A 57671-nucleotide genomic window follows, 5' to 3' on the forward strand; every position below is an offset into this window, starting at 1 on the left:
AGGATTTACTTCAGGCACAGGATTTACTTCAGGCACAGGATTTATTTTAGGCTCTGGTTTTATTTCCTGTAGTGGTTCTTTCATAATAAGCCTCTCATCTGAACCAATAATGGACTGAATTGAATCTGAGTAAGGTGTTGTTGGAGCATTGCTCTTCACTGTAGGCGATCCTTTCTTTCCTTGCGCACGCCATTTAAAATAATAATATGCAATAACACCACTCGCCCCACCAGCAACGAGCAGTAACAGGAATAAAATCCAAAACTCATATGATTGATCAGAATCATTTTTGGAGTTAGCTTGCCCTGCAATTGCTATCCGTTCTTTCATCATCGTTTGAATTTGATTACGGATTAATTGAAGTTCCTGATCGCGTATATCCAATTGCTTTTGCAATTTTTTATTTTGTGTTTGTAATAAACTTAGCTGTTCTGTTAATAGTGCATTAGACTCTCGCAATGAATCTACTGCAGCAGTTGTAATTGATATTTCAGCCTTAAGTGTCCTATTTTGCTCTGGACTTATTTGTTTTTGAGTCTCCAGCGACGGAATTGGACTTGGCAGAGTAAATCGCGACAACGTTTGATTCGGTACTAAAGTCGAAACATCAGAAAATTTTGGCACAGGAGGTATTTGTGAGTACTCAACAGAGTCAGCACTGGATGCTTGACCTGTTATATAGGGCGGTGCTATTACATGATTAATTGATGTTTTTTCGTTCCATGCTTTATCATGAGCCATTACTTCAACTGTAGCCAAGTCAGCAGGAACCGCCTGAAAATCTTTATAAGAAGGAATATTAAGGCGAATACCAGTTTTCAATCCATTTAAATTTCCATTAATAAATGCTTCAGGATTCGCTCCCACAATTGCAAGAACAATTTGTGGTAAAATTGCTTCAGAAGTTTTATATCTTTGTGCAATTTGCCATACATTTTCATTAAATACCGTCGGACCATAAACTGCATTTTTCTTTTGCTCAGCATGATTCACTTTATGATATATTTTATTCGAGCCTGTGGTATTTTGATGATAATTGGTAAATTTTCTCTGATATGTTAAACCGCTTTGTGCCGTTGTATTGGCTAATTTATAGCCTGGAGGATCTAACAATACGGTATAAACTTTATAGATTTGCCCTTTAGGCCAGATCAAATCAACAATAAGTTGCACATAAGGGTCCGTCATTCGTTCTGTGGAGTGAACTTCCACAACAAATTTTCCCTGTTTATTTTTTCTAATATCAAAAAAAAGAGAACTAACTTCTTCAGAGTGCTCAATACCTAAACTTTGATAACTCTGTAGATCAGCAAGCCCGACTTTAATACCAGACAAAGAAATATCGTGTACATCGAGTAATTCAATTTCAGCAAGAAAAGGCTGATCTAAAGCTGATTCTACTTTCATTTCACCTAAACCTAGAGTGAAGGCACTCATTGGCAAAGTAAGTGAAAATAGCGATGAGAATAAAACAGTTTTTTTCAATCAGAGCTCCATGCCCTTTAGGTTTGCAGGCAGGAAATTAGTCTTTAAAAAAATTAACATTCTTTACTAATCCATTCAAGTAATCAGCGTTCTCATGAGCACCTCAAATAGAACCATTTAATTACAAAATATTCCATTTGACTTATGAAGCTTAATTCTATTAAAAATTCATTATTTAACTAGATAACTGTACTTGCAATGAAGCCAAGAGTCCATCGTTATCTCTATAAAATTTCTAACAAAAATGAGCTTCCCATCTCAATAGGAATAATTGATAATAACATGAATTAATATTGAAAATAGGATAAAAATCATGGAATTCAGCAAAATAAATCCGCTTGCTTTAGGAATATCTATTAGTGTTTTATCAGCACTCGCTTCTTTTTTTATGGGCTTGGCGGCATTTGTTTTTTATACTGGAAAACCTTTTGTCGCCATGGTTGGAAGTATATATCTTTCATATACCCCCTCCTTGGCTAATGCCGGCCTTGGTGCGGCCATCGTACTTATGAACACTTTTGTTAGTAGTTATATTGCTGCCTGGGTATACAACTTTCTGCTTGATTATATTAGATAAGAGTTGGCTCCTGAGTATAATCTTGCATCCCATGATAATGGGATGCAGTGTAACAGTCCTCAATAGAAATAAAATCAAACCAACAGGTTTGAAGTAACATCAAAGTTTTGTATCCCACTTCAACATTAGTTTCAATCAATTGATCTATAAGTAACTCTAATTGTTCATGCTGATGCAATGCTTGTTTTGATTTCGGCTTTTCCTTGCACATTTTTGCAAACATAGCCTGGAACCTTTCTTCAACCATTTTAGGTACTGTCGAATTCCCATCAAAAATACGATGATCCGCACTGATTGATACAGGCAACATATCCTTAGGCACAAATGACTGAGTTTCATGTTGCCAAACGGGTTTTCGGTCAACTTCCATTATTGTAAATCGCATGGACTCGGTTTTGCGAAGAGGCGCCATAGATTGGGTATAGCCAAAAACACCAATATTACTTAACGAAATGTATGGTGTTCCTGCTAGGGGATATGGATAAGTGTTGTACGCATATTCATAAACCATATCTTTCATAAGTTGCTGTATACGTGGATTTGTTTTTTCCAATTGTTCACGTTTTTTAAAGCAATAAACCATCATGCCTACTATAGTTCGAATTTTTGCGGACAACTCATAAAAACTAAGATTATGACAATTTTCGAAAACAATAGTGCCAAGATGATCGCCACAACCTGGCAGCAAGACAACGAGTCCGACATAAGCTTCTTTGGTTTGAAAAATTTTCCTAAAACTCAAATAATTCCTAAAGGAATCCGATAATGTCATCCAGGAACTAACTGCCTGCAACATCAAAGTAGTCAAGGTCTCTGAGGCAAATTTTTTATTAAAAAAATCAAGACATGAAATATCGATACTAAACTGTCCAGTCATGGTTGGATCGCTAGGATTATCCCACTGGGTCATGAGTGCTTTTCGAATTGGAGTCATTTCTACTTCTCGATTTGACTCAGTGTAATTGCGAACTCTAGGTAGTAGTTCATCCGCAAATCCCATGAAATTCTTCCAATTTTCACTCGGCTCAAGATTGACTTTACTGAGCTGCTGGGTATGCTTGTTATTGAGTGATTCCTTAAAATGCATCACTCCATCAACCCCCAATAAGGCACAAACAGAAGACATATATTTATATTGCATAAAAATATTGCTTATTAACTGTTCTTCCAGATAAGCAATTTTCGGTTTTATTTGCTCAACATCGGGCATGCCAATATCACGATATAAATCTGCTTCGCATACATGGCGATGCTCATCTTCGAGAATTGTTGTGAATACTTTTGGCGCAACACCATAGCGATGTAAACTTTCAAAAATTTCCTCAATCCATCCCTCACCAATAAGATTAAGCAACATAATTGCTACTTTAGGACAACTTTCTTCTCGAATAAAATTACAAATGATTTCAATATGAGGACTATAAGGCGGTGGAGAAGCATAAGGAGCACAAAGCATATAAACAATTTTGGTAAATACTAAGCCATGAAATATTTCGTCAAGCAACTGTTGGCGCATACGTTTTCTGTATTCAACAGTAGACATTTTTGATTCAAATTTAAGCGGAATTTGCACTGCCAATACTTCGAGCTGTGCTAAAAGTGAAAATGTATAAATATAAAAAAGCTTGTCAGATTGAAGCTCAAAAGGTAAACCATCGCAAAATAACTCATTTATTCTATTTTTAATGAGTTGTTTCTCTTCTACGGTAATCTTGTTCCATCCCTCTAAAATCCATTTTTCTGCACCCCAAGATGGTCTAAGTAATTCAGTAAGTTCTTCCACGATATTTACCATAAAATCAAAGATTTTTCAGTATAGACATAGCAAGCGTATGAGTCAATCATGCTCTGTAGCATACATTCAGCTATTTATCACCCTTTTCTAAAGAATAAAATATGTGTGGTTTTTAAATTTATCTTGCATGAAAACTAGATACTTCCCATAACCATTATAATAATTAATAATGGAGTAAATTATTATGAAAGTAATAGGTAACTATCATGAAATTCGGCAAAATAGATCCGATTGCTTTGGGAGTATCTCTTGGCGCTCTATCAGGAATATCCACATTCTTCATGGGGTTGATGGTTTTAATTTTTAATAAAGGGAAACCCTTTGCTGGAGTGATGGGAACAATCTACATGACCTATGATCTTTCTTTACTCCAATGTGTACTTGCTGGAGTCGGAGTATTTGTTAGTACCTTCATTACCAGCTTTCTCATCGCCTGGCTCTACAATATTTTAAGTAAACAGGTTTAAGCCTCTAGTACAGTCTATGATTATAGGCATTGATGCGAACTGGCTTGAATTAAAATTCAATGACCCGTTTGGGGATAACCTAAAATTCTGGATAATTACTTTAGATCCCATTAATTCTATTGCATTAGCCCAACCTCTAATTCATAATTTATTACCTTGCTTTTCATACGGGTAACTATGTCAGCATCATTGATTGATGGAAAGGTTGTCGCTTCTCTTCGTCGAGAAGAATTAAAACACCATGTGCATGATTATGTACAAATAAATCATCGCGCACCAGGTCTTGCTGTCGTTCTTATTGGCAATGATCCTGCTTCTACTGTCTACGTAGCCAATAAACGTAAAGCGTGTGCCGAGGTGGGTATTACCTCACATTCCTTTGATCTACCTGAAATAACAACACAGACAGAGTTAATCAAGCTGATTGATGATTTAAATAGTTCCGATCAAATTGATGGGATTCTTATCCAATTGCCATTACCCAAGCATATTAATGAACGTGTCATTATTGAGCATATCAAACCGGAAAAAGATGTTGATGGCTTCCATCCTTATAATTTGGGACGACTTGCCCAGCGTAACCCATTATTACGTCCGTGTACTCCTCTTGGCATAATGAATTTATTAAAACATTATCATCTTGAAGTCAAAAGGAAACATGCTCTCGTTATTGGTGCATCAAATATTGTCGGTCGACCTATGAGTTTAGAATTGCTCCTTGCTGGTGCAACAGTAACTATCGCTCATAAATTCACTCAACAATTAGAAAAATTTGTACGCACCGCTGATATTGTCATTATAGCTACAGGAAAAATGGATGTTGTTGATTGTGAATGGCTTAGTAAGGAACAGATCGTTATTGATGTAGGCATCCATCGATTAGCAGATGGCAGCATTCGAGGTGATATTGATTTTAAAAATGCAGTAGACAAAGTCTCATGGCTTACCCCTGTACCTGGTGGTGTAGGACCAATGACTATAGTCACTTTGCTCGAGAATACACTAAAAGCGGCCATATTAGCGAATTAACAGGCCAATTACTAAAGCGATAAGTGGCTATTGCCTTTTTCCTAAGCGACTATTGAGTGTTATCTTTTAAAGATACTCAGTTACTTATCTAAAATATCCCAATCAAAATCACCGCTCAACTCATCAAAATCATCTTTAAATTCCTCTTTTAGACGTTTACGCTCAAGCTTTTCCTCAAGCATACGTCTAACGTTCTTCCGATGAGCTGTAGATTCGATATCATCATCGTAATTATAATCAGAGAATGATTGGTCATCATAATCTTCTTGAAGATCCATTGCTTTCCCCTTTTATACTCTCTTAAAAAGAGTATAGTAGACAATTATAAAAATGTTTTAGGAACAACATGCTCAGTTATCAACACGGATATCATGCAGGTAATTTTGCGGATGTCATCAAACATATTGCTTTAACCCATCTTCTGAATTACTTAACGCGTAAAGACAAAGCCCTCTTTTATCTTGAGACCCATTCAGGAAAAGGTTTATATGACTTAAAAAATAAACAAGCTGAAAAAACCCAGGAATACAAACAAGGCATTCAACTGATTTGGCCAGACAGAAACACCCTACCCCCTGTTTTTCAAAACTACTTTCAGTTGATTAACCAACTCAATTCTACTAATTCATTAAGATATTATCCCGGCTCTCCGTTTCTCGCGATCAACACGCTACGAATGCAGGACAGAATGTATTTTTGTGAGCTTCATCCTAGAGAATTTGAAGCACTAAGCCAGCTTCAACGTATGAATAAAAAAGTACATTTCAGCAATAGTGACGGTATTGCAGCGATGAAAGCCCTAGTTCCACCACCAGAAAAAAGAGGATTGATATTTATTGATCCTTCATTTGAAATAAAAGAAGAATATAGAGAAATTCCTCTTGCAATCAAACATGCTTATTCTCGTTTTGCTACGGGTGTATTTTGTCTTTGGTATCCGCTGGTCGATAAAAAATTAACTGATAAACTTAATAGAGGTATGAAAGAAATCAGTGCTAAAGCGTTACGTATCGAATTTAATCTAACATCTACAGCAATGGAAGGAATGTCAGGTTGTGGCCTATGGATAATTAATCCCCCATTTACTTTAGCAGAGGAAATGAAAACTGTATTAAATACCCTTAAAACTCATTTTAATCCAGGTAGTTCCTCTTACATTATTGAGGCTTATTCATGACTATTTACCCTATTCCTGCTTTTTCAGATAACTACATTTGGGCAATTATTGATAAAGTCGCTGGAGCATTTGATTGTGTCGATCCTGGTGATGCAGAACCAGTAGTGCAATTTGCTCGTACAAACCAACTGAGCTTGCGTTCTATCTTATTAACACATCATCATCAAGATCATATTGGAGGAGTGAATCAATTACTTAAAACCTATCACTCATGTACTGTTTATGGTCCAAGTGATCCTCGCATCCCTCATGTAAACAATACGATGCAAGAACATCAATCGATTCACGTTGGAAAATGCATTTTCAAAATTTTATTCAATCCAGGCCATACCTCAAGTCATATTAGTTATTATGAACCTCAAAACGAACTATTATTTTGTGGCGATACTCTTTTTTCTGCGGGTTGTGGGCGTGTTCTTGACGGGACAATAGAACAATTGCATCAATCGTTGCATCTTTTCAAAACATTACCTCCCACCACAAAAATATTTTGTGCCCATGAGTACACAGAACAAAACTTGCGCTTCGCGCAAACAGTGGAACCCAATAATCCAGTTATTGAACAATACCTAAACAAAATTCATAGCTCACCCCGAACTTGCACACTTCCATCGACTCTGGAACTCGAATTATTAATTAATCCTTTTTTACGCACCGATAAACCCGAAGTACAAAGATATGCATTAACACATGGAGCAACATCAAATAATTCATTAGAAGTATTTAGGGTGTTAAGAGAAGAAAAGAACTCATTTAAATAATTGCTCATTTAGAACCAATTTTGGTCCATATGAGACAATCAAATACAATGAGGGTTTAATCCTATAACTAATTTTAGTAAACTCAGAAGCCAGTAATGTTCATAGGTAATTACCATTGAAATTTAAGTTTTTCAAAATAAAAGTTTTTTTATTCTGTATACTCATTTTTTTTGGCATTACTAATGATACGTTAACATATGCAGCTACTGACTCATGGGAGGTATTACGCACTCAGTTCGCCTTAAATCATGAAACATCACGCCCCGAAGTACAGGAACAAATCCGCTGGTTTATAGCTCATCCAGGCTTTCTTAATAAAGTATCCCGTCAATCTGAACCCTATCTTTATCACATCATTTATGAAGTAAAAAAAAGAAATCTCCCTGGGGAGTTAGCCCTGTTACCTATGATTGAAAGTGCTTATGACCCCTTTGCTTATTCTGTAGCTGGTGCCGCAGGATTATGGCAATTAATGCCACAAACAGGTGCGGGTTTAGGATTAAAACAAGATTGGTGGTTTGATGCACGACGCAGCATTAGCTCCTCAACAGATGCCGCACTCAACTATCTTCTTTATCTCAATAAATTCTTTAATGGCAATTGGATTCTCGCCATAGCAGCTTATGATGCGGGGGAAGGAACTATAGATCGAGCAATCAAAGCAACAGGTGGGCGTGCTCAAAGTTTTTGGGATTTGGCTGTTCCAAGAGAAACTCAGGTTTATGTGCCTCGCCTCCTCGCCTTAGCTGAAATCATTAAAAGTCCATCACAATATAAATTAACATTACCTGAAATACCTTATCTTCCTTACTTTGTGGAAGTTAATATTGGAAGTCCAATTGATTTAAACCATGCTGCAAAAATGGCAGGAATCAGTTATAAAGAGTTAATCAAATTAAATCCTGGCTTTAATCGCTGGACTACAGCTCCCGATAAACCTATTAAATTACTTATTCCTGCTGAAAAAGTACATCAATTTAACTTGAATCTCGCTAACTTACCCGCAGAAAAGCGTGTTAGCTGGGAAAAGCACATCGTACAACCCGGCGACAACTTGGATAGTATTGCTGTTAGATATCACACGACGGTGAATTTAATAAAACAGCTAAATCAACTCAGAACAAATCATGTTGAACCCAATCAATTCCTTTTGATTCCAAGCACCAGAAACACTCCTGTTGTTGTTAAAAAGGAACCGGCTCCATCTGCCCTAACCTTTGGACATCAAATAGTTGTACCACAAAATAAACGTGTTATTCATATTGTACAAGAGAATGAGACATATCAGACGCTGGTAAGAACTTATAACGTCAGTGCTAAAGACATCCAGATATGGAATAAATTAGCAAGCAATCAACAGTTACACAAAGGTCAGCAACTCGTAATCTGGAAAAAGGTAATTCAACCCATTCAGTATGTAGTAAAACAAGGTGACAGCCTCAGTGCTATAGCCCAACAACATAAAACCAAGATAGAACGCATCATTGAATTAAACCCTGGCCTTAAGCGGAATGAACCTTTATATCGTGGGCAAAAATTATTGGTTGGATAATTAATTTCCTTTTCCAATTTCAAATGAGTTGGCAATGCTTTTAATCAATCACTTTGCCCAATACCCGCACCAATCGATTTTATAAAATCATAGTGTCCTAATATTAACAATTATTTTTCATTTCTAGTATAAAGCAAGGAGGTGAGCACAAAAACTTGTGTTATAATCAAAGTAACTTATTTTATTGCATTAAAGTATATGAAATTACTATTTGATTTTTTTCCTATAGTTTTATTTTTTATAGTATACAAATTTTTTGGTATCTATACTGCGACGGCTATTGCGATGGTAGCCTCATTAAGTCAAGTTGCTTTTTACAGATTAAAATTCCAGCATTATGAAAAAATGCATCTAATTAGCCTTGCAATAATCATGATTCTGGGAGGCGCTACTCTCTTTTTTCATAACCCCTGGTTTATTAAATGGAAGCCAACCGGTATTTATTGGCTCTCCGCCTTAGCCTTTTTTAGTTCTGGTTACATTGGTAGCAAACCATTGATCCAAAAAATGATGGAAGCTAATGTAACGCTACCGGGAAAGATCTGGTATAGGCTCAATACAGCATGGGTATTGTTTTTTATTTTAATGGGCGCAGTAAATATTTACGTTGCTTATAACTTTAATACTGATGCCTGGGTTAACTTTAAGTTATTTGGTGGGGTTGGTTTTACTCTGCTTTTTGTATTAATTCAAGCTTTTTATCTAACAAAACACATGGATGAGACTGGCCTTGAAAAACAATAGGAGCAAGAATGAGACTATTGCTAGTTGAAGACGACGAATTACTTGGTGATGCGGTCAAAACGGGCTTAACCCAATTTGGTTATATTGTCGATTGGCTTAAAGATGGTGAAGCGGCTCGCGCTGCTTTAAAATCGGAATCATTTGAGCTAATTATTCTCGATTTGGGCTTACCTAAGCTATCTGGCCTCGGATTGTTACAAAGTATACGTCATGATGGCAATCCTACTCCAGTCATTATTTTAACAGCCCGGGAATCAGTTGAAGATCGTGTAAAAGGTTTGGATAGTGGCGCAGATGATTACTTGATAAAGCCATTCGATCTCAATGAGCTTAGCGCAAGAATCAGAGCCTTGGTCAGACGCTCACAAGGCCGTGCTGACTCAGTTCTGCAATATAGAAATATAACTCTGGATCCAGCGGCCCACTCTGTATTTGTAGATGATATTTTAGTTAATGTACCACGCAGAGAATTTGCCTTACTGCAGAAACTTCTAGAAAACAGCGGTCAGGTTTTATCACGCGAACAACTTATGCAAAGCATTTATGGTTGGGAAGAAGATGTAGATAGTAATGCACTAGAAGTACATATACATAATTTACGTAAAAAACTTAATGCCAATTTTATTCGAACAATTAGAGGTGTGGGATATATGGCAGAAAAAAATGATGGTATTGCTGTATCGTGAAATCTTCTATAAGAAAGTTTCTTTTAATCAATTTATTACTGGCCATTACTATAACGACCACATTAACTGCTATAGGTAACTATTATCTTGATCAAAAGGATATTCAAGATCACTTGGATAGTTTAATGGCAGTTTCCGCACTTTCTTACCAGGCATTATTAGGAGACGATCTTCATCAACGCCCTCTGGCGAAAATTCAAGAGGCTCTCGAAACAATTCCCCAAAAGATTGATACATACTATCAAAAAAGATTTCTTAATGAAGAACCCCCGGAAAACTATCTTGATAAGTTTAATTTTCAGGTTTGGACCAATGGCGGAAAACTATTATTGCATTCATCTTCAGCTCCCAAAATTCCGTTAACTTCAGAAGTTGATGGATTTAGTGATAAAAAAATATCTACTCAAGATTGGCGTGTTTTTACTACTTATAACGATAAAGCAGGTATCCGTACCGTTTTAGCTGAACGTTACGATACACGAAACGAACTAGGTCATAGAATCGCTCAAGATGACCTCTATATTATGCTTTTAACATTCCCATTATCTGGCTTATTAATATGGATTATTATCGGCCGTGGCTTGGATAGCCTGGATAAGGTTGCAGAGGAAGTAGCTAACCGCGCTCCCAGTCATCTTGAACCAGTTGATTTACACGAAGTTCCAGAAGAAATTAAACCCGTAATTGACGAATTGAATAAATTGTTTTTCAGATTAAAAGAAGGGTTTGAACGAGAAAAACGTTTTGCGGCTGATGCAGCACATGAACTACGCACCCCGCTTGCCGCACTAAAAACTCAAGCACAAGTTGCATTGCATTCAAATGATATTGAAGAAAAAAATCAGGCATTACAAAAGCTTATTGCAAGTGTTAATCGCAGCACTCACATAGTTCAACAGTTACTTACTATGAGTCGACTTGTGCCAGAAGCAGCGCACATGGATGAGAAAGATGAAGTCAATTTAAGCCGATTAACTCGCGAAATTCTTGCGATGCTTGCACCTGCTGCAGTAGAAAAGCAAATTGATCTTGAATTTGAAAGTGACGCTGAAAATCTAACTGTTTTTGGCAATTCCACTGCCCTGGGAATATTAATTCGTAACCTTGTTGATAACGCCATACGATACTGTAATGCCCACGGACGAATTATCGTACGTCTGGCTAAATTGAATAATGAAATAATGCTCGAAGTCAGTGACAACGGACCAGGTATTCCAGCTGAATTACAATCACGTGTTTTTGAACGTTTTTTCCGTGTACTAGGAAACAAAAGTCCTGGAAGCGGTCTTGGCTTAGCGATAGTTCAGCAAATTTCCGAATTACATGGTGGAAGACTCATGCTTGATACCCCTAAAGAAGGTACGGGTTTGATTGTAAGATTCTTTATACCTATTCCAGAAAATCATACTATTGTAGCCAGGTAATATGAGGATCCAGAAGAAATATAATGGAATCCTAGGTTTTGTTACACTTCACCAGCGGCTAAGTATATTTTAATTATCGTGCGGCTAACACTTGTAATGCATCGCGTATAAGCTGCTCACAACTTTTAGACTTATCATTCACTTTATTAACTGCTTTCAATGCTTCCTGAGGCTTGTACCCCAATGCTTCTAAAGCACAAACTGCCTCATCCTGACCACTCATTATAGGCATTGATTTATTTAGAGAAGCGGAAGCAGATACAGAAAATTGCTTCAGGCTATCACGCATTTCAACAACTAAACGCTCCGCTGTTTTTTTACCTATACCGGGTAATTTCATTAAAATGGAAGCATTTTCCTGTTGGATGCATTGAATAAACTCATTTGGAGTAATACTAGAAAGAATCGACATCGCAAGTTTTGGACCAATACCATTCACTTTAATCAAAGCTCTGAACAGCTCTCTCTCTTGTCTATCCAAAAAACCATACAACAATAAAGCATCTTCACGAACAACAGTGTGAATATGCAGCCCTACCGATCCAGTTAAGCTATCTAGTTGAAAAAAGGTATTTAATGAGGTTTCCACATCATATCCAACTCCATGGACGTCAAGAACCAATTTTCCAGGTTGATGTTTATCAATAATCTGTCCATCCAACCAACCAATCATCTCTTTCTTCTCCTTAATCCTCGCCTACCAATTACCGATGATAAATTATGACGCATATGACTATGGCAAATCGCAATTGCCAATGCATCTGCAGCATCTTTTTGTGGCGCTTTATTTAGGGCCAACAAATGCACAACCATGTGACTTACTTGCGCTTTTTCTGCAGCCCCATAACCAACAACCATTTGCTTGATTTCTCGAGCGGAATACTCGCTTACTTTAACACGATGTGATGCTGCAGCAACCATAGCCACACCACGAGCATGTCCTAATTTGAGAGCTGAGTTTGGATTTTCATGCATAAATACTTGTTCAATTGCAACTTCATCAGGTGAATAATGATCCATTAACTGACAAATGCCATCATATATTTGCAATAATTTTTGACTAAGCTCACCATCTGGACTAGTACGTATGCAGCCACTATCAACGTACTCTATTTTACGGTCTGATTCTTTTATCAGACCGTATCCAGTAATCCTTGATCCGGGATCTATCCCTAAAATAATAGCCATTAACTCATTGATTCTATTATTTTTTCTGAAAATTCAGCATTACTATATACTTCTTGAACATCATCTAAGTCTTCCAGCATATCGATCAATTTCAAGAGACTTTCCGCTGACTCATCATCAATAGGAACTAAAGTTTGCGCGCGCATGGTTAATTGAGATTGCTCAATATCCAGGCCGGCTTCTGTAAGCGCATTTAATACACTATGATACGCTTCAACCGGAGTAATCACTTCAATTTGGCTTTCATCTACAGAAACATCATTGGCGCCAGCATCTATAGCAATTTCCATAACCTGTTCTTCAGACTGCCCTGGTGCCATAAGAATCTCTCCTTGATTGTTAAAGAGATAAGATACAGAACCATCAGTCCCCAAATTACCACCGCATTTTGTGAATGCATGACGCACTTCGGATACAGTTCGGTTTTTATTATCCGATAAACAATCTACAAGAACCGCAACTCCTCCCGGTCCATAACCCTCATAACGCATAGCAATCATTGCCTCGCCTTCAAGTCCGCCAACACCGCGTTTGATGGCATTATCAATTGTGTCGCGCTTCATATTTGCAACAAGGGCTTTTTTAACGGCATCCCTTAATCTGGGATTAGAAGACTCTTCTCCTCCCCCCATACGAGCAGCTACAGTAATTTCACGTATTAACTTGGTGAATATTTTCCCACGTTTTGCGTCTTGAACTCCTTTACGGAATTTAATATTTGCCCACTTACTATGACCAGCCATAACACTACCTCAAAGCCTTGTTTAAATTTGTATAAATTATACATGCTCTTTTGTTAAAAAGAATAACTTAACTTACATTTGGACTCGACATTTTTAACTTTTTTAGACTATAGTAGCCACCATCATTAAGTTTTTTAATTAACTATAAATAAATGTAGCTTGGGTGAAGCGCAGTGAACCCATGGTTAATGCTACAGTATATTTTCCCCCGGGTTCCGCTACGCGCTCCACCCAGGCTACTCAATGAACCATAAATACTAAAGGAGATAACAGTGTATTTGCAGGGATTTGGTAATCATCATCAAACGGAAGCAGTTCCAGGCGCTTTACCTAGTAGCCAAAATTCACCCCAACACTGTAACTTAGGCCTTTATGCCGAACAATTAAGCGGGACAGCTTTTACTCGTCCAAGACAGAATAACTTACATAGCTGGCTTTACCGCATATTACCGTCTGTTGTTCAAGGAACTTATCAAGCCTATGAAATGGAACTCTTTAAACCTCATCATGCAGAACAATCTCCAAATCCTTTACGCTGGTCTCCGATAGATCTATTTAAAGAAGAAGATTTTGATTTTGTTGAAGGCATGTTTCATCTTGCTGGCAGCCAAAATGTGAATGCATATGTTTATCATTGCACTCGTTCCATGCACAATAAATACTATGCCAATAACGATGGAGAAATGCTTTTTGTTCCATACCTAGGAGAAGCGAATCTACACACTGAGTTTGGAAAATTAAATATATGCCCCGGCATGATAGCTGTTATCCCTCGTGGCGTAAAATTCAAAATGGAGCTCATTAGTACCGAATCAAAAGGATATTTATGTGAAAATAGCGGTAGTCCACTTACCCTGCCTCCTTTAGGAGTCATAGGCGCAAACGGTTTAGCTAATCCACGACATTTTCAATATCCAATTGCAGCATTTGAACAAGGTGTAACGCAAGCAACTCTTATATGCAAATACCAAAATAAATTATGGACAGCGAAATGTGATCACTCCCCACTTAATGTAGTAGCCTGGCATGGTAATTATGCACCCTATTGTTATGATTTAAGCTTGTTTAATACAATTAATACAGTAAGCTTTGATCATCCTGACCCTTCAATTTTTACTGTATTAACTTCCGAAAGTGATACACCTGGTGTAGCTAATTTAGACTTTGTCATTTTTCCTCCTCGGTGGATGGTTGCTGAACATACATTTAGACCGCCTTATTTCCATCGTAATTATATGAATGAGCTCATGGGGCTTGTTCGTGGTGAATATGATGCTAAAAAGGAAGGGTTCTCGCCTGGCGGAGTGAGTATTCATAACTGCATGACACCGCATGGGCCGGATCAAGTAAGTTATGAGCGGGCGGTAACACAAAAATTAGAGCCTGAACTGTATTTGAATACCTTAGCGTTTATGTTTGAAACAAGGGATGCATGGCAGGTTACTGAACAGGCAATGCGTATCCCCCAAATACAGAAAGATTATGGTGATTGCTGGAAAGGATTTAAAGCAAATTTTAAATGCCCATAACATACTAGCATGTTATAGCCTGGCTAAAACGAAGTAGAACAATGAAAATTCCCATCTTTCTTCATTTCAACCAGGCTAAAATAAGATGCTCATAGAGATTTTTGCAGTTAAATTTAAAACAAATCTTCCTGTGTTAATCCCATTTTCTCCAATAAGCCTCGCAATGTTTTTAATGCTTCAACTTGGATTTGACGCACCCGCTCTCGTGTCAAATCTATTTCTTTGCCAACATCTTCAAGTGTTGCTTTTTCAAAACCTCTTAAACCGAACCTTCTTGCAATGACTTGTTGTTGATTCTCAGTCAACTTATCCAATAAAGATTCTATATGTAAACGTAAATTTTCGTTAGTCAGGAGCTCTGCAGGATTCACGCTGTTCTCATCAGCAATAGTATCCAGTAATGATTTATTCTCATCAAAGCCAATGGGTGTATCAACAGAAGTTACTTTATCATTCAACCCCAACAACTTTTGCACATCCTCTAATGGTTTATCAACCATTTCAGCAATTTCTTCAGGCGAGGGTTCATGGTCCAGTTTCTGCGTGAGTTGTCTTGCAGCTCTAAGATATACATTCAACTCTTTCACCACATGTATAGGTAAACGAATTGTCCGTGTTTGATTCATAATAGCGCGTTCAATCGTTTGTCTGATCCACCATGTAGCATAGGTTGAAAATCGAAAACCTCGTTTGGGATCAAATTTCTCGACTGATTTCATTAGGCCCAAATTTCCTTCTTCGATTAAATCAAGAAGTGGTAAACCACGATTAAGATAACGACGTGAAATTTTAACTACAAGCCGTAAATTAGATTCGATCATCTTTTTACGAGCCGCGACATCTCCTTTTAAAGCAAGAGTTGCATAATGCACTTCCTCTTCAGCACTGAGCAAAGGAGAAAATCCAATTTCACTCAAATAAAGCTGGGTCGCATCCATCATTTTTTGTGCATTTTTACCACGAAATGAAGGAAACGCAATATCATCCGAAAAATCAGGGAATTCGGAACCATCACCTCCTTCATCTTTTTCAAGAAGCGAATCAATGTCCTCTTCTATTAAGAGCGATTCATCGTCTGGTTCAGACCAATCTTCATCCTTAAGTTCCGGTTCTTTAATTGACTCATCGTCCTCGTGCATTGTTTTTCACCTATAGTGTTTCGTTATGTTGGGAAATTTATTCCATAACTACATTATACTTCATAAAAACATTATTGTTGCTATAACTATAAGTAATCTGTCAACCTTTTTGTAGATAATTCAAAGGATTGACTGGTACACCCGACCTTCTGATTTCAAAATGAACACCTGTATACTTGCGATCTATAACACCCGCAATTGCGATTGTTTGTCCAGCCTTCACTTGTTGTCCTTCGGAAACCATAATTCGTGCGTTATATCCATAAGCCGTTAAATATCCCTGACTATGTTTAATAATAATCAAGTTACCATAACCTGCTAAACCACTTCCAGCATAAGCGACCACACCACTTGCCGCTGCAATCACTCGCTCACCTTTTTTACATGCAATATTTATGCCTTTTTTACCTTGTTCAGGAACAAATGATGTAACAACATGTCCACTTACAGGCCAAATCCATCCCGAAGCAGAGCGAGCATATCGATTTGCAGGTGAATAAATTACAGCGGGTCTCGCTGGTGGTTTTGGTGCAACATAGTAATTTCTCTTTATGGCAGTGCGACGTGTCGTTTGTCTATGTCTTGGGGTGATGCCTCGCAAATTGATAACCTGCCCTACTCTTAAAGAATAAGGTGGATTAATACGATTTAAACGAGCCAGAGTTTTATAATCAGTATCATAACGAAATGCGATAGAGAACAGGGTGTCCCCACGTTTTACAACATACACTTTTTGATAGCGCCAATAAGGATTCCATCTGGATTCCATAACAGGAGCTAAATTATTTCCGCAACCTACTAAGGTTATGATGAGGAAAAGACATAAAAATCTTTTGCAAAATGCGACTATCATTTATTACCTCAAGCAAATTATTTTATTGAATGTGGATCCCATCGAGCCAGTTGGCTAATTGATCGAACATTTTGTAATTCGTCATATCCAAATGAAGTGGTGTAATTGAAACATACCCTTCGCTTATAGCATTAAAATCTGTTCCAGGGCCGGCATCAGCCTCTGCTCCCGGCAAACCAATCCAATAGATTGGCCGCCCTCGAGGATCCTGATCTTTTACTACAGGCTCAGCACCATGTCTCGTTCCCAAACGAGTGACTTGCATCCCCTTTATTTGGTCCAAGGGAAGATTAGGCACATTAACATTTAAAATAGTTTGGGAAGGCAGGCGATGTGTACTTAATTGCATCACCAATTGTTTAGCAATCGTTGCGGCTGTATCATAATGTTGAATATTATCTCCTACCATAGAAATCGCAAGAGCAGGCAACCCTAAATAACGACCTTCCATTGCAGCAGCTACAGTGCCTGAATAAAGAATATCGTCTCCCAAATTCGCACCTTCATTAATTCCGGAAACAACCATATCAAATTCAGTATCTAAAAAACCAGTTACAGCCAAGTGCACGCAGTCAGTTGGGGTACCTTCAACACTATAGTAGCCATTATCCAATTTTTTGACTTTTATGGGGCGAGATAAAGTCAAAGAGTTGCTTGCTCCGCTTCTGTTTCTATCCGGAGCAACCACTTCAATATCGACAAAAGTCGACAGCTCGTTTGCCAGTTTATTAATTCCAGGTGCAAAAACACCATCATCGTTACTTATTAATACTCTCATTTTTTTAACTCACAGGTGATTCAAACCATCTAACCACCGCTAAATGATCCGCTAAGTCACGTTTATTTTGAGTTAAATTGGCTTGTAAATTTGCATTATTTTTTTCATTTTTTAATTGCGCTTGTTCTTTAACAATGGTCTCTTGTAACGCCATAATTTTTTTTCCAAAGCCTTGAGGACTAAGTTGTAATTGATATGCGAGTTTATTCATACGATTAGCAAGTGCTTCCAATTGCTCACAACTCATACCTTGCGGTTGTCTTTCAGGACAAGCTTTTATCGCTTGTTGTAATTCATTGGGATGTGATTTGTAATAATGTTCATTTTTCGCTGAGCAAGATGTTAATCCTAAAATGACCAATAGTGCTACAAAACATTTATTCATACTCAACCTATTGTAAACTACAAAACACCGATATTATCATTACACAACTGCTAACGCCATCTTATGAGATAACCATGCTTGATTTTAAATTGCTACGTGAGCCACAAACAGGAGAACAATATATTGAAACTTCTCTTTGTGGCAAACCCCTTCTTACCACCCCTCAGTTGAACAAAGGAACGGCGTTCACAAATGAAGAAAGAAAAGAGTTTGGCCTATTAGGCAAGCTACCTCATCGGGTTGAAACTTTGGATGAACAAGTTAAACGAGCTTATTTGCAATATTCCAGTTATACGACGCGATTACAACAAAATATTTATTTAAACAATTTGCACGATAAAAATCAGATCTTATTCTATAAATTAATCAATCGCCATTTAGGCGAAATGTTACCGACAATATATACTCCGATAGTAGGAACTGCGGTAAAACGATTTAGTCATGAGTATAGACAACCTCGCGGTTTATATATTTCCCATTCTGATAAGAACCAAATAGAAGAAATATTAAAAAACCGTTCTAATCCAGAAATTGATGTGATTGTGGTTACCGATGGAGAAGGAGTCTTGGGTATTGGTGATCAAGGTATTGGAGGAATGGATATTCCCGTTGCCAAACTAATGGTCTACTGTTTATGCGGAGGCATTGAGCCAACTCGCACATTACCGATATTTCTTGATGTAGGCACAAACAATCAGGATCTCCTCAATGACCCTATGTACCTAGGTTGTCGTCATCCGCGCATCAATCCGGCAGCATATGATGAATTTATATCCACTTTTGTTCATGAGATTCACAAACAATTCCCCAATGCTTTTTTACACTGGGAAGATTTTGGTCGAGGGAATGCTCGACGTATTTTGGAAAAATTTCAAGATCAATTGTGTACCTTCAATGATGACATTCAAGGTACTGGTGCCGTCACTTTAGCTGCTTTATTAGCGGCCTGTGATGTAACCGGTTCAAAACTTCATGAGCAGCGCATTGTTGTTTTTGGTGCAGGATCAGCGGGAACTGGAATTAGTGATCAAATTATCGATGCGATGGTACGTGAAGGAATTAGTCCAGAAGAAGCATATCAACGATTTTGGTTAATCGATCGACAAGGTCTGTTACTCAATACCGATCCCGATCTTACCGAAGCACAAAAGTGCTATGCACGAGATCCTAAGGAAATTAATAAATGGGCCATCAATGAAAAACAGCATCCCTCACTTACCGATACGGTTAGACATGTAAAACCTACAGTACTTATAGGTTGTTCTGCACAACCAGGAGCTTTTTCACAAGACATCATTGAAACCATGTCAGTCAATTGCGAACGCCCTATTATTTTTCCCTTGTCCAATCCAGATGAAAAATGCGAAGCAAAACCAGCAGATATATTAACCTGGAGTCAAGGTAGGGCTTTAATTGCTACAGGTACGGCGTTCCCTGAGGTTGAATATCACAATCGAATGGTACAAATTGCTCAATGCAATAATGCATTGGTCTTTCCTGGCATAGGATTAGGAGTGCTCGCTGTTAACGCAACAAAGCTAACAAAAGAAATGATTCTGGCCGCCGCGCATGCTTTATGCAAGTTTGCACCAAGTAAAAAAGAAAGTTACTTGCCTTTATTACCCTCTTTGGATAATGCGCAAACCGTTGCCAAAGAAATTGCGGTTTCCGTAGCTCGCTGCGCTATCGATTCAGGGCTCGCACAAAAAAATAATGATGCTGATTTAGAAAAACTAATAGAAGACATGTTTTGGGAACCAAGATATTTGCCATTTAAGTATAAAAAAGCATGATAATCTGTAGAGCGTGTTGACATTTGGTGTCACGGTCAAAAACCAAGCTAATTTGCGCAAGTTTCAGCTTGAGTTCGTTAAATAGAGCTGGCTATTCGCCTCACTCAAGTTAAAATTTACACTAAATTATCCCGATTTTTGACTCGCGCCCCCAAATGCCAACACGCCCTAGCCTGCAATTATTTCCCATCAGTTTTTACAAAATTTACTGTAATACTTTTCAAAGTTGCGGTATTAGGCTCCCAAGATCGAGCATATTTAAGTACAATTACTGTACTTTCGGGATAGTTTTTCCCCTTCTGTTTCGCAAAAGTGAAATGCATTTGCCCACCAGCGCCAATAAGGTTAGTTTTTGGTCTTTCATAAGTACTACTACGGAGTGTTAATATATCTTTATCGAAGCGCACAATCGACCATTGAAATCCTGTAGTTGGATTTGCAGGTAACGTTACGACAAAACTTGGATCATTAACATTAACGTTCATGGATAAATTATTATTTGCCTGGATCATCGTTGAAAAACCAAGAAGCAATAAACTTAGTACGGTTTTCATTAACCAACTCCTTTTGTATATTCTACAATCAGTTTAGTCTATTTCATCGGGTTCTGTTACGTTATTCTTTTAATTCAGCCTAAAAGACTCTCCAAACACATTTCACTAAAATGATCAAAATCCTAAATGATCTGAATGAAAGATAACTATTTGACTCTATTAATTAAATTGTATACTCTGCGCAAAGCTCAATCACCGAGAGGATTTTATGTTAAATTTAATTGGCTGGGATGAAATTAGTGAAATACTCGATTTAAAAAACGAAGCAGGAGATGAAAATTATTTTACAGGAATCATTGAGCGAACGGTAAGTACATATCGAGAACGTCCTGGTTTTTTTACTCCATACCGAGATGGTCAGGAGTTCGCAGGCCAATTGTTGGCGCCAATTTGGTATCCTTTAATATCTACACTTGGTACGGCTTTTATGGCATTTACTGCAATTGTTGCTGCGTGTTACTTCGTTGGATTCATGTTACTCGGTCTATTATCGATTGTAATGATGAGTGCTGAATATCGTAATACAGCATTAGAGGGAGTCACAAACAGTCTTGCGCTAACCGGTTTAACGCTTCTTGGAACTACAGCAGGCCTGCTGTTGACACTTCTAAGCATTCCACACAGTATTATATCACTTGGTACTCGTCTCACTGCCACCGCTGTTTCAGCAACAACTGATGGTTGTGATGACAATTATCAATTTAGCTATTGATTTTAAGCAGCGTTGCGGAACACAGGAATGCAGTATAATCGCTCCCGCGCTGTGATACGCTTCACCCAAGTTTCTGAGCATATTAATTTTCAATATAAATCTTGATATTAGCGCCTGGAAAAGCGATTATTTTATCTTTTTATAATCACAGTTAGGAGCGCGTGTGGAACACGAAACCATGGAATTTGATGTAATCATCGTCGGTGCGGGACCGGCGGGGTTATCTGCCGCGATAAAATTGAAGCAGCTGGCTATGGCTGCCAAAAAGGAATTATCTGTTTGTATTTTAGAAAAAGGAGCTCAGGTTGGCGCACATATTCTTTCTGGTGCGGTCCTGGAACCGAAAAGCCTTAAAGAATTACTTCCTGATACGTGGCAAGATGCACCTCTTGATACCGCGGTAACTGAAGATTTATTCTATTTTCTAACACAAAAAAGTTTCTATAAACTCCCTACCCCCAAACCCATGCATAATGAAGGCAATTATATTATTAGTCTGGGCGAACTTTGCATGTTTCTTGCTCAACAAGCAGAATCTCTGGGTTGCGAAATTTATCCTGGCTTTGCTGCAGTTAATGTACTTTATAATGATAAAAATCAAATTATTGGTGTTGCAACCGGGAATGTAGGCCTCGATAAAAATAAAGAGAAAACGAATAACTATCAACCTGGAATGCACTTACTTGCCAAGCAGACATTACTTGCTGAAGGATGTCGTGGACAACTTAGCCAAAGCCTGATGGTACGTTACCACCTCAGAGATAAAGCAAATCCACAGACCTATGGATTGGGGATAAAGGAAATATGGCAGATCAAAGAGGAACATCATAAACCAGGACAAGTAACTCATACTGTGGGATGGCCAATGGATTTAGCTACCTACGGTGGTTCGTTTATCTATCATTTATCGAAACAACGTGTCGCTATTGGTTTTGTAGTTGGTTTGGATTATAAAAATCCCTGGTTAAATCCTTTTGCAGAGTTTCAACGTTTCAAAACGCACCCACTAGTTCAACCTATTTTAACTGGAGGCGAGCGCATCAGTTATGGTGCGCGTGCGCTTAATGAAGGTGGGTGGCAATCGTTACCAAAGCTTACATTTCCGGGTGGCGCTTTAATTGGTGATGCTGCAGGTTTCCTTAATGTTCCCAAAATCAAAGGAATACATACAGCAATGCAATCAGGCATGCTTGCAGCAGAGGCTTGCTTTGAAGCGCTACAACAAGAAAATGGAGTACAAGTTGAGTTAACTAGTTATCCAGAAAAAGTTAAAAAATCCTGGCTAGAAAAAGAACTCTATTCTGTACGCAATATAAGACCAGGATTTAAATACGGTTTAATTCCAGGTTTGATCAATGCAGCTTTTGAAACATACATTACCCGTGGACATTCTCCATGGACACTAGCGAATCATGCTGATCACAGTGCATTGATTCCAGCAAATAAAGCAAGGAAAATAAATTATCCCAAACCCGATGGTGTGCTCACCTTTGACAGGCTGTCATCTGTCTTTTTATCTAATACCTATCATGAAGAAAATCAACCCTGCCATCTCGTATTGAAAAAACCTCAATTGGCAATAGATACTAATTTAAAAACTTACGCATTCCCGGAAGGTCGGTATTGCCCTGCAGGGGTATATGAAATTATTGAAGAAGAACATGGTCCCAAATTACAAATTAATGCTCAAAACTGCATTCATTGTAAGACCTGTGATATCAAAGACCCTCGACAAAATATTGTTTGGCATGCCCCAGAAGGTGGCGGTGGACCAAATTATTCCGGAATGTAGCATAAAAAAACAGGTTGCATTTAAAATTCAACCTGTTTTATTTATTTATTGAACACTCTATCAAAAAAATGCCATTTTATTAGTGTTTTTTTAATCATTCTCAATCATAATTCGCCCTCGAAAAATTAATAGTGAAAGCCTCAGGCTATTTCTTGATGATTAAATCATATTAAAGGGTACCTATGTCCAGATTAACAAAAATACATAAAAAAATACTTGCCAATTTTAATACTTATGTATCAGACACAACTCAAGTCCAGTTATTAGCTGAAAATATTAAGCTGTTTGAAAAAATACCAGCTCGCTATTTGAAGAAACTCTATAAAAATATAACTGCCTTTGATTTTGCAGAAAATAACGACGCTCTATTAATTATTGCGTACAGCTATATCCACTATTCTTATGAAAATAAAGAACGTTCAACTCTTGAAAACTCGCTTATTCTGTTAGACAAAGCGAATACTTGTTTTCAGAGAATTATTGATTCCCATGCATTACTCCATCCTTCTCAATTGAATGAAATTCACTCAGAGCACCAATTAAAAGCCAACTTTCAATTACATAAAGTTAAGTTACTTAAGGCTGAAATTCAGCTTTTTTATATTGAAAAAGAAGAAAAAAATAATATCCCAAATGCAGCTTTAATAAGAAAAGAGCTAACAGATATTATTGATGCATACACTAACTTTAAAAGAATATTAGATAGTAAATATAAAGATAGGATTCTTAGAGCTAAACTTTCAATCAATAACGACCTCTTGGATTCGATTGAAACAGGACTTGGTCAGGCAAATGATTTATTAAGAAAATTACCACGACAACACGCCCCAAAACGACATTTCTCTGAAACTATTTCGGAAAATAATTCTGAGCAGAAAAGTACGCAAGACACGCCGAAAAGAAAGAAAATGAAGTACGTCGAAACAAACAATAACAAATCAAGTCCGGTAAGTTCATCCGAGACACAACAAATAGATTTAGATAATGAAAACTCCAGGCCTGAATGGGATGGTTTGGCGGCGTTAACCATCGTTGCGACCAATACAGCCCCTATGGAGGTTCATCAGCCGCATGACATGATTTCTTCAGGCATACCCCAACCTTCTCTGCCTCGATTTATAGAAGACAGTAAAATGTTTCTGAACAAGCATCAAGAATGGTCTAAGGTATATTTTGATCTACATAGAGATTATTCAAAACTGCAAAGAACTGACAAATTTCTCGAGAAAATCGCTCATTCGCTATTGTTAGCCGCAGTTCGATTAAAAAAAGAAAGTACTGTATTTAAAGATGAGCAATTCAATCCTGTAGTTCAAGTCGCGGTGCAGTTCCTTCTATTTATTTGTGGAATAGGAACACAATCAAATTTTGAAGCATTAGAAAAACAAAGTTTATTAGCGAATACTTATTCTTCACTTTTGAAACCGTTTATTCGTTCATTTCTTCATGTCCCACCAGAAAAACTCATTAGCCACTTAAGGATGCAATTTGCTTCTGAAACATCAGCTAATATTTCATTTCGTGGCTTAGAAATTCGAGAAATTGTCGAACTATTATTTAAACATTTTGAAAGCGTATTAACTGCTGATGATTATGAAAGAGTAACAGAATGTTGCCTTAATGGTTTAGTGCAAGCGCATGATAAGTTAGTTGAGCAAAATGCTGCTAAATTTAATTTCACAGTATAGCTATAAAAACTAGTTCTTGAGGTTGGTGAAGCGAAGTAGAAATTAACGCATCGAGTTAAGTTAACTTCGCATACTTCGCTCACCCACACCATTTCTTGCTGCTGCAGGAACAATTTTTCTGTAAGTTAAACCCAGATTTGACAGCAACTATTAGGAATACTATTATGACAATAAATAACCTACATGGATGATATTTATGCAGATTAAAGACTTAATCCAGTTCTATAAAACAATCGGAAATCCTCAAAATCAATCCTTGCACAGTAGCTTCGGAATTATTAAAAGCAAATTTGACGAGTTTATTCTATATTCTCTGGATTCAGGAGCAACTAACTTAGACACGCTCAGTCAAAGAATTAAAAGCAACCTACTTTCTTTCCAGAAATGTGGTTTATCCCCAGAAATTGTCTCAGAGATTGCTCTGGATATAAAAAATGGTGGACATAACATTTTCAAGTTGATTGAAGATGAGTTGAAAAACGATAAAGAAGAGTCATTGACCTTTGAAGAAATCACTTATTTTTTATTGAATGGAAATAACGACCGTGTTGATGTTTTATCCAGCGACGCTTGGAAAAGAAAAATTAAGGATGAGCTTCATTCTTTTTTTAATTGCTCCAATAGAACTTTTAAAAAAGATGAACACAGCAATTATTCTGCTGAAGAACTATATAATGAATTGAGTGCTCTTTTAAAAATTAAAGATGGCAATGAACTCTATGAAAAAGGAAGCAATGATCGATTAGCTGCATTAATGATTTGCTCTACCCCTGAGCTAGTAAGCACCTTAAAGGATTCATGTAACCTAGGCATTAATGCAATTACCAAAAAATGGTCAGAAAAATACCCCGAACATCGAAGTGAAATTAATTGTATGATGAACGAGGTGGCGAAATTTAGTGATCAATGTATTGATAAAAAAATGCTCGATACATTAACAAAAAATCTCTAGGTTCTAGCCAGGATAGATGACCTGGTAATATAATAGTTACCGGCGCGCATGGAGATAGGGTTACTTTTCACCCGCTTTTGCTGCCGGTACGTGCTCTCTAACAAGCCAAGTGATTATGTAATGAATTGATGATTATAATCAATTTATTCAAAAATTCATCAAGCCTAATTCATGAATGAATTACATATCGAGCTTTCGCATTTAATAAAAATGCATCATCAGCAAGTAGCAAACTTACAGACAGTTGCTACTTGCTGAATCAATACCAATCCTTATATCCTACCCATTGATGATTATGGATAAAATACCCCCATTATAAGTAAGATAAACCCTAAATCAATTGGTTAACAACCCAAAACTCGAGATTCTACCTTGTCAGGAGTTTCTTCGGGTTGTAATGATTCATTCACGCCTAACATCTTTTCAGCCAGCCTTTTGGCCAATTTTGGTAAATCCTTTGGAACTTCCTTGGCTGTTTTTTTAAATCCTTTAGTAAAAAACGAAATTTCCATTTTTATCGTTGAAAGTAATTCACTGTCATCACAAATAAAAAAATCTGACTCAGAAGGATTGCATGAAGGTTTAGAGTTTTTTTGCTTTAAAACCCAGCTTATTTGATTTACGAGAAGCCTACGAAATTCATCATGCTCAGGTAATAGGGAATTGAAGCTAATAAATCCTGGAGGAGTAAAATTATTTTTAATAGCAGAATCAAAAGTAGCCTCCATGATTCGCAATTCTTCCAGATAGCCATATACCTGAACTATTGTATGGCTTAATTTTGCTAAGGTTTCAACGTATTCTTGCTTATGATAAACGTTCACATAATGCGTCAAAAATGGCAAAATTATTGCCAGTGGCTCATTAAATTTTTCTGTTTGCAAGAAGTCCAAAGCAGCCGTTTGGATTTCAGCTCTTAATTCATACTCTTTCTTTTGTATTCTCTTCATTGTCATTAAATTACAATTTATTTCTTTAGGAAAAAAATGACGCTTGTCTTTGTAAGAAAGACCTTTAACAAACGGGTAATTATCAAATTGCGTAAGTCCCATTACAGCATCGATGCGCTCCCTTAGAAATTCACAGAATTTATCGACTTGTCCTGCATCATCACTTGTCTCTATTAAATAAACAGTTAATGCTTTATCAAGTATTTGGCAAAGTGCTCTCATTAGTTTAACCTGCTCTTCTTGCGTATGTTTAAGCAGTTTTTGAACCTTTTCAGTGTGAAGAGACTTTAAGCTGCCTGCTGTATGCCACTGGGACTTAACCAGCAATTCGATGTAGGTATTGTAATGTTGCGCTAAAACCGTACATGCGATGGTTCGACGATATAATTCTGGATGTTTTGCTTCAGAAATTAAATTATCCAGACTAAGCACGCCAAACATGGTTCTATGGGATTCAGCTCTTTTTAATATTGGCTCTTCTGCTTCTTTAGCTTCTACAACTTTGGCAGTTTTTTTCTTGATTTTTATAGCTTCACTACTAAGAGCAAAAGGAATAGCTGCTGGCAGCGCATTAGAAGGAGTTTCTGGTGGAGTTGCTCGAGGAGATGCTGGTGGATTGGTAGAATCGGTTGGTAGAATTGGGAAGGATGTAGACTTTCCACTTCGAAAAAATTTTAGGGCTTGGGCAATTGAACCTTTACCGGCCGGCACCTCGGAATGCACATTCTTCTCGTTACTTGATTTGCCAGCAATCGGAGGATCTCCTACCTTTATTTCACCCTGAGAATCAGGAACATTAATTCCACGTGGTGATGCTGGTCCAGATTTGCTTTCAGAAAGCTTCGTCGGTTCATGCTTGCGCGGGGATGACGGTAGCGACTTGCTTGCAAAAGTGTGTTTTTTCATAATGATCTTCCTTAAATTATAAAAACTGGGGAAGTTTAGTTGAGAATGCCCCATGAGATCAAATAAAAATCAAAATGCGGGATTTGGATATAGGAATTATAAAAGGCCAAGCAGAAATAATAAGTCTTTTTATACTTAATGTAAGAAGTAATTAGTTCTCTTCGATCGCCCCTTTTTACTCAGATAATTTTAGGGCGATAAACGTTGTAAATTCCATTCATTATTTTTTAAAATATACTCCCAAACATCGGACAGTTCATCTTGTCGGTATGCATAGAATACCATGCGTTCCGGCCGGATAAGGAAACCGCAATATTCAGGGCTCAGAGGAATTGGTTTATTCAAAAATGATGCCTCTATCTTCTGACGTTTCTTTTCGAGAACTTCTTTACTCTCAATCAATTGCATTGAAGTTGGAGCATAGCTTAAAAAGCGAATTTGATCCCATTGAGGATAACTGTCCCAATATTTTTTATTCTCAGCATGATTTAGAAATAGAGCGTTACCTTCAATAATCACTTCCCGTTGCAAAAGCTCCAGCCAAAACACAAGACTTACTCGAGGATTATTTTTTAATTCATTTACTTTGCGAGTACTTTTCTGAGTAAAGAATAAAAACCCCTCATCTGAAATTTCACGAATAGCAACGACTCGGCTATGCGGGACGCCATCTACTGAAATAGACGATAAAACAGCCTGACTTGGGTTAGGTGCTCCATTCTCACGTTCTCTTGCCAACCAAAGACTCAGTTCAATAATAGGATTTGATTGCATTATATGCTTTTCCTTTTACTTAAAAATTCCCAAATCAATTGTACCTGAAACTCTGTAGCAAGCATGCATCCTGATACTCCACTAATGCCAAGCGCTGTTGTCATAAAATACCTCAGCTCAATTACTATTAAAAAAGAATTGTTTAATATATTCTACGCTCCAGTTTGATTTGACATATAGGGACGTAACAATTTTAACTACTCTATGGGATGGTAAATATGTTTAATTCGTTCCACTTACAAGGTGTAGATGCACTTCGTGAAAGTAAATACATTGAAGCCAAGAAATTATTTCTTGAAGCAATAAAACAAAATCCTGAAGTACCCGAAACGTACTTTCTTTTAGGAAAAACTTGTTTTTTATGCGATGAGAAAAGTGAAACCATTTCTTATTTAATACAGTTTATTGAATTAACTCAGTATGAAAAGGAACAGGAAAACAAATCCCACGCGTTCGATCTGTTAGGACAATGTTATGCCTCTAGGAGTGAGAGTGAGTTAGCCATCACTTGTTACTTAAATGCTTTAGAAATTGATCCCTCATGCGTTTCGGTACGACATAATCTAGGTTTGCTTTATATGAAGCTAGCTCAGGAATATCTAGAGATCGATTTACAAAATTGTTCCGCATTATTAAAAAGTGCTCGAATCGCACTTAATTCGGCTCTGGAGCTATGTAAGGATAATCCTATGTTTTTGCATTCTATTGCCAGCTGGTATGAACAATATATTGAGCTACTGAAAAAATTATCTGAAGCGAGCAACACTCAAGAAATGATAAGCGAGCAGTTTAATTGGGCCATTCACTATTATCGTGAAGCCTTAGCTCACTGCCATAAAAATGACAAATTATTTCAAAATGTAATTACAGAAAATCTTACTGAATGTTATGCGCAATTCGGACATCATCTGTATCAGAGCCAAGCCTATGCAAAAGCCCAGAAATTATATGAATCAGCTCTTGATCTGGATCAAAATCATATTCCAGCGCTTAATCAAATAGGCATGTGTCTATTCAAGCAAGGAAAATATTCCGAAGCAAGAGTCAAGTTTGCAATACTTCTAGAGCGAACTGCAGACACACAAGATCAGGCTGATGCATGGCTTAATACAGCTTGTTGTTATCGCTTGGAAAAAAATTGGCTGGAGGCAGAAAAATCTCTCGATGCAGCGAGAAAATTAGCACCACAAGATCCAGAAATCCATAAAGAAACAGAGAATCTCAAACAAGCGAAATCTCAAGCACTACTCGCTGTGACAAACCAAACTTTTTTTGATCCTAAAGCACATTACAATTCTTCTTTGACATCCCAAAACACAGATAGTTTGCAGTACAATTAAGCAGATAATTGTAGCTAAGAAATACTGTCTTAGATCCTGGGTTCCGCTATGCTGCACCCAGGCTACATGTTGATTGATTCCTCTTGGCAAGCCATACAGTTAATTAATTTATAATTGAAATAGTGGTGTAAATGCCATATGTCTTAACTCATTAAGCCACTGTTCCCTTGGTTTTCCACCTGGTGCGGTAGGTTCATGCCAATTATTTTTACACCAAAGATAAATATCCAGGCTCTTCATTTGACTAAAATCATTAATCGCATGTAATAACTGCCCATCAATAGGAAAAATACTCTGATATCCCTCTATCATCCATGCAAATTTCGCGGCCCATTTGGAATATGGAATGCCGCATAAATCTAAAAAAGGTTTGGCAATATCAGCCATAAACCAATGATAAACAGGCTCATCAAAGTCAATAAAATGAATCTGTTTACCGTCAAACAGCACATTGCCTGGACGATGATCCCCGTGAGTCAGACCAAAATTAACGTTATTTATTTTAAAAGCTCTGAAATGCTCGTCAATGGTGTGGAATAGATCCTGGATAGCAGAATTCTCATAAACAAGGTAGTCTGCCGTTTCACTCCATAAATCACTCCAACTTCTAAAATGATGGCCATTCGCTTGATAACTTTCTGCCGCACGATGTAAACGAGCCAATGCTTGCCCCCAGTGTTCGTATACATTTTTAACTTCATATCCAAAATGCATGATAGTTCCGGGTACTTCTGAACATACATGGATTAAAAAATGGAGTTCTTCTTGTACTACAGTTTCAATATAAGATCCATTTTTCGATTTAAGTACTTCACAAACTGGCGCATCCATTTGAAACAGATGTTGCTGAAAATCAATGGCTGCAAGTAATTCTTTTTGTGGCCGAATTTTCTCGTGTGTTATGCGTAAATAGAATCCTTTACCCTCAGACTCAAAACGATAAACACAATTGATTTGGTTATTAACCAGTTGTAAATTAACTGGATTATCTGCCCATTGCAAAGCGGCTTTAAAAGCTGTGTTATTGCTGATTTTTTTTAGAGTATCTTCCCAAACCATAACTTTTAACCTGATATTTTTTATTTTATTTAAAGTAGATTACTCTCATCATAGTTTTAAAAAATCTGTTTACAACACTTTGCTCGATCATTTTGTAAATACATATCTATCCATATAGATCATAACATGTTGAGATAAAATTAGAGCATAAAGATAGAACAATCTATCCTTATGCCCTCCGCTCTTTATAATCGATTAAGAGTGAAATTTTTACTTTGCAAAACAATTTCACTCAGTTGATATATTTTACCCCATGACTAGACTCAATCGAGCATGCTTCTCAAGTCGCTCCCTATCCTGAAACGCAATGACTGCATCCAATATTTGCTCTACATCGCCTTTTTCAGCCCAAAAGCTTTGAAAAGCTAAAGGATACGTAGCTCTAACATTCATTTTTGAAATTTTTTGAGGATTTTCTATTGTTTTTAATAGTGTTTTTAATAATGAAATCTTATCATTTATTTTTTGATTTTTAGGATCAAGTTTTTGCTCTAATAGGCTCAATTTGTTCTGAATCAGCCCTAAAAGATAAGCTTTAACGGCTACACTATCCATTTTTCGGATTACAGCACTGTAATCACAACACGTAAACATCCTGTGATGTTTAGGCTCTTCTTTATTAGTTTTAGGGTTAAAAATGGCCTCCTGATTCACCATTGCATCCTGTGCTATATCTGGCTTGCCCAAGTGGAGCCTGCCTTTAATGATTTGTTTTACAGAATCAGGAGCCATGCGCCATAATAAATCAACACCAGTAAATAACACTGCAGTAATTGAAAATACAGTACCTACAACTGGAGCCACAGGAAAAAGTAAAACAAAAACAACGGCACCTAATGCTGCAGCTAGAAAAGCCATGGCAAACGCGTTACTTAAAGCTGCTTGCATATAATGCATGCGTTGAATACTGTCTTTAGGGGACTCAAAAGCTCTATATAAATTGAGTCCAAACATCATAAACTGATGACTCAATGCCACAAGTAAACTACTAAAAAAAAACCAAGGGCCTGCAGCAAAGCTAAAACCAAGAACCTTTGATATTGCAGCCCCATAAAGGGATATGCTTGCTAAAGCAGCACAAATCGCAGAAGTAGCAAATAGTAACCACCGATCAACATTGCGATTGCTGGCTTTTGCGAGATGGTATCCATTGATTAAGGCATTTATCGTCAATAAGAAACCAATAAAAGGCAAAATGATATAAAACAAAGGCGATGCGCTAAATGCCGTTGATAATCTTGCATCTGCCATCGTAGCAAATAATGCTATTTCCTGAGTTTCCCTAATGTATGTAATCGCCTTCTGGAAGTGAGTAACAAACATAAGCCACCTGATAAATTATTATTATTTTTTTGTTTGGGATCATTACCCAATAGGAGTTCTTAAAACATAGCCTGAGTACCGAGGAGTCATAACAGAGTTTGTGCTTGTCACAAAACTCTGGTTATGGTGTCCTTAATAGTCAGGCTATATTTCTGGTGTATTGCTCTTATTATTGACGCAAATGTGGGAACAAAATAACATCCCGAATTGACTGAGAGTTGGTAAACAACATAACCAAACGATCAATACCTATACCCTCTCCTGCTGTAGGAGGCAACCCATATTCCAGTGCTTCGATGTAGTCACTATCAAAATGCATAGCCTCTAAATCACCTGCATCTTTTTCTTCAACTTGCTTACGAAAACGTTCTGCCTGATCTTCTGCATCATTTAACTCAGAAAATCCATTAGCAATCTCTCGACCAGCAATAAAGAACTCAAAACGATCAGTCACTTCTAAATCATGATCACTGCGGCGTGCCAACGGTGAAATTTCAGTAGGATAGCCCGTAATAAAAGTAGGCTGAAATAATTGATGTTCAACAGTTTCTTCAAACAATATGATTTGCAGCTTACCCAAGCCATCGGTTTCTTTAAAAGGAAAGCCTTTGTTCTGCAATATCTCACGACAACTTTCAACACTTTCTAACTGTTGAGCATTGATTTCTGGATGATAATATAAAATTGCTTCTTTAACCGTCATACGCGCAAATGGCTTATTAAAATCAATAATCTGACCTTGATACTCCACCTGCCGTTTTTCCATGACAGTATCACAGAGATAACGCAATAATTCCTCGGTAAAATTCATCAAGTCCTGATAATCAGCATAGGCTTGGTAAAATTCAACCATAGTAAATTCTGGATTATGACGCGTTGAAATTCCCTCATTACGGAAATTACGGTTAATTTCATAAACGCGCTCAAATCCACCTACAACAAGACGTTTTAAATAAAGCTCAGGCGCGATACGCAAATACATGGTCATATCCAAAGTATGATGGTGCGTAACAAAAGGACGTGCCATAGCCCCACCCGGGATAGGATGCATCATGGGTGTTTCTACTTCCAGAAAATAGTGTTGATCCATAAACTGTCTAAACGCTTGAATTAATCGCGAACGTGTTAAAAATGTAAGACGACTTTCATCATTGGCAATCAAATCCACATAACGTTTACGATACTTAACTTCTTGGTCAGCTAATCCATGAAATTTATCAGGTAAAGGGCGTAATGATTTCGTCAATAACTCAATATGCTCGGCATTTACGGTAAGCTCACCTGTATTTGTCTTGAATAACTCACCTTTAACCCCAACAATATCGCCTAAATCCCAATGCTTGAACTCTTCATATTGCTCGGGAAGGTCATTAGCTCGGATATAAACTTGAATCCGTCCAGAAAAATCTTGAATATGAAAAAAACTGGCCTTGCCCATAATACGCCTCAATACGATGCGGCCGGCAACAGTCACCTTAACATGCTGTTGTACTAAAGTTTCTTTATCTAATGAATCATAATGTTTTATGACTTCTTGAGCTAAATTTTCACGACGAAATTGGTTTGGAAAATTAAAACCTTTTGTACGTAACTCAGCCAATTTTTGTTTACGAATATAATAAACTTCACTTTCATCTATATGTTCAATATGCTCTTCACTCATGCTGCCCTACTCCTGCCTTTAAACTGGCTTCAATAAATTGATCTAACGCCCCATCCAATACTGCTTGTGTATTGCTTGTTTCAACACTGGTTCGCAGATCTTTAATACGAGATTGATCCAATACGTATGAACGAATTTGAGATCCCCAACCTATATCTGATTTACTGGCTTCTAACGCTTGCTGCTCTGCATTTTTCTTTTGCACTTCCAGCTCATACAACTTAGCACGCAGTTGTTTCATTGCCTGATCTTTATTTCGATGCTGACTTCTATCATTCTGGCATTGTACTACAATTCCACTTGGTGCATGAGTAATACGCACTGCAGAGTCAGTTCGGTTTACATGCTGCCCTCCGGCACCGGAAGCTCTGTACGTATCAATACGTAAATCAGCAGGATTAATTTCGATGTCAATATCATCATCAATTTCAGGTGAAACAAATACTGCCGCAAAAGAAGTATGTCGTCGATTTCCTGAATCAAAAGGAGATTTTCGCACTAAACGGTGCACTCCACTTTCTGTACGCAACCATCCAAAAGCATACTCTCCCTTAAAATAAATAGTAGCACTTTTAATACCAGCAACCTCACCCGGAGAACACTCAATTAGTTCTGTAGTAAACCCATGTTGCTCGCCCCAACGTAAGTACATGCGCAATAACATCTCTGCCCAATCCTGAGCTTCTGTACCACCAGAACCTGATTGAATATCCAAGTAAGCATTTGAGTCATCCATTTTTCCGGAAAACATCCGACGAAACTCTAAATCAGCGACCTTTTTCTCAATGGAAATTAACTCTTCACCAATTTCATTAATGGTTTGTTCGTCACCTTCTTCACGCGCAATTTCAAACAATTCATTTAAATCTGTAATGGATTGACTTAATTGAGTTAAAGTTGAAACAACTGCTTCCAGCTGAGTTCGCTCACGACCCAAGGCTTGAGCAACCTCCGGATTATCCCAAACTGTAGATGACTCCAACTCTCGAACAACTTCCTCTAAACGCTCACTCTTAGCGTCAAAGTCAAAGATACCCCCTAAGCGCTTCTACTCGCTTAATGAGATCCACCAGATTAAGACTAATTTGGTTTACTTCTAACATAAGTGTCTCTTTAAAATTAGTAATTAGATCACGGCCCTAATCTCAATGTAGTCTGGGTGCAGCCTAGTCACTTTGCTTTTTACTTAAGCGCAACGCCTTTCTCGCCAAAAGTGAAAAAGTACCCGTTAGAGCGGATGAGGGCATTTACTAGTTCCCTTCAACCCGCCCTCTCTCTCAATAATGGGAGAGAGGAGCTTATTATTAACTAAAAAAACAGAGTGTCCATGCAGCATTCATGCTACTTTAAACCAAAGCACGACAATGCAAAAAAATAAGTTTGGGATTTTACAGTGAAAGTAGGCAAAAAGACAGACTATGGAGTCTTCATTGCAGTTCGATAAGCTTGCAAATTCATTAATAAATCAGCTTCTGCAGGAGATAAATGACAACTTTCGACAATTTCATCTCGATTTCCCCCCATTTCCAAAATACGCAAGGCATGGCGATAACCGCCATCATTGGCTCGTTTATTTTCCAAATCCTGAATTTGATTATCCATACTAATCAATTGAGTATTAATCTCTTTTAATTGTTTAGAGAATAATAAATCAGCATGAATCAACACGGGATGATCTTTTGTGATTTGCTCAATTAGTTTTTGTTGCATATCCAGTTTTTCCTGAAAATCAGTTAATTTCTTCCGCTGACTAAATAAGTAATTAAGTACGAATACAAAAATAACCACATTTAAACTTAAAAGAAAAGTTATCATTTTATATCCTTATCCCCCATGACGATACGATGAGCTGCTGGTTGACTTAGCGATGGATTTAAAAGACGAGGAATATTACGATTCAAGGCAATTATGATTGTCACCCTACGATTTGCAGCCCGCCCTTGTTCTGTAATATTATCAGCAACTGGATATTGTTCTCCATAACCCGTCACTAAAATGCGCTGTGTTTCTATTCCAAATGAATTTAGAATACGGCCAACAACTGCTGCACGCATAGCCGAAAGCTCCCAATTTGACGGAAATTGTGGCGTCTCTATGGGAATATTGTCTGTATAGCCCTCTACGGCAACAATAGAAGATGATTTTTTAATCTTACTGGCTAATCGCATTAATTTAACAAATGCTTCCGGTTTTAAATCTGATTCACCTGACTCAAATAAAGCACCTGAGTTAATATCCAATTCAACCCAACCTTCTTGTCGATTGATCTTATAATTTCCGTCTTCCAAATCTGCTAATGATTGATTTAATTCATCAAGTCCATCATTAAAAGGGCCTTTAAATTGTTTGGTTTGTGGTCCGTCTTTTATACTTTTTGTTGATTTGAGGGCCCGAGCTTCATCTTTTTTATTAAACGCTGATTTCATTCCCTCTGAAAGGGATTTGTACTTTGAAATATTTACGGAGGAAATAGCGTACATAACTACAAAGAATGCAAATAGCAAGGTAATAAAATCTGCATAAGAGACAACCCAACGATGATGATCGTTTTGTTGTTCATTCCTTTTTTTTCTTTGTTTCATTTTTCTTCTGTTGGCCAAAATTATTGAGTTTTAACAGCAAAATTCCAGGACTTTCTCCAGAAGCGATTGCAACGACACCTTCTACAATCATTTCGTCATAGTGCACCTGGCGAGCGATACAACTTTTTAATTTATTCGCCACCGGTAAAAAAATAAGATTAGCCATCCCAACTCCATAAATGGTAGCAACGAACGCTACTGCGATACCTAAACCCAATTCACTCGGCTCCGATAAATGGCGCATCACTTGAATCAATCCCAATACCGCGCCCAAGATCCCTATGGTTGGACTGTACCCCCCCATACTTTCAAAAACCTGCGCTGCATGGGAATCAATTGCTTCAACACGATCAATTTCATCCTCCAGGACTTGTCTTATAGTGAGTTTATCCACGCCAATAACTAACAACTCTAACCCCTTATTAATGAGTGGATTTTTTTCAACCTCTAAATGCTCTTCCAAGGAAAGTAAACCCAGCTGACGGGCTTTTCGTGCCAGCTCAAACATCTTATTACGGCAGGGTTCAAAATCGAGCTTGGGAGGGGCAATAACCCAGGGCAGGATTTTAAATGCTCGTTTAAAGGTACTTAGTGGTGTTTGCACCATAACAGCACCGATTGTCCCCCCAAGCACAATTAGCAATGCAGAAAAGTTCATTAGGGTCTGCATGCTTCCGCCCTCTAACATTTGCCCTAATGTAATAGCTAAAAAACTGGTTAACATCCCTATTAAAGTTAAAGCATCCATTCTTTTTATTCCGGTAATCGTGATTTAATACGAAGTGTTGCCTGACTGAGGATCTGTGAAACACGTGATTCACTAACACCAATAACCTCTCCGATTTCTTTTAGGTTTAAATCTTGCTCGTAATATAAAGAGAGTACCATTCGCTCTTTTTGGGGTAATCCACGAATTACCTCTGATAAACGCCGCATCAAATCATTATGAAATACGTTAACATGAGGCTCGGTAGAGGCGTATCCGTCTTCGACCTGTAAGGCATCATCGGTAACACCCAAATCTTCAAAACCATATAAATGACTGCTCACCGAGTCTTGCAACATTTCATGGTATTCATTAAGAGATATTCCAAGTTCAGCTGCTATTTCTGAATCTTTTGCCTCTCTTCCTAATCGGTGCTCAACAGATTTTACTGCCTCTGAAATCATTCTTGCATTACGATAAACTGAACGAGGAACCCAATCATTACGCCTTACTTCATCAAGCATATACCCTCTGATACGGATTCCCGCATAGGTTTCAAATGAAGCCCCCTTGGAAGAGTCGTAATGTCTTGTTGCTTCGAGCAAACCAAGCATTCCCGCTTGTATTAAGTCATCCAGTTGTACGCTTTGTGGCAAACGCCCCAATAAATGATGTGCTATGCGCTTAACCAACAAGGCATGAGTTTTTACCAGCGTTTCTTGAATTTGCTGGTTCACTTTGCTATAGGCAGCCAAAGCATCCACATTAATCTCCTTAAAATTCACCTGCTACTAAACGCTCTAAAAAGAAACTGGTATTCCCCCCCAGTAGAGAACTAGGTGGCCATTCAGATACTTCGTCTGCTAACTGCCTCATCGCCAGCGCAGCGGCAGAATCAGGATAAGCAATTAAGACGGGTTTTTGCATTTTCACTGCCCTGTGTATGTGTTCATCAAAAGGAACTGCTCCTAAATAGTCTAGCTGAACCTCAAGAAATTGCTCGGAAACTCTGAATAATTTGTTAAATAATTCTCGTCCATCTCGCTCATTTCTGACCATATTGGCTAAAATATGAAAACGTGTCCATTCATAACGCTTACTCATTACTTTAATTAAAGCATATGCATCAGTTAAAGAGGTGGGCTCATCGCATACAACGACAATCAATTCTTGCGATGAACGAGTAAAACTTAAAACAGTGTCAGATATACCGGCAGCGGTATCAATAATCATGTAGTCCAAATCATCGGTAAGCTCATTAAATGCATCAATAATCCCGGCGAGCTCTGGTGGAGAGAGTTGAGTCATAAACTCTGTTCCTGATGCTGCAGGAATAACACTGATGCCATTAGGTCCTGGCAAAATAATGTCACTTAAATGACAAATTCCCTGAGTCACATGTGATAGATTATATTTAGTATGTAAACCCAGCATGATATCGATGTTTGCCAATCCCAAATCAGCATCAAGCAACATTACTTTTTTATTAAGTTGGGCCAAACCCACTGCCAAATTAACAGAAACATTGCTCTTGCCAACTCCACCCTTTCCGGCAGAGACTGCAATTACCTTGATCGGCTTCGCACGCGATAGACTTCTCAGACCTGAAGCTTGATCACTTATATTTCGTCTCACTTTAGACATGATATTCTCTCCCAGCACTTTGATGTGCTTTCCTAACATTATCTGTCCGAAACAGCTGCGCTTCCTGTTCAGCAAATAATTCAACAAGCTGATGGCGTGTTGCCATTTTGATGTCTTCAGGGACACGTTGTCCGTGCGTCAAATAGCTCACACCTAAACCCGACTCAATAAGAGCACTAAGTGCTCCACCCACAGCGAGCGATTCGTCCAGTTTTGTCAAAATACACTGATCAATTTGATTTGCTTCATAACGTCTTATAGCATCAATTAACACTTGGTAATGGCTTGTTGCAGGTAAAACCAAAACTTTGGAAATCGATTGCAAATAAGTGCCTAATACATGCATTTGTTTTACTACTCGCTCATCTGCAGGATTCATTCCTGCTGTATCAATCAAGATTAATTTCTTATCATTTAATTGCCGTAATACACGGGCCAAAGAAACCTCATCTTGAGCAACACACACCTTAACTCCCAAGATTTTTCCATACATCATGAGTTGTTCTTGCGCTGCTATTCGATAAGTGTCCATTGTGACCAGGCCTAACTTATCGGCTCCAAACCTTAAAGCAAATCGCGCTGCAATTTTTGCCAATGTAGTCGTTTTTCCAACACCAGTTGGTCCAACAAAAGCATAAACTCCGCCCTCTTCTATTCGACGTGTATCACAAATGGCTAATTGATCGGAAATAAGATTCAATACAGATTCCCAGCCTTTTTGTTGATTTAAATCAGATCGCACAGAACAGGCCCAAGTCGCAGCAGTGGTGTGACTCACCCCCAGATACAAAAGCTTCTGGAGCAGAATAGTATGCAAAGGTTCATAGACACCAACATTCCCTCTTAATTGTGCTTCAAGCATACCTCTTAGTGTTTGAATTTCTTGACGCATATCATCAAGCGGTGTTTGCATTTGAAATTTATTAGTCTGGCTGGTTGGCTCTGCACAAGCTACAGCTGCTGAAGTCGATAGAATTGTTTCATCAAAATCAATTGCAGCAACGACTTCCACCCCACCTTCAACATGATGGCTGGACAAAATGACGGCATCGGCACCAAGTGTCTCTTTAATTTGTTTCATAGCGCTGCGCGTATCGGCCGCAACAAAACGTTTTAATTTCATAAAGCCTCCTGCTTATGAAGAAATTTGTCACTATTCACGCAATGCCTCTTTAGAAATTGTAGCTTGCTTGTAAGAAAACTGAGAAGTTTGCCCTCAGTTATTCATTTTTATCCTACTGTGCCTACTATTCTTATTTGTTTATTATCAGGAATCTCCTGATACGACAAAACATGAAAGTCATGAGATATATTACGCACAAATCGTGCCAACACTGCGCGAATTCCTGGCTGTACTACCAATACTGAACTCTCCTGTTTTGCCTGTTGTTGCATTGCTAATTGTGTCAAAGAATGTTGTATTTTATCTGCCATTCCTGGTTCGAAATTTACGCCTCCAGATCCACTACTTTGAATAATGTTTTGCAATAATTGTTCCAACTCAGGTTTTAACGTAATAATTGGTAATTCCTCATGCACACCACTGATTTTTTGGGTGATTAATCGAGATAAAGCAATACGAACTTGACTGATTAAATACTCCGTATCCTTAGATTTTGGCGCTAATTCCGCCAAAGTTTCGACTATAGTGCGAATATCTGTTAGAGGGATATGTTCCGTTAATAAACCTTGTAATACTTTGCTAACCATTCCCAAGGATAATCCATCGGGTACTAATTCTTTCACGAGTTTAGGCGAGCTAACCGCAAGTTTGTCTAAAAGCTGTTGGGTTTCTTCATAACCTAACAATTGCTGGCTATTTTGTTCTAATATCTGGCTTAAGTGTGTGGCAACAACCGTCGAAGAGTCGACTACCGTATATCCTAAGGTATGGGCTTGCTCTCTTTGGCTTTCATTAATCCAAACAGCTTCCATACCAAAAGCTGGATCACGAGTTTTAATTCCTTCAATTTCGCCAAAAATTTGTCCAGGATTTATAGCCAAGCAACGATCAAGATGAATTGCCGCTTCCCCCATGACTACCCCAGCTAAACTGATTCGATAATGGTTAGGTTTTAAATCCAAATTATCACGTACATGTACTGAAGGAATTAGAAAACCCAATTCTTGTGATATTTTCTTTCGCACCCCTTTAATACGAGAAAGTAAAATTCCTCCTTGTGCTTGATCCACTAAAGGAATTAAGCGGTATCCTACTTCAAGACTTATTACATCAACAGGATTCACATCATCCCATGACAATTCCGTAGAGATATTTGGATTTTGAACTGCAAGCGATTCATTTTCCTGGATGTGCAGCTCTTTCTGTTTTGCTCTATCTTGCTGAAGAAACAAATAAGCAATTCCTGCCAAACCTGCAGAAAGGAGAATAAATGCCACATGCGGCATTCCAGGAATAATACCAATCAATCCAATAATACCCGATGCAATTATTAATGAACGTGGATTAGCAAGTAATTGCGAAATCACTGCATGTCCCATATTTTGTGCACTGGAAACTCGAGTAACAATGATGGCCGCCGCGGTTGATAAAACTAACGAAGGCACTTGCGCCACCAAACCATCACCTATAGTTAATAAAATATAGTTATGCAATGCATCAGAAATACTCATTCCATGCTGAAAAACCCCAATAATCAGTCCGCCGATAATGTTAACAACTAGAATTAAAATTCCAGCAATTGCATCGCCACGAACGAATTTGCTAGCACCATCCATCGAACCATAAAAATCAGCTTCTTGCGCCACTTCCAATCGACGTTTTACCGCCTGCTCTTGATTAATTAAACCTGCATTCAAATCCGCATCAATCGCCATTTGCTTTCCCGGCAAAGAATCCAAGGTGAAGCGCGCGCTTACTTCTGATACACGTCCAGCCCCCTTGGTTACTACAACAAAATTGATAACTACTAAAATCATAAATACAACGAGGCCCACAGCATAGTTTCCACCAATAACTACTTCGCCAAATGATTGAATCACATGCCCAGCTGCGTCAGTACCTTTATGGCCATTTAATAAAACGACTCGCGTTGAGGCAACGTTTAACGACAAGCGTAATAACGTTGCAAGTAATATGACGGTTGGAAATACAGCAAAATCCAAAGGCCTTTCGCTATAAATCACCGCTAACAAGACTACAAGTGACAAAGCGATATTAAAAGTAAAGAACATATCCAATAAAAATGGTGGTAAAGGTAACATCATCATGCCGAGCATTATGATGAGCACCAAGGGTGTACCCAAACCTTGGCGCAGCCAATATTGCATATACTGTAATGCTTTATTCATTAGCAGCCTCCTCTGCATCACGCGCTAACTCTGCTGGAATAGGAACATTCTGTAATACAGAAGGTTTATACTCATAACGTTCCTTGTCACGCAGTTGAAATACATAAGCTAAAACCTGAGCTACAGCGACATAAAGTCCTCTCGGTATTTCTGCATTTAATTTTGTAGAAAAATAAAGCGCTCGTGCCAAAGGCGGTACTGAAATAATGGGAATTTTATGTGATGTCGCAATTTTATTGATTTGAAAAGCAATCAAATCTTTACCCTTTGCCACAACTATTGGTGCTTTATGCCCCTTCTCTTTATAACTGATGGCTACAGCATAATGAGTAGGGTTTGTTAGTACTACATTTGCCTTAGATATTTCATTCATCATCCGACGTCTCGATATCTCTTGCTGAGCGCGACGAATAGCACTTTTTATTTCGGGCTTACCTTCCGTTTCTTTGTATTCATCTCGCAATTCTTGCATTGTCATTTTCATGTTTTTTTGATGCTCATACAATTGAAAAGGCACATCAAAAGCAGCGATCAAAATCAAACTGGCAGCAATCAATACAAAAGATTTCACTACAACGAGACTGCCCGTACTAATCGCTGTTTCTATAGGAACATGTGCCAAATTGAGTAATGCAGGAATTTGTACTTTAAGTACTATTATGGCAACCACTGCGACTAAGAGAAACTTAAAAAACGATTTGCACATCTCGACAAAACCTTTCAACGAAACCATTCGTTTGATTCCTTGAAATAAATTGAGTCGCGAAAATTTAGGCTGTAACACTTGGCCACTGAACACCCACCCGCCCATAAGCAGAGGTGCTGCCAAGGTAACAAAAAAGATAATCACCAGTAAGGGCATTAAGGACCAAAATCCCATCTTGGCTAGAAAAAACAAACGCTCCGCGCTCACAGCGGGAGTAAGTGTAACTCGCGTGTCGAATTCAAACGCATGGCGCATCATGACTGCTAATTGCAGCGCCAATTGCTTTCCAAAAATAAGGAATCCTACTGCAGTAAAAAGTAACGTTACTGTGCTATTGAAATCCTTTGAACGTGCAACCTGACCTTTTTTACGTGCGTCTCTAAGTCGCTTGGCCGAGGGCTGTTCTGTTTTTTCTTGTGCGTGTTCTTGATCACTCATCAGGGTAACATCCCTATCATAAAGCGCATTCCTTCTTTGATAAGATCTGCCATTTGTGCCGCAACACTTGACAAACCTACCTTAATCACCACTATTCCCATAATTAAGGTGATGGGAAATCCTAGAGAAAATATATTTAATTGTGGTGCTGCTCGCGACATGATTCCAAATGCAAGGCTCACAATAAGCAAAGACAATAAAGCAGGAATTGAAATCAATAGTGCCTGTTTAAACATCCATCCTGAGAATAAAATAACATTCCACACCATAGCTTGAGTTACAGATAACTGTCCTATAGGCATAACTCTAAAACTATCTAATAAGGTTTCAAAAACGGTTAAATGGCCATTAAGCGCCAAAAATATTAAGGTCATCATCATTGAGTAAAACTGACTGACCAATGGAACACTTGCTCGGCTTGCAGGATCAACCATCACCGCAAAACTAAGACCAGCCTGCATTGCAATAATTTGTCCTCCCAAAACAAAAACCTGAAACACAAGCTGTAAAACAAATCCCATTAATAGCCCAAAAAGTACTTCCTGCATGATATAAGCTAAGAAAAGTCCATTAAAATTGAGGAAAGAAAGCTCTTTGGGAACCATAAAGGCACAGACACAACTTAAAACAAACAGCAAAATAATTTTAATACGGGCGGGTAACAAGACAGAGGAAAAAACAGGTACGGTAAGCAGTAACCCACCAATCCGCCCCATTGGCCAAATAACCTGGCTTATCATATGTATTATTGTTGGATAATCCAGTTTCATCTTCAGCTAACCGATTAAATAAGGAATATTGGTAATTAAAGAATCAGTGTAATTCACCATAGTCTTCAATAACCAAGGACCAGCAAATACAAGCATTAAAAAAGTAATAAATAATTTGGGTATAAAACTTAAACTCGTTTCATTAATCTGTGTCGCTGCCTGAAACATAGAAACGATCACACCAACAATCAAACCAGGAAGAATGAGTACCATGATCAATAACAACATCAAATACACACCTTCACTGAATATAGAAGCTACAGACTCTGGAGTCATATTATTTCCCTATAATTTTTTTTCCCTGTAATTCGTAATCTGGACACAAAATAAGGCATTTAACTCATAGCAAAACTCGACGCCAGCGATCCCAAAATAAGTGTCCACCCGTCAACCATAACAAAAAGCATGATCTTAAAGGGTAGTGAAATAATCAAGGGTGAAAGCATCATCATACCCATAGCCATCAGAACACTCGATACCACCATATCAATAATTAAAAAAGGTAAAAACAAAATGAAGCCAATCTGGAACGCTGTTTTTAATTCACTGGTTATGAATGCAGGAATCACTACACTCATTGGCACTTCATTGAGAGTCGCTGGGTTTTTTTGAGCAAATTTTTCAAACAACGATAAATCATTTTTACGGGTTTGATTTAACATAAACTCGCGCAAAGGAACCTGGGCATTTGTCAAAGCTTGAGGGAATTTCATAGTCTCAGCCAGATAAGGCTGCACTGCCGTATCATTGATTTTATTAAAAACGGGAGACATCACAAAATAAGTCATGAATAACGCAATACCAATTAAGATTTGATTCGTCGGAGTCTGCGCCAAACCTATGGCTTGACGTAATATAGAAAGTACAATAATTATTCTTGTAAAAGCCGTCATTGCCATCAACATCCCTGGCAAAACAGTTAACAAAGTCATAAAAATCAAAATTTGCAGATTAACACTATAAGTTTGTTCGCCATTTGCTCCAGGTTGCACTGTCATCGCAGGTAACGATAACGGTGCCGCCTGCAAAGCTAGAGGAACCAAACACAACAAAATGATACATACAGAGGCTAGAGTGAAACGCATCAGAACTCGAGACTTATAAGAACTGACTCTTTCTATGTTATAGGATGGATATCGCATCATTAAACTCATTTTGTTCATCTTATGATTTCGTAACTGATTTAAGTAGCGCTGCAAATGAAGTTTTATTCATGGAATCAAAACCTGTGGGTAATTGTTCACCAAAATCATAAAGCAGCGTGACATGCCCGGAACCTGAGCCAACCAATAAATAACGCGCCCCCACTTTTAACAAGGTAATTTTTTCCTTAGGGCCTAAAATCATACTCGCTACCGATTGAAATCCTTTTGTCGAGCTCATTTGCATACCATGTAGCCGCTTCACCAGCCAGGACAATACTAGGATAAGCAATAAAACGAACAATAAGCCCATGACAACACGCATGAGCTCTCCCTGATTCAGTGCAGTTTGCATCATCTTAGCCGCTTAATTCGTTCTGCTTTGCTGACGATATCGGTTAATCGCACACCAAATTTATCATTAACCACTACCACTTCCCCATGTGCAACTAAGGTCCCATTGACTAAAACATCAAGCGGATCACCTGCTAAACGATCCAGGGCAACAATTCCTCCCTGGTTTAATTGGAGTAAATTACGAATTGTCATTTTAGTGCGACCAATTTCTACGGTCACTGATACAGGGATATCCAGAATCAAATCCATTTTTTCACTGTCTGCTTCCTGAGGAAGGGTATTTGATGGTTTGGGTTGTTCAATTGCTTCTTGAGACATTACTCATCTCCTAATAACTAATATTTTTTATTATTTTTACAGCACGCTTGTCATTCGCAGTACCTTGAGTTGCCGTAAAGCCTGGGGTTCCTTCAATATCTAAAGTAACTATTTCTTTCATTTCCATAGGTATAAAATCCCCTACTTGCCATGACATCACAGCACCGAGAGTGCTTTTGGTTTCCGCCATTGCCGAGCTCACAGTTAATTCAACATCCATTAACTCTTCTTTTAGTGATTTGACCCAGTTTGGATCAATTTCATCATCTGGACGAGAAGCACCAAGCTCCAATTGCTCTTTGATTGGCTCAACCATGGAATAAGGCAAAATAAAATAGAAAATACCTACTTCTTTGCCAAAATCCATCGAAAAACGCGCTACCAGTAGCATTTCTTCAGGTTCTGCTATATTGACCAACTGTGGGTTTGTTTCATCATTAAATTTGGTGATATCAAGCTGAATAATGGGTTTCCAGGCTTGACTCAGGTTGGCAATGAGCTTTTTGGTGATCACTTCCATAACACGCAGCTCGGTTGCAGTAAAATCTGTTCTGTCTTTTTGGGCAAAAAATTGGGAACTGCCGCCAAAGTAATAGTCGACCAGATCATAGACAAAAGTACTATCAAAAAGAATTATGCCTTTGCCTCGTAATGGTTTGAATTTAAAAATACTCATTAAGCTTGGGTTAGGCAAACTTTCCATGAAATCGCGATGTTTTATAATAAGTAATGGGTCTTGCTTAATCTCAAAATCCTTGGCAGTCACATTATAGATATCAGATGCAAACAAACGCACTGCACGGTCATAAATTCTATCTAATACAGGCAGCTTGCCTTTGACAATTCGTTCTTGAGCAGTAAAATTAAGTGTTTTTACATCATTTTCTTTTTTTATTTCAATTGGCTCAAATGTAGAATTGGTTACATCCTTTTTATTCCCTTTTGCTTTTTTATGATCCGATTTTTCTTTAGAAAGTGTTTGGCTTTCCGGTTCTGGATGCTCCTCTTCAGGAGATTCACCCACTGTTTTTAGTAATGCATCTATTTCTTCTTGTGATAAAACGTTTTTATCAGCCATATAAGCAATCCATACAAATTTTTTGAACTTGAAGTTAACTCATTAAATTCAGGTAACCATCATGATTTTTCTATTGAATAGCCTTATGCAAACTGTATGCCATTTATAAAATGGCCTTGTCATTTCTAGTAGAATTGAAGCCTGGATTTGGGTTTGCGCCTTGATCCAAGCAACAATGCTGAAAAAATTGAGGTATTTACTAATTCGAGATTAATCAATATAACCAGTGACATGTTTGCTTTGACAGTCAAAAATTATATGCCAATCATTTGACAATATATCAAACTTAATTAGAAACAAGAGCAAACAAAAACTTACTCATTAGTCTGTTGTTGACATTTTGCCTGCGCCATTTTTCGGCAATTATCCTGGCAATCGATTTCAGAAGAGTTCAAACATTGCGAATTAATACAATCTTGACTTGTATTATGAAAGCACTGGGTTTTGTCATATTTTTGTGCGCCTAAATAATCCTGAGGAATATCGGCTGCAAAAACAGAAAGGGAAAAGAGAAAGCCTAAAAAGATTAAAATAGTTTTCATCATAATTCCTTTTAATTATGTATCTAAATGAATTATAGTCATAAATATTGGAAATGATGAAACCACATATAAAATGCGCAGCAAAACAAAAACATTCACCAATTTTAGCCGTGCGCGCTATAGCCAGTCGTTCTGTTTACGTCCAGATAATGAAGAACAACTTACTGATTACCTTGCCCATAATCCCCAAAAAAATATCCTCGTACGTGGTTCAGGGCTATGCTATAACGACAGTTGTTTTAATACTGATGGTTTTATTATTGATAGCGAACGTCTGAATCATTTTATCGATTTTAATCCTGAAACGGGTATTGTAATCTGTCAAGGAGGGGTACCACTTAAAGATTTATTTTTTGTGCATCCTGATTTCATTCCTCCCGTTCTACCAGGGACTGTCCATGCTACAGTTGCAGGTGGAATTGCTCATGATGTGCATGGAAAAAACAATCATCTCGAAGGTAGTTTTGGACACCATCTCCTTGAATTCGATTTACTGATTGGAAGTAAGAAAATTCATTGTAGCCGTAATGAAAATAGCGAATTATTTCATGCCACGATCGCAGGCTTAGGTCTTACAGGGATTATTACCCGTGCTACACTCCGTTTAAAAAAGGCTCCTCGTTTTGTGCAAACCAAGCACAAGCAATTTGAATCGCTCCAATCACTCACCGAATATATGGTGACAGAGGGCACTCATCATGATTATCAAGTTGCCTGGCTGGATCTACTTAATCCCGTCCCCCGCGCTATTTTTTCTGTAGCGGATTATTGTGAGCCGTTCGACGATAAACAATTCAAAATCCACTCCATACCTAAAATTCCTTTTTCTTTAATCAGGCCTTGGAGTATAAAATTGTTTAATCAGCTTTTTTTTAATCATAAAAAAGGACAAGAAAAACTAACACTTGAGCAATTTAATAATCCACTGGATAAACTCATGCACTGGAACAGACTTTATGGACCTAAAGGATTAGTTCAATTTCAAGCCGTTTTTAGTACGGAGCATGCTCCTAACACTTTAGATCGATTAATACAATTGATGCGGCGTCATAAGGCTACGCCAACCCTTACTGTGCTCAAACTGTTCACTCAATCTGGAGAAGGCTTACTTTCCTTTTGTAAACCTGGATTTACCCTGGCAGTTGATTTTATTCATAATGCACAAGCGAAGCAGGCAATATCTGCCATGAATCAATTAATCACTGAACTCAATGGGCGAGTTTATTTAGCCAAGGACTATTTTTTAAATGAAGAACAATATCATAAGATGTATGAGAAGCATGAACACTTCTCTCAAGTCCTTAAGCGCCATGCATGTATTATGAACTCTGATCTGGCAAACCGATTAGGGATTAAAAAATGACACAAAGAACATGGGTCATACTGGGCGCAACCTCCATCATTGCAGAAAAATTTGCTCACATTGCTGCCCAATCAGGACATCAATTACTTCTCGTAGGGCGCCAGCAAAAACAGCTTGATCTGATTGCAAATGATATCAAACTTCGATATCAAGTGAGCTGTGATGTACTTGTTTTAGATTTGATCGAACAAGTTAATGATCTGCTTGCAGTTTTTAAAAAAGAAAACCGTGAACTGGATTTATTGATTGCACACAGCGACTTCACCGATAACGACCATTTGAATATTGAAACAATCTCTCAGCTCATCAAAGTAAATATTTTGACCACTACTTTATTGATCCACACCTACTTAAGTCGTCAGCAAAAAGAATATAATTTATTGTTTTTAAGTTCTGTTGCTGCATGCCGTGGACGCGCCAAAAACAGTCTGTATGGAGCCAGTAAAGCAAGCATTGAAATTTATCTTCAGGGTTTACAGCAAGCTGCCAGTTCGAATCAACACATCACCATTGCTCGCTTGGGTTTTATTGACACCAAACAAACTTATGGCATACCCGGAATTTTTTACGCTGCCCCACCTGACGGTTGCGCGCAAGCCTGTTGGAACGCCCTGATACATAAAAAAAGAATGTTTTATTATCCTTATTTCTGGAAAATTATTATGGGAATAATCACCCGGCTGCCATTCTTTGTTTATAAGAAAATGGGTAGAATTTAGGATTCCCATATTAATCAATATCAGTCCGTGCTCAGCAAATATAACTTTTTTGAACAAAGTAATGGAGCAAATGCTACATTAGAATATTATTTGGGTTACACCCCAAAGCAAATCTATCTTGATAGCTGTAAAAGCAGCAATTTTCCAATTGACTCCAAAATAGAAGAGTTATTTGAAAAAGCTGAAACTGCAAAAATTATGATGTTGAAATGATCTGGATTTGCATAGAACTTGATGCAAAATATTGAAGTGTTCCTTAGTAAAGAAGAAACCCGATCACTCTAAATCCCTGATTTAGCTGAACTACAATCTAATGTTTTGATTGATTTATTTAAAAATCTTAATCATAGGTAAAATTGTTTTTATCAAGCCAAAAAATTGTAAAATATAGATAACTAAAATAATAAGAACAAGTACGTTTAATAAGCTTTTAATTGATGGCGGCATCGGTATAAAAGTATCGATTAACCATAAAATCACCCCAAAGACAACAATTACAGCAATTAAATTCAAGAGCCCAGTCATAACTATCCTTATTAATGAAGATTTCTGTTTAAAATTATAGCAGATTTACAGATACTGAGGGGAGCTTCGATACCGGGGTAATAGATTAATAAAATTTCCGTAGCTTCGGTACAGTAAAGTGAATCCCTGGGATTTGAAATTTATTACCCCCGTTTCACTTTGCTGCACCTAGGCTAAGAATAATGCAAATATTGCTCGAATAACTTATTCGCTTTTTGCACTCTGTTCCTTCAACAAATCACGAATTTCAGTTAATAATGTTTCTTCTCTGGTTTGTTTTTCTTTCTTTTCTTCCTCTTTTCTTAATAATGAAATTGCTTTAATTGCTACAAAAATTGAAAATGAAATGATTGTAAAATCAATCACGGCTTGGAGAAATTCACCCCATTTTACAATCGCATCACCTACGGAAAACGTTTTATTTGCGACATTAACTCCACCTAATAACAAGCCAATTAAAGGCATCACAATGCCGCTAACTAATGAGCTAATAATTTTGCCAAATGCCGCACCAATAACCACAGCAACAGAAAGATCAATCACATTCCCTTTTATAGCAAATTGTTTAAACTCTTGTAAAAAACTCATGCCATCCTCCTTATGTATGATTACTTTACAGATAAGTAGCCTGGTGGAGAAAAACCAGGCTAAATAAACAATTACGAATCGCGTACCATTTCTTTAATTTCTTCTATCTTTTTCTCCAAATCAGGTGGCAAAACTCCTCCTCCCTGAGCCATATCATCACGTCCCCCACCCTTTCCACAGAGATGTTTTACCAATGTAGCCGCGGTAGGTGCTTTCCCTAAAATACTCTTACTCACACCAGCAATCACATTCATTTTATTTTGATCCACTGTAAATAAAACAATTACAGCTGAGTCAAGTCTGGATTTCAGTTGATCCAAGGTAGTACGCATGGTTTGATTATCAACACCTTCCAATTGTTTTACCAGTAAACTCATTCCATTGATTTGTTCTACTTCATTTGCCAGATCTGCTCCTGATTTTTGTGCTTTCTCACTTTGTAATTTGGCAATTTCTTTTTCTAAACTTCTATTTTCAGCAATCAGCTGACCTATCTTGTCCGGTAAGTTATTCATTGTGGTTTTTAACAATGACGCTAACTCAGTTAGAAGTAACTGTTGTTCATTAACCCAAACTAACGCATAACGACCAGTTACCATCTCAATACGTCTTACACCACTTGCAATTCCGTATTCAGCAACGATTTTAAACAACCCGATATCACCTGTCCGCCGTGCGTGAGTTCCGCCACAAAGTTCTTTAGAAAACTCACCCATAGATAACACACGTACCTCATCGGTATATTTTTCTCCAAACAGAGCGACAGCACCACTCTTTTTGGCGGAATCAATATCCATGACTCGAGTTACCACTTCGTGATTGGCTCGAATTTGATCATTAACTAATACTTCAATTTCTTTGATTTGTTCTGTGGTCAATGATTCAAAATGAGAAAAGTCAAAACGCGCGCGCTCCGCATCAACCAATGAACCTTTTTGCTGGACTTGTGGTCCGACTACTGTTTTTAAAGCAGCGTGCAATAAATGAGTTGCTGTATGATTTAAACGAATTGCTTCTCGGCGCTTGTTATCTATTTCGGCTTTCACCAACTGATCCAAGGCCGCAGAACCGTCCACTACTTCGCCATAATGTACTATGGCTTGACCTCTTTTCTGCGTATCATCGACACGAAAACGAAAACCTGTACTTGTTAATATTCCCTTATCTCCTACTTGGCCACCACTTTCTGCATAAAAAGGTGTATGATCCAGAACTACAGCCCCTTTCGACCCTTGACTTAAGACTTCCACTTCGCTTCCTTCTAGAAGCAAGGCAATAATTTTTCCTTCGGTTTCTTTTTGTTCATAACCATGAAAATTAGATTGGTAATCCAATTGGGAAGTAGTGCTATAATCCACGCTGAACTGACTGGCAGCCTGAGACTGCTCTCTTTGCTGTTGCATCAATTGATTGAAGCCATCCATATCCACATAGAGACCTTGCTCTCGAGCTATATCAGCAGTCAAATCGACAGGAAAACCGTAGGTATCATAAAGTTTAAATGCAATTTCTCCTGGTATTTCGTGGCCCCCAAGAGAATGCATTTGCTCTTGCAAAAGACGCAATCCCTGATCAAGGGTGCGGGCAAACTGGTTTTCTTCCTGGTTAAGGATTTTTTCTATATGAGCTTTAGAGTTTATCAATTCAGGATAAGCATCACCCATTACTGTAATTAAAGGCTCTACTAATCGTGAAAAAAACGGTGTTGGCAAGCCTAACTTATTACCATGCCTTATGGCCCTTCTAATAATTCTTCTTAGTACATACCCTCGTCCTTCATTGCCAGGAATCACTCCATCAGCAATTAAAAAAGCGCAAGAACGAATATGATCAGCAATTACCTTTAAAGAGGTGTGATCTAAATTGGTAACCGTTCCAAGTTTTGCTGTCGATTTAATTAAATACTGGAAAATATCCGTTTCATAATTGCTGTGGACGCCTTGAACTACGGCAGCAAGTCGCTCAAGTCCCATACCTGTATCTACAGAAGGTTTGGGTAGCGGATGCAAATTCCCATCTTTATCCCGATTAAATTGCATGAATACCAGGTTCCAAATTTCAATATATCGATCCCCATCTTCATCAGGACTTCCCGGAGGGCCACCTGGAATTTCAGGACCATGATCATAAAAAATTTCGGTACATGGACCACAAGGGCCTGTATCCCCCATAGACCAGAAATTATCTTTTTCACCACAACGCGAGAAACGTGCGGCCGAAACCTTCATTTCTTTTAACCAAATATCCTCTGCTTCCTGATCTTCTTTATACACAGTCACCCACAAACGCTCTTCGGGCAAATGTAGAACTTGAGTTAAAAATTCCCAAGCAAATTTTATTGCTTCCCGCTTAAAATAATCACCGAAACTAAAATTACCCAACATTTCAAAAAATGTATGATGTCTTGCTGTATACCCCACATTTTCTAAATCATTGTGTTTACCACCTGCGCGTACACAACGTTGTGCAGTAACCGCTCGCTGATAAGAACGTGTTTCAAGTCCTAAAAATAAATCCTTAAATTGCACCATACCCGCATTAGTAAACAATAAAGTAGGATCATTAGCAGGAATTAAGGAGCTGGATTCCACCAGTTGATGACCACGTTGTGTGAAATAATCAAAAAATGCTTTTCTAATTTCAGAACTTTTCATTTCGAATCAACACCAATTTGAGTTAATTTTAATTTTCAACCGTACCTGGGTAAAGCACAGTATCTTCCCCCTCTCCCAGCAATGGAAGAGGGATTGTGGTGAAGGAGCAATATAGTGCTCCCTCATCCCCCTAACGGGCACCTTCTCTCCTTTTGGGGGGAGGAAGTTTCGCTTAACTTAAAAGCAAAGTTTCTGCGCATTACCCAGGCTACGATTTCATTTTTATTTTTTCAATTCTTTTTTCACTTGAACAATGGTATCCATACCAAATCCACGATAAAGCAAAAAACGCTGTTGTTTTTGGAGCTCATCAAACGATAAATCACATTGACCTCTACTTTTTTTATGCCAAACATCTAAAGCATAAGTCAACCAATTATCTTGCTCCTGCTGCAAAAACTGATGAATTAATTCCTTATCAATTCCTTTGCTACTCAATTCCTGGCTTATTTTCAAAGGTCCATAACCTTGACGTATTCGTGAACGACTGCATATTTCTACAAACCGTCGATCACTTTGCAAATCCAAGCGTTGGCATTCATCCAATGCTTTTTTTGCTTCTATAGCACTATATCCTTTTTGCTTTAATTTATCACAAAGCTCTAGTGCACTGTGCTCGCGCCTGGACAGCAGGCGCACAGCACAATCAAATGCTTTAGTCATCAACGGCCTCAAATTCGTCGGCACTAGCTGACGCAAGCATAGGGAGTTTTTTCTCTAAAAGCTCTGTACGAATTTGATGCTCAAGAGTTGCTGCAACTTGATGATTCTCTTTCAGGTATAAGCGAACATTATCTTTGCCCTGACCAATTTTCTCACCTTTATAACTGTACCAAGCCCCAGATTTTTCAATCAGATTGAGTTGGACACCTAAATTGATAATTTCACTTTCACGAGAAATACCTTCGTTATACAGAATATCAAATTCGGTCATCTTAAATGGTGGAGCCACTTTATTCTTAACAACTTTAACTCGTGTTTCACTACCTAAGATTTCTTCGCCTTTTTTAATGGATCCAATGCGACGAATATCCAGGCGAACGGAAGCATAGAATTTTAATGCGTTACCGCCAGTAGTTGTTTCAGGGCTACCGAACATTACGCCAATTTTCATACGAATCTGGTTAATAAAAATGACCAGCGTATTGGAGCGTTTAATATTAGCAGTCAATTTACGTAAAGCCTGTGACATGAGTCGGGCTTGTAAACCAACATGTGAATCTCCCATTTCTCCTTCAATTTCTGCTTTAGGAGTTAATGCAGCAACAGAGTCAACAATAATGACATCGACCGCAGCTGAACGTACCAGCATATCGGTAATCTCTAAAGCTTGCTCCCCTGTATCAGGTTGAGAAACCAATAACTCATCCACATTAACACCCAGTTTTTGCGCATAGCTTGGGTCTAAAGCATGTTCTGCGTCAATAAATGCGGCAGTGCCCCCCATTTTTTGACATTCGGCAATAACTTGTAAGGTTAAAGTTGTTTTACCAGAAGACTCTGGGCCATAAATTTCAACAATACGTCCTTTGGGTAAACCACCAATTCCCAAAGCGATGTCCAATCCTAAAGACCCAGTTGAAATGGCTTCTATATCTCGGGATACGGTGCTGTCGCCCATACGCATCACTGATCCCTTACCAAACTGACGTTCAATTTGCGAGAGGGCAGCGGATAATGCTTTTTGTTTATTTTCTTCCATAATATTTTCCAGATAGTTATATGCAAGGGTAAAATTATCACACAGATAGGAATAAGCAGCAAATTGATTCACTGTATTAAAGTAGTTTTTTTGCTCAAGCTTAAATGAGACAAAACCAAAATGTCGCTTTTAGAATGAAAACCACCCTACTGCTGAAAACCAACTCATATTGAGATTATTTTAATCTTTTGGTAAAATTAATATACATTTTTTCGAGATACATATTATGCAAAGTAAAAATGAAGAACTAACTTCTAAAGTAACAGCTGCTTCGTTATATGCAGCACGCGCAGCAATAAATATTTCTTGTGCCGCCAAGCATATATTTTTTCCTACGCCAGAGAGAGCAAATGTACCCTTTGTAGATCGTGTGAAAGTTGAGTTTGATCAAAGAGCATATCAGGTAGCTGAAGATTTAGCCTGGATAACCATAGCAAAATAAATATAGAAGCACTTAAATTTATAGAGCGAAAATTCATTCTAATCCGGGCCTAGGAAAAATTACTTAGTAAAGTGTCCATGCTCCCTGCAAGATCATGTTTTTATCGACGCCAGTATTTCTCAATTTTGGATATAAGAAAGAATACCAGATAAAGCCTCCTGGCATGCAGCCAAGCGTATATCTTGTCGATTGCCAACGAACTGTTTTCTTGATATTTTGGGCTTCATGCCTTTAGCGGCCCAACCAAAACACACTGTTCCCACGGGTTTCTCAATGCTGCCACCATCCGGGCCAGCAATACCGGTAACCGATACCGCAACATGACCTGTACTATGTTGCAAAGCACCGGTCACCATCGCCAATGCAACAGGCTCACTGACTGCACCGTATTCTTCAATTAATTGCTTAGGCACTGAGAGCAGCTCTTCTTTCGAGAGATTACTGTACGTAACAAACCCTCGTTCAAACCAGACTGAACTACCAGGAACTTCAGTGAGATAACTTGCAATGAGTCCGCCAGTACATGATTCGGCCGTAACTAATTGCCAATTCATTCTTTTAAGAATTGCTGAAATTTCCTTGATTAGTTTATCAAAAGAACTCATGAATAGGCCGAAATTTTCCTGGGTTACGGCCTAAGCCTTCACCCAGGTTAAAGTTTGTTACTGGTTTTGAGTTTGGTTGCCGCCAGCAGGTTGTTGTGCTGGAGCTGGTTGTTGTGTAGTAGTAGTTTCAGTAGTAGTTCCGGCAGCAGGTTGTTTGTTGCCTGACTCACCACATGCAGTTAGCGCTAATGCTAAAAAACCAGTTGCAGCAATTAAAGCGAAACGATTCATTTCATTCTCCCTATAAGTTTAATATTTTTTTTAAATCCCTTTAGATTCTAGCAAATAAATTTAACTTCAACCATGACCTATTGATATTTCAATAAAAAAGTATAGCAGCATCTTATTTTAGACACTCAGAAAATTAATAACCCACTTGGCAAATACCTTATCATCACAGTGAAGCCGCAATGACTTTAATCCCTTATCGGCTAGTTCTTTGCTTAAGTTATTTTTGCGAAGTTCAATCAATGCTTGAGAATATCTTTTGCTGAACTCAGGATGCCCTTGGACGCTAAGCAGGTTGTCGCGAATCTGCAACATATAAAACGGGCAGAAATCACTAGCAGCCAGTACCTCTGCCCCGTCAGGAAGAAGCACAACTTGATCCTGATGGCTAACGATTAGCTTTAACATCCCTAGAGATGGTGACATCCAAGGCTTGTGTTGCGTAATTTTATTTACAGACATACCTATACCCCACCCTTGGTGAGATTTTATAACCTTTCCCCCTAACGCCTTCGCGATAAGCTGATGGCCAAAACAAATTCCTATGATTTTTTTTCTTGCCGCATGAAGACATCGAACGAATTCTTCAAGCGTGCTGATCCATGCTAAATCATCGTTGACACCATAGCGACTTCCGGTAATAACATATGCATCCGCGGCATCAACATGACTTGGCAATAGACCATAACGCACATCATAGACAGTGAAGGTCAAATTTGGCTCTTCCTGATGCAATAATTTAATATACATTCCCGAGTAAGTTCCATGTACAGCAATTAGCCTTGGATCGACTTGGTCACATTGTAATATTCCAATGTTCATGGTGTTCCTTAAGGAGCTTCTGCCAATCCCATCTTCACCGTCTCTGAATGATGGAGAGAATCACCTTGGATTGCTGTAATAAGGATGCGTTCATATTGTTGCGTGTCAAAAAGAATTGGATTGCTCTGTGCTGAAGGGTCTTCCGTCGCCATTGTTGCAATACGTTTCGCATGTCGTTTATCAATGCCAATTTCAGTTAAACTGTACTCGATGCCTAATTCTTGACGCAACCGTATTACCCAATCAAGAAATCCATCAAACCCATTTTCAATCTCCAAGTAGGTCGCTAACCGCCTTATTTTATATTCAATTGCGGATCGATTAGCATGTAATACATAAGGCATTAGAATGGCATTTAACCGTCCATGATGCGCGTCATAAATTGCTCCCAAAGGATGAGCAAGTGCATGCATAGCTCCTAATCCACGTTGAAAAGCCGTTGCCCCCATCGAAGAAGCTACAAGCATTTGTGTTCTGGAATTTATATCATTCCCATTTTGCATCACTCGAGGTAAATGTTCTTTTATTAGACGAATCCCCTCAAGAGCAATTCCTTCTGCAAGCGGATGATAACCAGGGGCACAATAGGCTTCCAAACAATGGGATAAAG

The 57671-nt window shown here is 38.1% G+C and carries 60 protein-coding genes (1 of these 60 only partly in view); 19 read left to right on the top strand and 41 right to left on the bottom strand.

Annotation, left to right across the window (positions count from 1 at the left end; translation table 11 throughout):
- On the bottom strand, window positions 1–1485 hold a 1485-nt coding region (locus BW930_RS17060; protein WP_284698307.1), incomplete at its 3' end, for a type IV pilus assembly protein FimV.
- A gap of 313 nt (window positions 1486–1798) precedes the next feature.
- On the opposite strand from BW930_RS17060, the gene BW930_RS00625 reads away from it, so the two are divergent.
- Window positions 1799–2062 carry a hypothetical protein gene (locus BW930_RS00625; protein WP_058467930.1) on the top strand — a complete coding sequence of 88 codons (264 nt, stop codon included), beginning with the start codon at window positions 1799–1801 and terminating at the stop codon, window positions 2060–2062.
- Here BW930_RS00625 and BW930_RS00630 read toward each other — a convergent pair.
- On the bottom strand, window positions 2055–3845 hold the full coding sequence (locus BW930_RS00630; RefSeq protein WP_058467929.1) for a 2-oxo acid dehydrogenase subunit E2: 1791 nt from the start codon (window positions 3843–3845) through the stop codon (window positions 2055–2057). The genes BW930_RS00625 and BW930_RS00630 overlap by 8 nt on opposite strands.
- Before the next feature lie 218 nt (window positions 3846–4063).
- Between BW930_RS00630 and BW930_RS00635 the strand changes: the two genes are divergently transcribed.
- Together BW930_RS00635 and folD are read left to right on the top strand one after the other, a co-directional pair.
- Window positions 4064–4324 (top strand): hypothetical protein, encoded by a 261-nt coding sequence (locus BW930_RS00635; RefSeq protein WP_058467928.1) that lies wholly within the window; start codon window positions 4064–4066, stop codon window positions 4322–4324.
- A 177-nt stretch (window positions 4325–4501) separates the two neighbouring features.
- Window positions 4502–5353 carry a bifunctional methylenetetrahydrofolate dehydrogenase/methenyltetrahydrofolate cyclohydrolase FolD gene (folD, locus tag BW930_RS00640; protein WP_058467927.1) on the top strand — a complete coding sequence of 284 codons (852 nt, stop codon included), beginning with the start codon at window positions 4502–4504 and terminating at the stop codon, window positions 5351–5353.
- Between the two features lie 80 nt (window positions 5354–5433).
- Here the strand turns inward: folD and BW930_RS00645 are convergent, their stop codons facing one another.
- Complete coding sequence (locus tag BW930_RS00645) at window positions 5434–5631, bottom strand: PA3496 family putative envelope integrity protein (protein WP_058467926.1); 198 nt, start codon at window positions 5629–5631, stop codon at window positions 5434–5436.
- 68 nt (window positions 5632–5699) lie between these two features.
- Between BW930_RS00645 and BW930_RS00650 the strand changes: the two genes are divergently transcribed.
- The 6 genes from BW930_RS00650 to BW930_RS00675 all read left to right on the top strand — a co-directional run bounded on the left by BW930_RS00650 (window position 5700) and on the right by BW930_RS00675 (window position 11697).
- Window positions 5700–6530, top strand: coding sequence for a 23S rRNA (adenine(2030)-N(6))-methyltransferase RlmJ (locus BW930_RS00650; RefSeq protein WP_058467925.1), 831 nt, complete (start codon window positions 5700–5702; stop codon window positions 6528–6530).
- On the top strand, window positions 6527–7291 hold the full coding sequence (gloB, locus tag BW930_RS00655) for a hydroxyacylglutathione hydrolase (RefSeq protein ID WP_058467924.1): 765 nt from the start codon (window positions 6527–6529) through the stop codon (window positions 7289–7291). Before BW930_RS00650 ends, gloB begins: the two co-directional genes overlap by 4 nt.
- Before the next feature lie 115 nt (window positions 7292–7406).
- Window positions 7407–8843: a lytic transglycosylase gene (locus tag BW930_RS00660; RefSeq protein WP_058467923.1), complete on the top strand. Its 1437-nt coding sequence runs from the start codon at window positions 7407–7409 to the stop codon at window positions 8841–8843.
- Between the two features lie 198 nt (window positions 8844–9041).
- The gene (locus BW930_RS00665) at window positions 9042–9587 is read left to right on the top strand and encodes a septation protein A (protein WP_058468049.1); all 546 of its coding nucleotides are present in this window, start codon (window positions 9042–9044) and stop codon (window positions 9585–9587) included.
- Between the two features lie 8 nt (window positions 9588–9595).
- A complete protein-coding gene (locus tag BW930_RS00670; protein WP_058467922.1) occupies window positions 9596–10273 on the top strand; it encodes a response regulator in 678 nt (225 codons plus the stop codon).
- Window positions 10270–11697, top strand: coding sequence for an ATP-binding protein (locus tag BW930_RS00675; RefSeq protein ID WP_058467921.1), 1428 nt, complete (start codon window positions 10270–10272; stop codon window positions 11695–11697). The genes BW930_RS00670 and BW930_RS00675 overlap by 4 nt, the downstream gene beginning before the upstream one ends.
- 73 nt (window positions 11698–11770) lie before the next feature.
- Here the strand turns inward: BW930_RS00675 and ruvA are convergent, their stop codons facing one another.
- Genes ruvA through BW930_RS00690 form a run of 3 tightly spaced genes read right to left on the bottom strand, consistent with a single transcriptional unit; the run spans window position 11771 to window position 13628 of the window.
- Complete coding sequence (gene ruvA / locus BW930_RS00680) at window positions 11771–12370, bottom strand: Holliday junction branch migration protein RuvA (RefSeq protein ID WP_058467920.1); 600 nt, start codon at window positions 12368–12370, stop codon at window positions 11771–11773.
- Window positions 12367–12885, bottom strand: a complete 519-nt coding sequence (gene ruvC / locus BW930_RS00685; protein ID WP_058467919.1) for a crossover junction endodeoxyribonuclease RuvC — start codon at window positions 12883–12885, stop codon at window positions 12367–12369. The genes ruvA and ruvC overlap by 4 nt, the downstream gene beginning before the upstream one ends.
- Window positions 12885–13628 carry a YebC/PmpR family DNA-binding transcriptional regulator gene (locus BW930_RS00690; protein WP_058467918.1) on the bottom strand — a complete coding sequence of 248 codons (744 nt, stop codon included), beginning with the start codon at window positions 13626–13628 and terminating at the stop codon, window positions 12885–12887. Before BW930_RS00690 ends, ruvC begins: the two co-directional genes overlap by 1 nt.
- 272 nt (window positions 13629–13900) lie before the next feature.
- Between BW930_RS00690 and hmgA the strand changes: the two genes are divergently transcribed.
- The gene (gene hmgA, locus BW930_RS00695; protein WP_058467917.1) at window positions 13901–15157 is read left to right on the top strand and encodes a homogentisate 1,2-dioxygenase; all 1257 of its coding nucleotides are present in this window, start codon (window positions 13901–13903) and stop codon (window positions 15155–15157) included.
- Window positions 15158–15270: 113 nt separating this feature from the next.
- Here hmgA and rpoS read toward each other — a convergent pair whose 3' ends face one another.
- The 4 genes from rpoS to BW930_RS00715 all read right to left on the bottom strand — a co-directional run bounded on the left by rpoS (window position 15271) and on the right by BW930_RS00715 (window position 18312).
- Window positions 15271–16296 carry an RNA polymerase sigma factor RpoS gene (rpoS, locus tag BW930_RS00700; RefSeq protein ID WP_058467916.1) on the bottom strand — a complete coding sequence of 342 codons (1026 nt, stop codon included), beginning with the start codon at window positions 16294–16296 and terminating at the stop codon, window positions 15271–15273.
- A 100-nt stretch (window positions 16297–16396) separates the two neighbouring features.
- Window positions 16397–17149 (bottom strand): peptidoglycan DD-metalloendopeptidase family protein, encoded by a 753-nt coding sequence (locus tag BW930_RS00705; protein WP_058467915.1) that lies wholly within the window; start codon window positions 17147–17149, stop codon window positions 16397–16399.
- 22 nt (window positions 17150–17171) lie between these two features.
- The gene (gene surE / locus BW930_RS00710; protein ID WP_058467914.1) at window positions 17172–17927 is read right to left on the bottom strand and encodes a 5'/3'-nucleotidase SurE; all 756 of its coding nucleotides are present in this window, start codon (window positions 17925–17927) and stop codon (window positions 17172–17174) included.
- Window positions 17928–17931: 4 nt separating this feature from the next.
- Complete coding sequence (locus BW930_RS00715) at window positions 17932–18312, bottom strand: hypothetical protein (RefSeq protein WP_058467913.1); 381 nt, start codon at window positions 18310–18312, stop codon at window positions 17932–17934.
- Between the two features lie 74 nt (window positions 18313–18386).
- On the opposite strand from BW930_RS00715, the gene BW930_RS00720 reads away from it, so the two are divergent.
- The gene (locus tag BW930_RS00720; RefSeq protein WP_058467912.1) at window positions 18387–20105 is read left to right on the top strand and encodes an NAD-dependent malic enzyme; all 1719 of its coding nucleotides are present in this window, start codon (window positions 18387–18389) and stop codon (window positions 20103–20105) included.
- A gap of 179 nt (window positions 20106–20284) precedes the next feature.
- Here BW930_RS00720 and BW930_RS00725 read toward each other — a convergent pair whose 3' ends face one another.
- Window positions 20285–20659, bottom strand: coding sequence for a protease inhibitor I42 family protein (locus BW930_RS00725; protein ID WP_058467911.1), 375 nt, complete (start codon window positions 20657–20659; stop codon window positions 20285–20287).
- Between the two features lie 208 nt (window positions 20660–20867).
- On the opposite strand from BW930_RS00725, the gene BW930_RS00730 reads away from it, so the two are divergent.
- The 4 genes from BW930_RS00730 (at window position 20868) to BW930_RS00745 (ending at window position 25803) form a co-directional block, all read left to right on the top strand.
- Complete coding sequence (locus tag BW930_RS00730) at window positions 20868–21371, top strand: hypothetical protein (RefSeq protein ID WP_058467910.1); 504 nt, start codon at window positions 20868–20870, stop codon at window positions 21369–21371.
- Window positions 21372–21534: 163 nt separating this feature from the next.
- Entirely contained in the window at window positions 21535–23163 is a 1629-nt protein-coding gene (locus BW930_RS00735; protein WP_058467909.1) for an electron transfer flavoprotein-ubiquinone oxidoreductase, read from the top strand.
- Window positions 23164–23345: 182 nt separating this feature from the next.
- Window positions 23346–24851, top strand: coding sequence for a hypothetical protein (locus tag BW930_RS00740; protein WP_058467908.1), 1506 nt, complete (start codon window positions 23346–23348; stop codon window positions 24849–24851).
- A gap of 196 nt (window positions 24852–25047) precedes the next feature.
- Window positions 25048–25803: a hypothetical protein gene (locus tag BW930_RS00745; protein ID WP_058467907.1), complete on the top strand. Its 756-nt coding sequence runs from the start codon at window positions 25048–25050 to the stop codon at window positions 25801–25803.
- Window positions 25804–26147: 344 nt separating this feature from the next.
- Here the strand turns inward: BW930_RS00745 and BW930_RS00750 are convergent, their stop codons facing one another.
- On the bottom strand, window positions 26148–27659 hold the full coding sequence (locus tag BW930_RS00750; RefSeq protein ID WP_058467906.1) for a hypothetical protein: 1512 nt from the start codon (window positions 27657–27659) through the stop codon (window positions 26148–26150).
- A 189-nt stretch (window positions 27660–27848) separates the two neighbouring features.
- A complete protein-coding gene (locus BW930_RS00755) occupies window positions 27849–28433 on the bottom strand; it encodes a pyridoxine/pyridoxamine 5'-phosphate oxidase (protein WP_082647070.1) in 585 nt (194 codons plus the stop codon).
- Between the two features lie 218 nt (window positions 28434–28651).
- Between BW930_RS00755 and BW930_RS00760 the strand changes: the two genes are divergently transcribed.
- Window positions 28652–29773, top strand: coding sequence for a tetratricopeptide repeat protein (locus tag BW930_RS00760; RefSeq protein ID WP_058467904.1), 1122 nt, complete (start codon window positions 28652–28654; stop codon window positions 29771–29773).
- A 108-nt stretch (window positions 29774–29881) separates the two neighbouring features.
- Here BW930_RS00760 and BW930_RS00765 read toward each other — a convergent pair whose 3' ends face one another.
- The 19 genes from BW930_RS00765 to BW930_RS00855 all read right to left on the bottom strand — a co-directional run bounded on the left by BW930_RS00765 (window position 29882) and on the right by BW930_RS00855 (window position 47413).
- Entirely contained in the window at window positions 29882–30832 is a 951-nt protein-coding gene (locus BW930_RS00765; RefSeq protein ID WP_058467903.1) for a phosphotransferase enzyme family protein, read from the bottom strand.
- A 246-nt stretch (window positions 30833–31078) separates the two neighbouring features.
- Complete coding sequence (locus tag BW930_RS00770; RefSeq protein ID WP_058467902.1) at window positions 31079–32155, bottom strand: hypothetical protein; 1077 nt, start codon at window positions 32153–32155, stop codon at window positions 31079–31081.
- A gap of 169 nt (window positions 32156–32324) precedes the next feature.
- Window positions 32325–33818 (bottom strand): lysine--tRNA ligase, encoded by a 1494-nt coding sequence (lysS, locus tag BW930_RS00775; RefSeq protein WP_058467901.1) that lies wholly within the window; start codon window positions 33816–33818, stop codon window positions 32325–32327.
- A protein-coding gene (prfB, locus tag BW930_RS00780) for a peptide chain release factor 2 (protein WP_115266180.1) occupies window positions 33811–34921 on the bottom strand; the annotation gives its coding sequence in 2 pieces (ribosomal slippage) (window positions 33811–34845 and window positions 34847–34921; 1110 coding nt in all). Before prfB ends, lysS begins: the two co-directional genes overlap by 8 nt.
- A 313-nt stretch (window positions 34922–35234) precedes the next feature.
- On the bottom strand, window positions 35235–35633 hold the full coding sequence (locus tag BW930_RS00785) for a DUF2802 domain-containing protein (RefSeq protein WP_058467899.1): 399 nt from the start codon (window positions 35631–35633) through the stop codon (window positions 35235–35237).
- The gene (locus BW930_RS00790) at window positions 35630–36400 is read right to left on the bottom strand and encodes a flagellar motor protein MotB (RefSeq protein ID WP_058467898.1); all 771 of its coding nucleotides are present in this window, start codon (window positions 36398–36400) and stop codon (window positions 35630–35632) included. The genes BW930_RS00785 and BW930_RS00790 overlap by 4 nt, the downstream gene beginning before the upstream one ends.
- Entirely contained in the window at window positions 36375–37148 is a 774-nt protein-coding gene (locus BW930_RS00795) for a flagellar motor protein (RefSeq protein ID WP_058467897.1), read from the bottom strand. The genes BW930_RS00790 and BW930_RS00795 overlap by 26 nt, the downstream gene beginning before the upstream one ends.
- 5 nt (window positions 37149–37153) lie before the next feature.
- Complete coding sequence (locus tag BW930_RS00800; protein WP_058467896.1) at window positions 37154–37870, bottom strand: RNA polymerase sigma factor FliA; 717 nt, start codon at window positions 37868–37870, stop codon at window positions 37154–37156.
- 10 nt (window positions 37871–37880) lie between these two features.
- Window positions 37881–38750 carry a MinD/ParA family protein gene (locus tag BW930_RS00805; RefSeq protein ID WP_058467895.1) on the bottom strand — a complete coding sequence of 290 codons (870 nt, stop codon included), beginning with the start codon at window positions 38748–38750 and terminating at the stop codon, window positions 37881–37883.
- The gene (flhF, locus tag BW930_RS00810; RefSeq protein ID WP_058467894.1) at window positions 38743–39873 is read right to left on the bottom strand and encodes a flagellar biosynthesis GTPase FlhF; all 1131 of its coding nucleotides are present in this window, start codon (window positions 39871–39873) and stop codon (window positions 38743–38745) included. The genes BW930_RS00805 and flhF overlap by 8 nt, the downstream gene beginning before the upstream one ends.
- A gap of 107 nt (window positions 39874–39980) precedes the next feature.
- Window positions 39981–42062 (bottom strand): flagellar biosynthesis protein FlhA, encoded by a 2082-nt coding sequence (gene flhA, locus BW930_RS00815; protein ID WP_058467893.1) that lies wholly within the window; start codon window positions 42060–42062, stop codon window positions 39981–39983.
- Window positions 42055–43206, bottom strand: coding sequence for a flagellar biosynthesis protein FlhB (flhB, locus tag BW930_RS00820; RefSeq protein WP_058467892.1), 1152 nt, complete (start codon window positions 43204–43206; stop codon window positions 42055–42057). The genes flhA and flhB overlap by 8 nt, the downstream gene beginning before the upstream one ends.
- Entirely contained in the window at window positions 43206–43976 is a 771-nt protein-coding gene (fliR, locus tag BW930_RS00825) for a flagellar biosynthetic protein FliR (protein ID WP_058467891.1), read from the bottom strand. The genes flhB and fliR overlap by 1 nt, the downstream gene beginning before the upstream one ends.
- A 6-nt stretch (window positions 43977–43982) precedes the next feature.
- Window positions 43983–44252, bottom strand: a complete 270-nt coding sequence (gene fliQ, locus BW930_RS00830) for a flagellar biosynthesis protein FliQ (RefSeq protein WP_058467890.1) — start codon at window positions 44250–44252, stop codon at window positions 43983–43985.
- A gap of 59 nt (window positions 44253–44311) precedes the next feature.
- On the bottom strand, window positions 44312–45061 hold the full coding sequence (fliP, locus tag BW930_RS00835; RefSeq protein ID WP_058468048.1) for a flagellar type III secretion system pore protein FliP: 750 nt from the start codon (window positions 45059–45061) through the stop codon (window positions 44312–44314).
- A 79-nt stretch (window positions 45062–45140) separates the two neighbouring features.
- Window positions 45141–45473 (bottom strand): flagellar biosynthetic protein FliO, encoded by a 333-nt coding sequence (gene fliO, locus BW930_RS00840; RefSeq protein ID WP_058468047.1) that lies wholly within the window; start codon window positions 45471–45473, stop codon window positions 45141–45143.
- A complete protein-coding gene (fliN, locus tag BW930_RS00845) occupies window positions 45473–45793 on the bottom strand; it encodes a flagellar motor switch protein FliN (protein WP_076547449.1) in 321 nt (106 codons plus the stop codon). The genes fliO and fliN overlap by 1 nt, the downstream gene beginning before the upstream one ends.
- 10 nt (window positions 45794–45803) lie before the next feature.
- On the bottom strand, window positions 45804–46871 hold the full coding sequence (gene fliM / locus BW930_RS00850; RefSeq protein WP_058467889.1) for a flagellar motor switch protein FliM: 1068 nt from the start codon (window positions 46869–46871) through the stop codon (window positions 45804–45806).
- 314 nt (window positions 46872–47185) lie between these two features.
- Window positions 47186–47413 (bottom strand): hypothetical protein, encoded by a 228-nt coding sequence (locus BW930_RS00855; RefSeq protein WP_058467888.1) that lies wholly within the window; start codon window positions 47411–47413, stop codon window positions 47186–47188.
- Between the two features lie 73 nt (window positions 47414–47486).
- Between BW930_RS00855 and BW930_RS00860 the strand changes: the two genes are divergently transcribed.
- Together BW930_RS00860 and BW930_RS00865 are read left to right on the top strand one after the other, a co-directional pair.
- Complete coding sequence (locus BW930_RS00860) at window positions 47487–48776, top strand: FAD-binding oxidoreductase (RefSeq protein WP_058467887.1); 1290 nt, start codon at window positions 47487–47489, stop codon at window positions 48774–48776.
- Complete coding sequence (locus tag BW930_RS00865; protein WP_058467886.1) at window positions 48773–49495, top strand: SDR family NAD(P)-dependent oxidoreductase; 723 nt, start codon at window positions 48773–48775, stop codon at window positions 49493–49495. The genes BW930_RS00860 and BW930_RS00865 overlap by 4 nt, the downstream gene beginning before the upstream one ends.
- A 327-nt stretch (window positions 49496–49822) precedes the next feature.
- Here the strand turns inward: BW930_RS00865 and BW930_RS00875 are convergent, their stop codons facing one another.
- From BW930_RS00875 to recA, 5 genes are all read right to left on the bottom strand, one after another.
- Window positions 49823–50020, bottom strand: a complete 198-nt coding sequence (locus tag BW930_RS00875; protein ID WP_058467884.1) for a Thivi_2564 family membrane protein — start codon at window positions 50018–50020, stop codon at window positions 49823–49825.
- Window positions 50021–50224: 204 nt separating this feature from the next.
- Window positions 50225–50608: a large-conductance mechanosensitive channel protein MscL gene (gene mscL / locus BW930_RS00880; RefSeq protein WP_058467883.1), complete on the bottom strand. Its 384-nt coding sequence runs from the start codon at window positions 50606–50608 to the stop codon at window positions 50225–50227.
- Window positions 50609–50679: 71 nt separating this feature from the next.
- Window positions 50680–53262 (bottom strand): alanine--tRNA ligase, encoded by a 2583-nt coding sequence (gene alaS, locus BW930_RS00885; RefSeq protein ID WP_058467882.1) that lies wholly within the window; start codon window positions 53260–53262, stop codon window positions 50680–50682.
- Window positions 53263–53484: 222 nt separating this feature from the next.
- The gene (recX, locus tag BW930_RS00890; protein ID WP_058467881.1) at window positions 53485–53925 is read right to left on the bottom strand and encodes a recombination regulator RecX; all 441 of its coding nucleotides are present in this window, start codon (window positions 53923–53925) and stop codon (window positions 53485–53487) included.
- Window positions 53918–54964, bottom strand: a complete 1047-nt coding sequence (gene recA, locus BW930_RS00895; RefSeq protein ID WP_058467880.1) for a recombinase RecA — start codon at window positions 54962–54964, stop codon at window positions 53918–53920. Before recA ends, recX begins: the two co-directional genes overlap by 8 nt.
- Before the next feature lie 226 nt (window positions 54965–55190).
- Between recA and BW930_RS00900 the strand changes: the two genes are divergently transcribed.
- Window positions 55191–55406 (top strand): hypothetical protein, encoded by a 216-nt coding sequence (locus BW930_RS00900; RefSeq protein WP_058467879.1) that lies wholly within the window; start codon window positions 55191–55193, stop codon window positions 55404–55406.
- A gap of 119 nt (window positions 55407–55525) precedes the next feature.
- Here the strand turns inward: BW930_RS00900 and BW930_RS00905 are convergent, their stop codons facing one another.
- The 4 genes from BW930_RS00905 to BW930_RS00915 all read right to left on the bottom strand — a co-directional run.
- Complete coding sequence (locus tag BW930_RS00905; protein WP_058467878.1) at window positions 55526–56011, bottom strand: CinA family protein; 486 nt, start codon at window positions 56009–56011, stop codon at window positions 55526–55528.
- Between the two features lie 57 nt (window positions 56012–56068).
- A complete protein-coding gene (locus BW930_RS17065) occupies window positions 56069–56242 on the bottom strand; it encodes a hypothetical protein (protein WP_165481610.1) in 174 nt (57 codons plus the stop codon).
- Between the two features lie 117 nt (window positions 56243–56359).
- Window positions 56360–57061, bottom strand: a complete 702-nt coding sequence (locus BW930_RS00910; protein WP_058467877.1) for a glutamine amidotransferase-related protein — start codon at window positions 57059–57061, stop codon at window positions 56360–56362.
- Between the two features lie 8 nt (window positions 57062–57069).
- Window positions 57070–57671, bottom strand: partial view of an iron-containing alcohol dehydrogenase gene (locus BW930_RS00915; RefSeq protein ID WP_058467876.1) — the 3' portion only. Its footprint extends 607 nt past the window's final position; the window shows 602 of its 1209 coding nt (coding positions 608–1209); the start codon falls outside the window, past its right edge; its stop codon occupies window positions 57070–57072.

It is taken from the genome of Fluoribacter gormanii, assembly GCF_900156395.1.
In the GTDB taxonomy this organism is placed as follows: Bacteria; Pseudomonadota; Gammaproteobacteria; order Legionellales; family Legionellaceae; genus Legionella; species Legionella gormanii.

Coding starts and splice junctions, on each gene's coding strand:
- BW930_RS00785 (WP_058467899.1), bottom strand. CDS start 35,633: ATGATAACTTTTCTTTTAAGTTTAAATGTGGTTATTTTTGTATTCGTA.
- BW930_RS00910 (WP_058467877.1), bottom strand. CDS start 57,061: ATGAACATTGGAATATTACAATGTGACCAAGTCGATCCAAGGCTAATT.
- BW930_RS00855 (WP_058467888.1), bottom strand. CDS start 47,413: ATGAAAACTATTTTAATCTTTTTAGGCTTTCTCTTTTCCCTTTCTGTT.
- BW930_RS00755 (WP_082647070.1), bottom strand. CDS start 28,433: ATGCAATCAAATCCTATTATTGAACTGAGTCTTTGGTTGGCAAGAGAA.
- fliQ (WP_058467890.1), bottom strand. CDS start 44,252: ATGACTCCAGAGTCTGTAGCTTCTATATTCAGTGAAGGTGTGTATTTG.
- recX (WP_058467881.1), bottom strand. CDS start 53,925: ATGACTAAAGCATTTGATTGTGCTGTGCGCCTGCTGTCCAGGCGCGAG.
- lysS (WP_058467901.1), bottom strand. CDS start 33,818: ATGAGTGAAGAGCATATTGAACATATAGATGAAAGTGAAGTTTATTAT.
- BW930_RS17065 (WP_165481610.1), bottom strand. CDS start 56,242: ATGAATCGTTTCGCTTTAATTGCTGCAACTGGTTTTTTAGCATTAGCG.
- BW930_RS00760 (WP_058467904.1), top strand. CDS start 28,652: ATGTTTAATTCGTTCCACTTACAAGGTGTAGATGCACTTCGTGAAAGT.
- fliN (WP_076547449.1), bottom strand. CDS start 45,793: ATGTCTCAAGAAGCAATTGAACAACCCAAACCATCAAATACCCTTCCT.
- surE (WP_058467914.1), bottom strand. CDS start 17,927: ATGAGAGTATTAATAAGTAACGATGATGGTGTTTTTGCACCTGGAATT.
- rpoS (WP_058467916.1), bottom strand. CDS start 16,296: ATGCACGAGGACGATGAGTCAATTAAAGAACCGGAACTTAAGGATGAA.
- flhB (WP_058467892.1), bottom strand. CDS start 43,206: ATGAGTGATCAAGAACACGCACAAGAAAAAACAGAACAGCCCTCGGCC.
- gloB (WP_058467924.1), top strand. CDS start 6,527: ATGACTATTTACCCTATTCCTGCTTTTTCAGATAACTACATTTGGGCA.
- mscL (WP_058467883.1), bottom strand. CDS start 50,608: ATGAGTTTTTTACAAGAGTTTAAACAATTTGCTATAAAAGGGAATGTG.
- BW930_RS00665 (WP_058468049.1), top strand. CDS start 9,042: ATGAAATTACTATTTGATTTTTTTCCTATAGTTTTATTTTTTATAGTA.
- BW930_RS00770 (WP_058467902.1), bottom strand. CDS start 32,155: ATGTTTGTTACTCACTTCCAGAAGGCGATTACATACATTAGGGAAACT.
- fliO (WP_058468047.1), bottom strand. CDS start 45,473: ATGCAAACTGCACTGAATCAGGGAGAGCTCATGCGTGTTGTCATGGGC.
- BW930_RS00715 (WP_058467913.1), bottom strand. CDS start 18,312: ATGAATAAATGTTTTGTAGCACTATTGGTCATTTTAGGATTAACATCT.
- BW930_RS00765 (WP_058467903.1), bottom strand. CDS start 30,832: ATGGTTTGGGAAGATACTCTAAAAAAAATCAGCAATAACACAGCTTTT.
- flhA (WP_058467893.1), bottom strand. CDS start 42,062: ATGAATAAAGCATTACAGTATATGCAATATTGGCTGCGCCAAGGTTTG.
- BW930_RS00905 (WP_058467878.1), bottom strand. CDS start 56,011: ATGAGTTCTTTTGATAAACTAATCAAGGAAATTTCAGCAATTCTTAAA.
- flhF (WP_058467894.1), bottom strand. CDS start 39,873: ATGAAATTAAAACGTTTTGTTGCGGCCGATACGCGCAGCGCTATGAAA.
- BW930_RS00670 (WP_058467922.1), top strand. CDS start 9,596: ATGAGACTATTGCTAGTTGAAGACGACGAATTACTTGGTGATGCGGTC.
- recA (WP_058467880.1), bottom strand. CDS start 54,964: ATGGAAGAAAATAAACAAAAAGCATTATCCGCTGCCCTCTCGCAAATT.
- BW930_RS00645 (WP_058467926.1), bottom strand. CDS start 5,631: ATGGATCTTCAAGAAGATTATGATGACCAATCATTCTCTGATTATAAT.
- BW930_RS00720 (WP_058467912.1), top strand. CDS start 18,387: ATGCTTGATTTTAAATTGCTACGTGAGCCACAAACAGGAGAACAATAT.
- BW930_RS00805 (WP_058467895.1), bottom strand. CDS start 38,750: ATGTCTAAAGTGAGACGAAATATAAGTGATCAAGCTTCAGGTCTGAGA.
- BW930_RS00690 (WP_058467918.1), bottom strand. CDS start 13,628: ATGGCTGGTCATAGTAAGTGGGCAAATATTAAATTCCGTAAAGGAGTT.
- BW930_RS00705 (WP_058467915.1), bottom strand. CDS start 17,149: ATGATAGTCGCATTTTGCAAAAGATTTTTATGTCTTTTCCTCATCATA.
- BW930_RS00745 (WP_058467907.1), top strand. CDS start 25,048: ATGCAGATTAAAGACTTAATCCAGTTCTATAAAACAATCGGAAATCCT.
- alaS (WP_058467882.1), bottom strand. CDS start 53,262: ATGAAAAGTTCTGAAATTAGAAAAGCATTTTTTGATTATTTCACACAA.
- BW930_RS00625 (WP_058467930.1), top strand. CDS start 1,799: ATGGAATTCAGCAAAATAAATCCGCTTGCTTTAGGAATATCTATTAGT.
- BW930_RS00790 (WP_058467898.1), bottom strand. CDS start 36,400: ATGAAACAAAGAAAAAAAAGGAATGAACAACAAAACGATCATCATCGT.
- BW930_RS00750 (WP_058467906.1), bottom strand. CDS start 27,659: ATGAAAAAACACACTTTTGCAAGCAAGTCGCTACCGTCATCCCCGCGC.
- fliP (WP_058468048.1), bottom strand. CDS start 45,061: ATGCGTTTCACTCTAGCCTCTGTATGTATCATTTTGTTGTGTTTGGTT.
- BW930_RS00650 (WP_058467925.1), top strand. CDS start 5,700: ATGCTCAGTTATCAACACGGATATCATGCAGGTAATTTTGCGGATGTC.
- BW930_RS00795 (WP_058467897.1), bottom strand. CDS start 37,148: ATGGATGCTTTAACTTTAATAGGGATGTTAACCAGTTTTTTAGCTATT.
- BW930_RS00900 (WP_058467879.1), top strand. CDS start 55,191: ATGCAAAGTAAAAATGAAGAACTAACTTCTAAAGTAACAGCTGCTTCG.
- fliM (WP_058467889.1), bottom strand. CDS start 46,871: ATGGCTGATAAAAACGTTTTATCACAAGAAGAAATAGATGCATTACTA.
- BW930_RS00875 (WP_058467884.1), bottom strand. CDS start 50,020: ATGACTGGGCTCTTGAATTTAATTGCTGTAATTGTTGTCTTTGGGGTG.
- BW930_RS00725 (WP_058467911.1), bottom strand. CDS start 20,659: ATGAAAACCGTACTAAGTTTATTGCTTCTTGGTTTTTCAACGATGATC.
- folD (WP_058467927.1), top strand. CDS start 4,502: ATGTCAGCATCATTGATTGATGGAAAGGTTGTCGCTTCTCTTCGTCGA.
- BW930_RS00740 (WP_058467908.1), top strand. CDS start 23,346: ATGTCCAGATTAACAAAAATACATAAAAAAATACTTGCCAATTTTAAT.
- fliR (WP_058467891.1), bottom strand. CDS start 43,976: ATGAAACTGGATTATCCAACAATAATACATATGATAAGCCAGGTTATT.
- ruvA (WP_058467920.1), bottom strand. CDS start 12,370: ATGATTGGTTGGTTGGATGGACAGATTATTGATAAACATCAACCTGGA.
- BW930_RS00635 (WP_058467928.1), top strand. CDS start 4,064: ATGAAATTCGGCAAAATAGATCCGATTGCTTTGGGAGTATCTCTTGGC.
- BW930_RS00865 (WP_058467886.1), top strand. CDS start 48,773: ATGACACAAAGAACATGGGTCATACTGGGCGCAACCTCCATCATTGCA.
- ruvC (WP_058467919.1), bottom strand. CDS start 12,885: ATGGCTATTATTTTAGGGATAGATCCCGGATCAAGGATTACTGGATAC.
- BW930_RS00730 (WP_058467910.1), top strand. CDS start 20,868: ATGTTAAATTTAATTGGCTGGGATGAAATTAGTGAAATACTCGATTTA.
- BW930_RS00860 (WP_058467887.1), top strand. CDS start 47,487: ATGCGCAGCAAAACAAAAACATTCACCAATTTTAGCCGTGCGCGCTAT.